Source organism: Herbaspirillum sp. 3R11, from assembly GCF_004563925.1.
In the GTDB taxonomy this organism is placed as follows: Bacteria; Pseudomonadota; Gammaproteobacteria; order Burkholderiales; family Burkholderiaceae_D; genus Herbaspirillum.
Genome location: NZ_SPNJ01000001.1, coordinates 1 through 56,024 on the forward strand (window position 1 = coordinate 1; position 56,024 = coordinate 56,024).

Below are 56,024 nucleotides of genomic sequence, written 5' to 3' on the forward strand. Positions count from 1 at the left end.
GCCTGACGATTGAACAAGGCCAGATCTACGGCCTGATCGGCCCCAACGGCGCCGGCAAGACCACCTTCTTCAACGTCATCACCGGGCTGTACCAGCCCGACACCGGCAGCTTCGAGCTGGCCGGCAAACCGTACAGCCCGAGCGCCCCGCACGAAGTGGCCAAGGCCGGCATCGCCCGCACCTTCCAGAACATCCGCCTGTTCGGCGACATGACCGTGCTGGAAAACGTCATGGTCGGCTGCCACGTTCGCACCAAGCAGAACGTCTTCGGCGCCGTGTTCCGTCACAAGGCCGCACGCGACGAAGAAGCCCAAATCAAGGACAAGTCGCAAAAGCTGCTCGACTTCGTCGGCATCGGCAAATTCGCCTCCAGAACCGCGCGTCACCTGTCCTACGGCGATCAGAGAAGACTGGAAATTGCGCGCGCATTGGCGACGGAACCGCAACTGCTGGCGCTGGACGAACCTGCCGCCGGCATGAACGCCACCGAGAAGATCGGCCTGCGCGAGTTGCTGGTGAAGATCCAGGCCGAAGGCAAGACCATCCTGCTGATCGAACATGACGTCAAACTGATGATGGGCCTGTGCAACCGTCTCACCGTGCTGGACTACGGCAAGCCGATTGCCGAAGGTGTGCCGGCGGATGTGCAAAAAAATCCCGCCGTGATTGAAGCCTACTTAGGCGCTTCCCATTAAGCCCGCAGGACACACGACAATGACAACGAACATCTTAAAAGTTGAAGACCTGAGCGTCGCCTACGGCGGCATCAAGGCCGTCAAGGGCGCGAGCCTGGAAGTCAATGAAGGCGAACTGGTGACGCTGATCGGCGCCAACGGCGCCGGCAAGACCACCACCTTGAAAGCCATCACCGGCACCTTGCCCGACTCGAAAGTGCAAGGTCACATCAGCTATCTGGGCCAGCCCTTGAAGGGCCAAAGCTCCTTCAACCTCGTGCAACAAAAGCTGGCGATGGTGCCGGAAGGACGCGGCGTCTTTACGCGCATGAGCATCCACGAGAACCTCTTGATGGGCGCCTACACCAGCGACGACAAGCAGCAGATCGCGCAGGACATCGAGCACTGGTTCAGCGTGTTTCCGCGCCTGAAGGAGCGCGCCAGCCAGATGGCCGGCACGCTCTCCGGCGGCGAGCAGCAGATGCTGGCCATGGCGCGCGCGCTGATGAGCCATCCGAAGCTGTTGCTGCTGGATGAACCGTCGATGGGCCTGTCGCCGATCATGGTGGAGAAGATCTTCGAGGTGATCCGCAATGTATCGGCGCAGGGCATCACCATCCTGCTGGTGGAGCAAAACGCCAAGCTGGCGCTGGAAGCGGCGCACCGCGGTTATGTGATGGAGTCGGGGCTGATCACCATGACCGGCAATGCGAAGGAAATGCTGAATGATCCGCGCGTCAAGGCGGCGTATCTGGGCGAGGCGTAGGACAAAAAACCTGTGCGCGTGGTGTAGCATGGGTTGGTGGTTTTACGTTTTCCTCTTCTTTCCATTTTCATAAAAAGGCACAGATATGAGCGATACCCCGATCACCATCCTCGGCATTTCCGGCAGCCTGCGCGCGGGTTCGTACAACACTGCCGCGCTGCATGCCGCAGCGGAGTTGCTGCCGCCCGGCGTGCGCCTGATCCAGGCCGACATTTCCGATATTCCGCTGTACAACGACGACGTGCGCGCCAAGGGATGGCCACCTTCGGTGGAGCGTTTCCGCAAGCAGATCGCCGAGGCTGACGCGATTCTGTTCTCCACGCCGGAATACAACTATTCCATTCCCGGCTTGCTGAAAAATGCCATCGACTGGGCTTCGCGTCCGCCGGAACAACCGTTTGCCGGCAAGGCGGCTGCGATCATGGGCGCCAGTCCAGGCGCCGTTGGCACCGCACGTGCGCAATATCACCTGCGTCAGATCGGCGTGTTCCTGGACCTTAAATTCCTGAACAAGCCGGAAGTCATGATCGGCGGCGCCGGCGATCGTTTCGCTGACGGCAAGCTCACGCATGAGCCGACCCGTGAATTCATCAAGACTCTGTTGATAGCGCTGCACGACCTTGCGCTGCAACTGAAGCAGCACAAGAAATAAGCGTTCAATTCACCCATAAAAAAAGCGGCCCGCAGGCCGCTTTTTTTATGGCGTCGTGAAGGAGACGCTTACGCCGCCTTCTTGGCGCGTACCTGATCGCGCAATGCCTTCACGCGATCATGGTTGGCCAGCACGCCCTGATACTGGCGTTCCACAATCAGTCGAACGTCGCTCGGCAGATCTTCGGACAATGCCTTGCGATATGCGTTGACGGCAGCGTCTTCACCGCGCTCGCACTCGTTCAGGATGGCTTCATCATCCTTGCCCATGATGGCGCTCTTGATGTTGACCCATTGGCGGTGCAGGGTGCCGCTCACGCTGCTGTGCGTGGCGGGATCGCCACCCAGCGCGCGCACCAGGTTTTGCAATTCCAGCACGGTCTGGCCGCAGGCTTGCGAGCGTTCCAGGAACTGGGTCTTGTAGTAGGCCTGACGTTCCGAGGCATCTTCGGCGCAGGTCCGGAAACCCTCTTCGCCGTCCTTGGAGATCTGGATCAGGTCGTTCAGGGTGTCAATCAGTCGGTCGTTTTTCATGATGTGCCTTTCAGTCGAAGAGTGGAAAAGAAATATTATTTTTCTGTCGATTCTGCCGGTGCCCCAATGTGCGAAATTCAGTGCACAAAAAAGTAAATCAGCACCAGTACGAATGCAGGGACACCGAGTATCCAGGCGAGGAAATATTTACCCATGGCTTGCTCCTTGTTCAAGAGTGAGGTCAGGCGGGTCAGACGCCCGGGAAGATGCGCACGCCGGCTTCGGATTCAGCCGGAAGCCACACTGGCGTCGTGCAAATCTGTCATCTATCGGGCAACGGCACAGCGCCGCTATCCAATGTCTGCATCGTAGTTGCCGCTGCGCCCAGCCGCCATCAGACGCCTGCGCAAACTGTTGTAGGAGAGGAAGGGAAAATGCCGGTAAATATTCCGCCTCAATCTCCTGAATCCCTTTGTGGGCGTGGGTTCTCATCTTGTCCTACAAGACAATGGGCGGGCGTCCTATACCTCTTGCCAACAGGCATTGCTACGATCTGTCCCACTGCTTCACCCATCCAACCACCGAGGAGCGCGTCATGAACAAAGATCAACTGCTTGGCACCATGAAAATCGCCATAGCTCGCCTGGAAGAAAACCTGGCCGGCCTGATGCACGATCAGACGCACCTTCGTCACGCCGCGCAATTGCAGCAAGCCGGTAAAGTGCAGCGCACGATGGGTGAAGCACGCCAGCTTATCAAGCGTTCGCTCAAGCAGCACATGTCTGCCTGATCAGCGCTGCAGAATTATTAAATCAGGGAGCCGACCATGCTGAATACAAGAAATCTTTTGCTGACGTTGGGATTGACCGGCGCTGCAGTCGTTGCAGTCCTGAATGTCTGTGCCAATCGTTTGTCGACCCGTGAGGCTCGTTTGCAGCGCAAGGCGCTGCATCGCTGGGAAGGCGAGGGCGGCAACGTCATCACGCCGGCCATGCCCGTCAGGGATGAACTGTCGCAGGACGCAACGCCTTGATGACAGTCGATTGCGGGCTTGTCCTACAAGGTAATGAGCCGCAGTCCTATCGCTGACAAACGCCGCTGCCAGTATCGTTCAGTTACCGACTTATCGGCGCAAGCAGCAAGCAGGAAGCAAGCACGGAATACAGCAGTAACCGAATGCAGTCGAGGAATTAGCAAGGAAGAGACAAGCGGTTCGTTTCAACACAAGAACGATCGAAACGGGTGCAACCATGGAAAAAGAAAAACTGGTGATTTGCTGGTTACTGGGCATGCCTCTGGTGATGCTGCTCATTCTTCAGTACTTCATGTATTGAGTGTCGGCATCCAGACGATGCCGCCCGCTACAGAAGCTGACAACCAACACGAAAGAGAGGCAAGAAATGCGCGAAGAAAAATTGCGAACCGTCCGTAGCGATGTCCAGGTCCTGCTGCAGGAAGCACAGGAGTTGTTCACCGAAGCCGCAGCAACTACCGGCAAGAAAGCCGAAGATCTGCGCGCCAAGGGCGAGGAAATCCTGGATCGCGCCTTCATCAAGGCGCAAGGCATCCAATCCTATGTGGTCCAGACCGGCAAGGAGATCGCCTCCACCACCGACGACTACGTGCAATCGAATCCATGGCGCGCCATCGCGATTTCCACCGGCGTCGGCCTCTTGCTGGGCTTGTGCGTGTCGCGCACCGGTGAACGTTGAGCATTCACTGCTTCGTCATCGCTCGCTATTCGTAATTCGTAGCCATCAGCAGCCATACAGCCAATCGGATAAAGGAACATCATCATGTCAAGCAAACCATCGACGGTCAGCCATATTTCAGGTGAGCCGTTCCATATCGACCGCGATAAGGTGCGCGAAGCCGCAAAGAAGATCAGCGACGGCGCCGTGACCCAAGGTTACAAGGGTAATCGTGAAGAAGTCGTGGCGATGCTCAATGACGCTTTGGCGACCGAACTGGTCTGCGTACTGCGTTACAAGCGTCACTACTTCACTGCCACCGGCCTGGAGAACGAGCCGATCAAGGCCGAGTTCCTGGAGCACGCTGCTGAAGAAGAAGCGCACGCCAATCAGATCGCAGAACGCATCGTGCAATTGAACGGCGAGCCGGATTTCAATCCGAGCAAGTTGTCCGAGCGCAGCCATGCCGACTATGACGATTCCAGCGACATCAAGTCGATGATCCGCGCCAATCTGATCGCCGAGCGCATCGCCATCGAAACGTATCGGCAGATGATCGAACGTATCGGAGATGACGACCCGACCACCAAGCATTTGCTCATTTCCATCATGGCGAAGGAAGAAGAGCACGCCGACGACATGAGCGACTTGCTCGATTGACTGCGTCTGTCCGGCATCTGAGCCGGACGAGTACAAAATTCGGCACTCGTGCCATCACCGTAAAGGAGAAAAATATGAATTGGGACATCATCGAAGGCAACTGGAAGCAGTTCAAAGGCAAGGCCAAGGAACAATGGGGCAAGCTGACCGACGATCAACTCGACACCATCAACGGCAAGCGCGAACAGCTGGCCGGCCGCATCCAGGAAGTCTACGGCATCAACAAGGACGAAACCGAGAAGCAGATCAAGGCATTTGAAGAGAACCACAAGGATTGGCGTCACTGATCTTTCCTGCAGTTCGAACAGAGCTGTCTGCCGCACCCCGGCGCAAAAAAATCAATTTGTTAAAAACCAGAGGAGCTTACTCATGAAAAAAATCATCGCCGCTTGTATCCTGACTTCCGCCGCATTGGGCGCCCATGGCCTGGCCAGCGCAGCAGATGCCGTCAAATCGCAATACAAGGCCGACGTGGCCTCCGCCGATGCAGACTACAAGACTGCCAAGGCCAAGTGCAAACCGCTCAAGGGCAATGAACAGGACGTCTGCCAGAAGGAAGCCAAGGCTACTCATGAAACAGCAGTAGCCGACGCCAAGGCCAAGCGCAAGACGACTGATGCAAAGAAAGACGCAAAGAAAACCAGCAACGACGCTGAATACGATGCCGCCAAGGAAAAGTGCGACGCAATGAGCGGCGCAACGAAGGACAAGTGCCAAGCCGACGCCAAGGTGAAGTACGCCAAGTAATCCGGGTCATATCTCCGGATATGCCCAGATGTAACTGAATAATCGAGCAATCGAGTATCGCAGTAAGGTCATGGAGAGGTAGCGATGCTTCTCCATAAAAAATCGCAGGCAACACGAATTGAAATTACCAACAGGAGATTCATCATGACTTTATCTTTGACCAAACGTATTACAGGCTTTTTCCTCGCACTGATGATGGTGTCGCTGGTCGGTTGCGCTTCCGGCCCGAACAAGGAAGGCACCGGCGAGTACGTCGATGACGCCGTCATCACCACCAAGGTGAAGGCCGCCATCGTCAACGAGCCGAACCTGAAGTCGACCGAAATCAACGTCGAAACCTACAAGGGCGTGGTCCAACTGAGCGGTTTTGTCAGTTCGGCAACGGCAGCCAGCCGTGCGACTGAACTGGCTCGCGGCGTCAAGGGCGTGACTTCGGTCAAGAACGATCTGCGTCTGAAGTAAGTCGCCGGTCGGTCAGGGTGGCGCTCGCTTCGGCGACCGCCACCCTGAGATGCATTCAAATGGTACGAAATTTGCAATCGTTGAGGTATAGTTAGCCGCGGAAGACGTCCGGATCCCCGGATCACTCTGAACAAATGATGGACAGGCTGCAGCACCGGCAGTTTGACCGCATTTGCCTGATCAATGAGAGATATGCAGCATTGCTTTGATGCTGGTAAAAACTATGACAAAAATATTAGTAGTCGATGATCACGCAGTAGTGCGCGCCGGCGTTCAGCATTTCATTGCTGATATCCCGAACATGGAAGTCGGCGGCGAAGCCAGTACGGCGGAAGAAGCGATCCGTCTGGTGCGCACCCAGGAGTGGGACATTGTCCTTCTCGATATCGCGATGCCGGACAAGAGCGGCGTCGAAGTGTTGAAACAGATCAAGCGCGAAAAGCCCAACCTGCCGGTCCTGATGCTCAGCATGCATCCCGAAAGCCGCTATGCGGTGCAGGTATTGCGCAGCGGCGCCAGCGGCTACGTGCAGAAAGAAGCGCTCGCGACCGATCTGGTGAGCGCGATCAATACCATTTTGCGCGGGCACAAATACATCAGCTACGGCGTGGCCGAGCTGCTGACCACCGATCCGGTGGATTCGGAAAAACCGCTGCATGAGACTTTGTCTCAGCGCGAATACGAAATTTTCTACAAGCTCGGGCAAGGTCAGGGCGTGACGCAAATCGCCGATGAACTTTGCCTCAGCGTCAAGACAGTGAGCACGTACCGCTCACGTGTGCTGCAGAAGATGAACATGGCGAACAACGCCGACATTATTTATTACGCGATCAAGAACAACCTGATCGACTGACTGCAGGATTGCAGGTCTGGGCAGACATGACGAAGCGGGAGACGGGCGGCAGTGTGCCGCATTGATGTTGGATGTTTTTGGGTAGCTATCATGGAAGATGTATTGCAAGAACTGGCGACAAGAAAGGGGCATTCACCGGATGCTCCGCTTAAGATCTTCCTGGTTGAAGACTCGGAGGATGTGCGGGATCTCATCATTGAGAGTCTTGCCGAGATTCCGGGTGTGGAGCTGGCCGGCTATTCCGAAACCGAGCAGGACGCCATGGCGCGTCTGGAAAATGAGAACTATGACGTGCTCATCCTCGACATCCAGCTCAAGCAGGGCAACGGCATGCATTTGCTGCAATCGTTGGCGCGCACCGGAAAGCGCCGCCATGACGAACTCAAGATCATCTTCAGCAATCATGTCAGTTCGACCTATCGTCGCGTCGGCGTTCAGTACGGCGTACAGTTCTTCTTTGACAAATCCTCGGAATTCACCAAACTGCGCAGCCTGATCGAGCGTATCAGCGGGCGCGGCGTAGCGGGAAAAAGCAATTCGTCGCACGGATTCGCCTCAGCCTAGCTCGGCTTAGTATTCTCTGTCAGGGACCTTGTCCCGACTCCCAAGCGTTCGCATCGCCATGGCGCGAGGCCACGATGCCACGCCGCCACGATGCGGTAACCCAATATAATGTCTATGCATGCCGCCGCGCCTCGCTGCGCGGCCAACGAAAAAATCAGGGGCTTCAGCACATGCACATGACGTCAGTCAGAAACGATATCGGCGAAAGCTCTTCGCTCGAACACTACGTCGCCACCCAGGCCAATTTTGCCAGCATCATCAGCGCCGCCATGAGCCTGGCGATGATCATCGCGCTATTCGGCGTGGTGGTGCTCATCAGTTGCTACGCCGACGACGGCTACCGCAAGATCCTGGCCGACCTGATCGCCGTCCAGGGCAGCTCGGCAGCCGGCTTCATCCTCTCGGGCGCGGCCCTCTACCTGCAATGTCTGAATGTCGGCAAGACAAGCCGCAAGCTGGCGTTGGCGGCCCGCGTGCTCGCCGTGCTGCTGTTGCTTCTGAGCGCCGGCTTCCTGCTGCAGAATCTGTTCGGCGTGAAGTTGCTGCATGCCGCCTTGCCGGTGCTTTCCATGGCGGGAAGCGCATTCGGAGCCGAGATCCATCCGCTGGCGGCAGGCTGCTTCCTGCTCACTGCGCTGATCCTGTTGCTGCAAGACTTGCGCATTCGCGGCGGCCACTATCCCGCTGAATATCTGGCATTCATCCTGATCGGCCTGAGCGCGATTCCGCTGGTCGGTTATCTGTACGGCATCAGCAAACTGACCTTCCTGCGTTATTCCACCGGCATCCCCTTGCTGACGGCACTGGGCTTCCTGTTGCTGGGTGCTGCCTTGCTGATGGCGCGGCCGTCGCACCGGCTGATGTCCATCATCATCGGCCATGCGCCGGGGGGCAACATGCTGCGGCGCTTGTTGCCGTCCATGCTTTTCCTGATCCTGCTGCTCAATCTGCTGGTGGCGAAGGGCGCAGAGCGCGGCTTCTATTCCGATCAGCTGATGCTGCCGTTCCTGACCCTGATTGACGGCGCGCTGGTAGTGTTCGTGTTCTGGCGTTTCGCCGGCAGACTTGATCGTGAATACGGCGCGCGCATGCAGAGTGCGGCCAAGCTGGCCGAGGCCAATTCCCTGCTGACCGCGGTCAGCGACAGCACCCGTGAACCGATCTTCGTGAAGAATCGCCAGGGCTTGCTGGTGTTTGCCAATCCCGCGCTGTTGCAGCAGGTCGGCAAGACCTGGGAAGAAGCCATGTACCGCTCCAGCCGCGAACTGTTCGCCGAGCGGGAAGAGGCTGATCGCATCGACGAGGACGACAAGCGCGTCATGGCGCACGGCTTGCCGGAGACCATCGAACAGACGCTGCATCTGCAGCATGGCATCTTCACCTATCAGTCCACGCGGGTGCCCTGGTTCGACAAGGCCGGCAACGTGCTGGGCGTGATTGGCATCAGCACCGACATATCTGAGCGCAAGCGCGCCGAAGATTCACTGCGCGAACGTGAAGCCCAGCTTGAGAAAGCCGTGGTTGAACGCACCGCCTTGCTGCGCGAGCTGACCAACCATCTGGAAACCGTGCGTGAAGAAGAGAAACGCGCCATCGCGCGTGAGCTCCACGACAACATGGGCGCGTCGCTCACGGCGCTGAGCATGCATCTGGAAAGCGTCTACAAGATTTTGCCCGAAGACGAGAAATGGCAGGAGCGCAAGCCGCGCATGCAGGGGCTGATGAGTTCGCTGGTGAGCACCACGCGACGCATCCAGACCGAGTTGCGGCCGAACATGCTGGACTTGTTCGGACTCAAGGCGGCCATCACCGAGCAGCTCGACGAATTGGCGGAGCGTACCGGCATCACCTGCAAGGCCAGCCTGCCTGATGAGGATGTGACGATCGGCCACGAGATGGAAATCGCCATCTATCGCATGCTGCAGGAGATGCTCAATAACGTCACCAAGCATGCCAAGGCGAATCAGGTGGATGTCATCCTCGACGTCGATGAGGAGCAGGTCTCGCTGACGGTGCGCGACAACGGCGTCGGTATTCCGCAGGAGCGCCAGGACAATAACAAGACTTACGGTCTGCGCGGCCTGCGCGAGCGCGCCACATTCTTTGGCGGCAATGTCGCCATACGTTCCACGCCGGGCAACGGTTCCATCATTTCCATACATCTTCCGCTGGCGCCTGTCGCCGACGTCTGAGTCCCAACCTCCAGCCTCACCTCTCCGGCCTGCACGCACGCTGCAGGCCGATCGCGGTCAATTCCTGCTCGGTTCCTCTCCCTGACTCATTCTTTTCGTATTGTCCTACGCTGCAAAGCGGGGCTGTCTTATGGCCCTGAAAAGCGCCGCTGGTTAAGATGAATCATCGCGTTTCCACTCAGGAGATGTGTGCAGTTGACTGTTCCAGATGACAGTAACTGGTCCCTTCACTTTCAGGAGCCATCATCATGAATAAAGATCAAGTTCAAGGCAAGGCAAAAGAAGTAGCAGGCAAGGTCCAGCAAAAGGCCGGCGAAATCGTCGACAGCAAGGAACAGCAAGTCAAGGGCGCTGCAAAGCAAATTGACGGCACTGTTCAGAAGAGCTACGGCGACGCCAAGGAAGCACTGAAGGACCGGTAAGCCGCTTAGTGAAATGGGAGCTTCCAGCTCCCATTTTCATGTCTTGGCCAAGGCGATGTGTAGGAATCGTCTTACGGCAGAATCGGAGAAGCACGGCTGTTGAGCGCAATCCTATTTTGTCATGATGACCCGGTATCGCTGGTGCACGCTGGTGCATTCACTTAAACATTCCCGCGTCGTGATGTGTGCGACTTGTCGAGGGAGGGATTATGAAAAAAATAACTACAGTGGCTTTGCTCGTATTGTCCGGTGCAATGGTGTGTTCCCCCGCCTTCGCCGCCAATGGAACAACGGGCAGCGACGGTGCCTCGCAGGCATTGACGCTTACCAAAGAGAGCACTGCAAAGTCCAAGGCCATCGCTGGCGCGGACAAGAAGAAATTCCTCTACCTCGACATGGTCCAGCGCAAGCATTCTCAATCGATCCGCAATGCGGTCATTGTGTATGAGTATCCCGGTCTGAAAAAACAGGCTTGCAATGCCAAGGACGCGAAAAGTGTAAGCGAATGTTTGCGTAGTCCATCGACATGAAACTCGCACGTTGAACGTGGTCTAAAAAATTACCGGCTCGTCATTTGAGTCATCAAGAATTGACTGCTGCATACCGCAGCAACAACCATTTTTTAAAGAGGTGTCATCATGAAAATAACACATAAAATCGCAGTGACTTCGATCACTGTCTGTGCCCTGACAATCCTGAGCGGTTGCAGCGGCATGTCGGCGCGGGACCGTGATACGGCTGTCGGCGCCGGCGTCGGCGCAGTTGGCGGTGCAGTGCTGACGGGCGGTAGCGCCATCGGTACTGTCGGCGGTGCAGCAGTTGGTGGCGTGATCGGTAATCAGGTCGGCAAGTAACAAGGTATCGGCCGGCAGCTAGCGGACAGATCGTCGCTGCAATGAAAAAGGGGACCTGTGGGTCCCCTTTTTCACGTCGACGCTGTCAGCGCATTCGTCGTGCATTCTCTGCTTATTCGGCGGCGCTGCGTGTCTTGAGGATGCGTTTGGCGCGTGCCAGGTCGCTGTTCTGGTTCTCGCGTGCTTCCTTGCGGCAGCCTTTGGCTTCGGCGCCCTTGAGCGCCTTGCATTCCTGCAGCGCCTGGGCGCCGGCTGCGCGGGCTTCTTTTACCAGCGTCTTGTAATGCAGCTGGGCGGTGTCGTCACCCTGATACCAGCGTGCAGGATCTTCCTGGGAAACATCCTCTTCGGCGGCAAACACCGGCGCATGCGCGGCAAGGCCGGCAGCCAGCAATAGCGGCAACAGAAGCAGATGTGGTCGGCGATTTTTTCTCATCGGTGCAGACTCCTCGGTAGAAATAATGAACGGCGCTGCACCATCAAGATGCAACGCCGCTCATCATATCCTGTTTGCCCTGCGTGGCAGGGAAAACCGCCGGACTATAGTCGTCCGAGCAACACCAGGATCAGCAGGATGATGACGATCGTGCCGGCAATCCCGCTGGGGCCATAACCCCATGAACGGCTATGCGGCCAGGTCGGCAGGGCGCCGATCAGGATCAGAATAAGAACGATCAGAAGTATGGTGCCGAGTGTCATGTTGTTCTCCTTGTTGTTACTGCAGGGTTGCAGCGTTCATCGTCGCAATGCGGAATTCCGCATTGCGTCCATGTTAGAAACGGACCTTCACGTAAGCCGAAGGCCCTTTAAGACGAATATCCAGATTGGCGTCGTTGATGGTGCCGCCGCCGTCGCGGTTGATCTTGATGCGGGTGATGCCGTAGTCGGCGCCGATACCGAGGTTGGCCAGCGGATACCACTCGGCGCCGAGTGCTGCACCATAAATGTGGCCGGTGACCTTGCCCCAGTTTTTCTTGACGCCGGAGGCTTCTGCATAAATGCGGAAGTCTTTGCTGAAGGCATGTTTCCAACCGAGTTCCAGCAGGGGCGCCCAGGTCTTTTCGGAGTAGCTGTCGCTGAAGGTGCCGGCGGCGCCGTTCAGTGTGGCGGATGCATTGACGTCAATCTTGGCGCGATAGTAGCCGGCGCCGAGTCCGATACCGAACACATCGTTGCCTTGTCCGATCCACCACTTGTAGGCCAGCGACGCCATGTCGACCTGGATGTTGGCGTCGCCGTTGGCGTTGAGGGTTGAACCGGTGCCGACAGGAATGGTGCGGTTGATGGCGCCGCCGTAATTCTTTTTGTACGTGAAATAGTCGAACGACAAGCCCTGGCTGTCGAACAGCAGCAACTCTGCGCGCACGCGCGGCAGGGCGGTGCGATCGCGGTCAATGTCGCCGGACTGATACGAGCCGTATTGGGAGTTGGCATTGACCCGGAAAGTCGGGTCAACATAGTAGGCGCCTGCCGACAGGCTGAAACGATCCAGCGCCGGCGAAGGATCAGCCAGCGCGCTGGCAGAGGTCAGCGCAAGTGCGCTGCCGGCGGCAAAATAAGTAACGAATTGCACGGACTTGCCGACGGCCGGCAGGCAACGAATGCGACGTGACATGGGTAATCTCCTCCTGGCGGAAAGCAGAATCAAAAATAGTGCCCACTGTGCGAAGGCAGTTGACGCAATGGATGTTAACAACCGCCTTGCTTACGGTAGATAGGCGTCTTCCTCAATTTCCTGTAGGAAAAGGCGAGTTGCGCAGTAGGGAATGCGGCATGGCGATGCGACCGCGTCGCGTTTTTCTGGTTTGATTTTTGCTTGCATGATGCTGACGGTGCAGCAGGCAGAACGCGAAAAGAATGCATCACAAGATGATGGAAAGTGTGCGGCATTTCCAAATGGGTTACTATTCGCCCGCTGCATCCGGGGATATTCGGGCGGGCATGCAGCGTGGAGGTGTGGCAACATGAAGCCGGTGCAATCCGGTATGGGATGTGCCACATCCACCCAGACCCGTAACGCGTTCAGAATCGATTTACGATGTCCAGGCGAACATTGGAACCTCACATGCGCAATCTACGCATTGTCGTCGTCAACACCATCATCGACCATGCCGATGATGAGACCGACACCGACCTGCAGGAGCAGGCCGAGCGTGGCAAAGCCTTGCGCATCGGCTTGCTGGAGGCCGGCTACAACATCATCGCCTCGCTGCCGGCCGACCTGTACCTGCCCGAGCGCATCGCCCAGCTTCAGCCCGACATGATCATCATCGACGCCGAGTCCGATGCGCGCGACGTGCTCGAGCACATCGTCATCGCCACGCGCGACGAGCGCCGCCCTATCGTCATGTTCACCGAAGACGACAACACCAGCACCATGGAAGCCGCCATGGAAGCCGGCGTCACCGCCTATATCGTGGCAGGGCTGCAAGCCGAACGGATCAAGCCGGTGCTCGACGTGGCGCTGGCGCGCTTCCGCCAGGAGCAGAAGCTGCTGACCGAATTGTCCGACACCAAGCACAAGCTGGCCGAACGCAAGGTGATCGAGCGCGCCAAGGGCCTGCTGATGTCCCGTCACAAGCTGTCGGAGGACGAGGCCTATCAAAAGCTGCGCAGCATGGCCATGAACAAGAACCTCAAGCTTTCGGAAATCGCCCAGCGCCTGCTGGACGTCGAAGACTTGCTCGGCTGACATTTTTCCCGCATGCGGCGGTGTGCATGCACCGCCAAATTGGTGCGCAGCACAAAGCCGGTGCGCCGCCGACGCTACAAACTCCCCTCGTTTTGCTTTCCATCCGACCACGCCGGATTGCCGCCATGCCCATGAACGGCGCGGCTTTCACGCATTTTCCCAGCGGCTTGGCACGCTCTTTGCTGAATCGTCTGCATTAGCGCAAGGTTTGCGCAATGAACGATCCGGCCAATGGCGGTCGGATCCATCCAAGACAAAGGCGTCTTTCGACATGACTCAGTGCATGCCGGAGGGACGCCTTTTTTTTTGCCGCCGAACAAATGGGGAATGCGATGGAATTCAAAGAGCAAGCGAGCAAGGCCGTGGAAGCTGTGAACGAAGTGGATTTCAAGCGTCGTCAATTGATTCAGACTGCAGGACTTGCAACGGGAGCGAGCATGTTGGGACTAGCCACGGGAGGAGCCTGGGCGGCCGGCTCCGACAAGCCGGAGAAGGAAGAAGTGAAGATCGGTTTCATTCCGCTGACCGATTGCGCTTCCGTCGTGATGGCCTCGGTGCTCGGCTTCGACAAGAAATACGGCATCAAGATCGTGCTCAGCAAGGAAGCCTCCTGGGCCGGCGTGCGCGACAAGCTGACCAACGGTGAGCTGGATGCGGCGCACGTGCTCTACGGCCTCATCTACGGCGTGCAGATGGGTATCGGCGGCCAGAAGAAAGACATGGCCGTGCTCATGAGCCTGAACAACAACGGCCAGGCCATCACGCTGTCGAAGAAGATCGCCGACAAGGGCGGCGTCGATGGGGCGTCGCTGGCCAAGCTGATGCAAACCGACAAGCGCGAATACACTTTCGCGCAAACCTTCCCGACCGGCACCCACGCGATGTGGCTGTACTACTGGCTGGCCGCCAACGGCATCAATCCGATGAAGGACGCCAAGGTGATCACCGTGCCGCCGCCGCAGATGGTGGCCAACATGCGGGTCGGCAACATGGATGGTTTCTGCGTTGGCGAGCCCTGGGGCCACCGAGCGATCGTCGATGGCGTGGGCATCACCGCCACCACCACGCAGGACATCTGGAAAGACCATCCGGAAAAAGTCCTCGGCACCACGCTCGACTTCGCCAAGAAATATCCGAACACCTGTCGCGCCATGATGGCGGCGATCCTCGAGGCCGGCAAATGGATCGACGCCTCGCTGGCCAACAAGAACAAGATGGCTGAAGTGATCGCCGACAAGTCCTACGTCAACACCAGCAAGGACGTCATCGATCAACGCATCATGGGGCGCTACCAGAACGGCCTTGGCAAGACCTGGGACGACCCGAACTACATGAAGTTCTACAACGACGGCGCGGTCAACTTCCCGTACCTGTCGGACGGCATGTGGTTCATGACGCAGCATCGTCGCTGGGGCCTGCTCAAGGATGATCCGGACTACCTGGCCGTGGCCAAGTCGGTCAACCAGATCGACTTGTACAAGGACGCCGCGACCATGACCAAGACCAGTATTCCGAAGGACGTGATGCGCACCTCGAAGCTGATGGACGGCACCGTATGGGACGGCAAGAATCCGAAAGCCTACGCCGCTTCGTTCAAGGTCAAGGCCTGAGTGGATACATGCAGACATGCATGCGTGCTTGCTTAGTCAAGCCGTTGGATCGCAGGACATTTTGCAGCAGCATCAAGTGAGGGAATCAATATGAGCGCAGTCATGGACACGATGATGAACGACAAGCCGACACCAGCTATCGCAGAAGTAGCGGCACCCGCAGCCGTTGCTGTTCCGAAGGTAAAGAAGACGAAGCCGGTGAGGAGAAACCTGCCGTTTGCAGGTTGGCTGATGAAGATCTTGCCTCCCGTCACCGGCCTCGCTTTCCTGGTGCTGGTGTGGCAGATCATCGCCGCCAAGACCGGCAATTTCCCGACGCCGCTGGTGACCTTGCAGGAAGCGATCAAGTTGTTTTCCGATCCGTTCTACCGCACCGGTCCGAACGACCAGGGCATCGGCTGGAACGTGCTGGCCTCGCTGCAGCGCGTGGCGATCGGCTTCGGCCTGGCCGCGCTGGTGGGCATTCCGCTGGGTTTCCTGATCGGCCGCGTGCGCTTCCTGTCGGGCATGTTCGGTCCCATCATCAGCTTGCTGAAACCAGTGTCGCCGCTGGCCTGGTTGCCGATCGGCCTGCTCGTGTTCAAGTCGGCCAATCCGGCCGCGATCTGGTCGATCTTCATCTGCTCGATCTGGCCGATGATCATCAACACCGCCGTCGGCGTACAGCGCGTGCCGCAGGATTACATGAACGTGGCGCGCGTGTTGAATCTGTCGGAATGGAAGATCCTCACCAAGATCCTGTTCCCATCGGTGCTGCCGTACATGCTGACCGGCGTGCGTCTGGCCATCGGCACTGCCTGGCTGGTGATCGTGGCGGCGGAAATGCTGACCGGCGGCGTCGGCATCGGCTTCTGGGTCTGGGATGAATGGAACAACCTGAACGTGCCGCACATCATCATCGCGATCGTGGTGATCGGCGTGGTGGGCCTGATCCTTGAACAATTGCTGGTGGCGCTGGCCAAGGCCTTCACCTATGAAGAAGTCAGCAGCTGATTCTGGTTTCAATGCAACGCAATGCAATGACTTAACGCTTAACAAAGCAACAGGGGATTCTGATGGACATGCACAACAAGTTTATCGACATCAATGACGTCGAGATGGTGTTCCACACCAAGAAGGGCAGCTTCCACGCGCTGCGCGACATCAACCTGACCGTGCAGAAGGGCGAGTTCATTACGCTGATCGGCCACTCCGGCTGCGGCAAGTCGACGCTGCTGAACCTGATCGCCGGCCTGCTCAAGCCGAGCGACGGTTTGCTCCTGTGCGCCAACCGCGAAATCGCCGGACCATCGCCGGAGCGTTCGGTGGTGTTCCAGAACCACTCGCTGCTGCCGTGGCTGACCTGCTACGAGAATATTTTCCTGGGCGTCGAGCGCGTCTTCGGCGCCACTGAAAATCGCACCCAGCTGCGCGACCGCACACGCGCCGCACTGGCGCTGGTGGGATTGACGGCGGCCGAGAGCAAGCGTCCCAACGAAATCTCCGGCGGCATGAAGCAGCGCGTCGGCATCGCCCGCGCGCTGGCGATGGAACCCAAGGTTCTGCTGATGGATGAACCGTTCGGCGCACTCGATGCGCTGACCCGCGCGCATCTGCAGGACGAGTTGCTGAAGATCGTCGCCAAGACCGAGTCGACCGTGGTCATGGTCACGCACGATGTCGACGAAGCGGTGCTGCTGTCGGACCGCATCGTCATGATGACCAACGGCCCGGCCGCCACCATCGGCGAAATCCTCGAGGTCAAGCTGGCGCGTCCGCGCGAACGCGTGGCGCTGGCGCAGGATGCGCAGTATTCCGAATACCGTACGACGGTGCTGGAATTCCTGTATCGCAAGCAGGCGCATCCGGCCAAAGAAGCTGCATAAGAATATCTCCAGGGCTCACATGAAAGGAATGCCATGATGGCGTCCGCACAAATCAGGCTGGTTCAGAACAACGAGACCGGAGAGGATGACAGCGGCATCAAGCCGTTGTCAGGTGAAGTGTTCGGCGCATTGATCAATCTGTCGGGGCGCAGGCGTTTCACTTCCCAGCGTCTGGTGTTGTATGCGGTGCTGGCGTCGCAGGGCCACGACGGTGCGGTGAAGACCGCGCGCGAGGCACTGGCCTTGTTCCGTGGCGCCCACACGGCGCTGGTGAAGGGTTCCGATACCGTACCCGGGATTTTTTGCGAAGAAGTGCGCGAAGCCTATTTCGGCAAGCTCGACGGCGATGCGCAGATCGTCTACTTCATGAACCTGGCCGAGCGCACGCTCAACGCCATCGAGGATCGACTGCGCGATGCGCCGGCGCTGCTGGAGGAACTGGTGCGCATCACCACGCCGCTGCTGAGCGTGCTGAACCAGATCACCACCGTCTACGAAGAGCAATCCAAGCGCCATGCGGTGCTGATGAAGAAGCAGTTGCGCGGCATCATGACCGACATCGAAACCATCGCCAAGCAGGCCAAGATGGTGTCCTTCAATGCGCGCATCGTGGCCGCGCGTGCGGGTCAGGCGGGCAAGGAATTCTCCGTCGTTGCGGGTGTGCTGTCGAACATCACCACCGAGATCGACGACCTCGTCAGGGCGGCGCTGAGCGGCGCGGCGGCTTGAGTCCTTTCGGGGTGTATTGAGATCATTTCCCGGATTCTGTTCTAATTGAGGCAACTCAAAAAACAGAACAGGCAGGGAAGGGCGATGAAAAAACTCAGCGAGCAGCGGCTCGTCTATTTCTTTGAAGCGGTCCAGTGCGGCAGCGTACGCGCGGCAGCCGACAAGCTCGACATCGCGCCCTCGGCGGTGAGTCGCCAGATCACGCTGCTCGAACAGGAGATTGCCATCCCGGTGATGGAGCGCCATCGCCGCGGCGTCGTGCCGACCGAAGCGGGCCAGTTGCTGATCGACTACTACCGCGAGCAGGGCGCGCACCAGGCCGACCTGTTGTCCAAACTGCAAGGCCTGCGCGGACTCAAGCGCGGGCATGTCAGCATCGTCATCGGCGAAGGTTTCGTGAGCGATTTCATGAGCCGGCCGATGACGTATTTCTGCGAACGCCATCCGCAGATTTCAGTCTCGCTCGACCTCGCCGGCACCAACGACGTGCTGCGCATGGTGGCCGAAGACATCGCCGAAATCGGCCTGGTCTACAATCCGCCGGCCGATCCCAAGATCGTCTCGCGCTCGGTGCAGCGGCAGCCGATGATGGCGGTGGTCAGCGCCAACTCGCCGCTGCGCAACAGCAAATCCTGCACCTTGCAGGAGCTCAGCGAATATCCGGTCGGGCTGATGCACACGTCCTACGGTACGCGGCAATTGCTGGCGCTGGCCGAATACGCCGCCAAGATCAAGCTCAATCCCACACTCACCACCAACTCCATCAACGTGCTCAAGCACTTCGTCAGATCCGAGCTGGGTGTGACGCTGCTGCCGCGCTTTGCGGTATCGACCGAACTGGCGGCGGGGGAGCTGTTTGCGATTCCGCTGGAGGACGATGTGCTGGCGGTAGCCGAGGTGCACCTGGTCACGCGCGTCGGCCGCAAGCTGTCGGTGGCCGCCAATCGCTTCGTGTCGTACTCGAGTTCGCTGATGCAGGCGTTCCAGGTCACCAGCTGAACGACGTTCTGCAATTCGTCCTGCTACACATTCTGTGTTCTCATAAATAGAACAATATTGGCTTTTCGATGTAATTGACGCTCATTCCCGCTGCTTGCACACTGGACCCGTCTGATTTGACCTACGACTTATCCAGTGAGGAGCGGCATGAAACATATCGGTGTGGCAGGCTTGGGCAACATGGGGCGCGGCATGGCGCTGTCGTTGCAGCGCGGCGGCTTTACGGTGTCCGGCTACGATCCGGCGCCTGCGGCGGTGGAAAGCATCGCCCGTGAAGGCGTGCAGACATTTGCGTCCGTGGCGGCGCTGGCGGCGGAAGTCGACGTGCTGATCCTGTCGCTGCCGACGTCGGACGTGGTCGAGGCCGTGGTGTTCGGCACCGACGGCGTGCTTGCCGGCGCCAAAGCCGGTTTGCTGGTGGTCGACACCACCACGGCGGACCCCAACAGTACGCGCAAGGTCGCCGCAGCGCTGGCGGAAAAGGGCGTGCGCTTCATCGATGCGCCGGTCAGCGGCGGTCCCAAGGGCGCCATCACCGGCACCATGACCATGGTGCTGGGCGGTGCGGCGGAAGACGTCGCGGCGGTCACGCCGGTGCTGGAAGCGATGAGCGCCAAGCGCGTGCATGTCGGCCCGGTCGGCGCGGGCCACGTCACCAAACTGCTCAACAACCTGATGTGCGGCGCGCACCTGATCGTCGCCGGCGAAGCGGCGCGCATCGCCGCCGCCGCCGGCCTCGATGCGCAACAAATTTTCGAAGGCATCAATGCCGGCTCGGGCCGCAGCGGCATCACGCAAGTCAACTATCCCACCTGGATTTTCAACGACGCCTTCGACTCCGGATTCACGATGAAGCTCATGCGCAAGGACCTGCGCCTGGCCATGGGTTTGCTGAGCGAGCTCGGCACCTCGGCGCCGCTGTCGGGCGAAGTCGGTCGTCTGTGGGCCGCGAGTGCGGACGCAGCTGGCACCGCCGATAGCGAGGATTTCAACCGCATCGTGCAGTTCATCGAAAAGTAAATTACCTACCGGATCAGGAGCCTTACATGCAATCGAGTGAAGCAGAACAATTGTTGGCGGCGTTTGCCCCGTTCTTCCCGGACGCCGGCTTTGTCGGCTCGTACGTCGGCGGCAAGCTGGTGCAGGGCGATGGCGCGGCCGTGGTGCTGCAGAATCCGGCCACCGGCGCCGACAGCCTGAGCTATCGCGACGCCGGTGCTGCAGTCGTGCAGCTGGCCGCCGACGCCGCGCTGGCGGCGCAGGCTGAATGGTGGAAGCTGACGCACGCCGCGCGCGGCCGCATCGTGTTCGCCGTCGGCCAGAAAATCCGCGACAACACCGAAGCGCTGGCGCAGCTGGAGTCGCTCAGCGCCGGCAAGCCGATCCGCGATTGCCGCGGCGAAGTCGGCAAGGTCGCCGAGATGTTCGAGTACTACGCGGGCTGGACCGACAAATTTTATGGCGACGTGATTCCGGTGCCGAGTTCGCATCTGAATTACACACGCCGCGAGCCGGTCGGCGCGGTGCTGCAGATCACGCCGTGGAACGCGCCGATCTTCACCTGTGGCTGGCAGGTCGCGCCGGCGATCGCCATGGGCAACGCGGTGTTGCTCAAGCCATCCGAACTGACGCCGTTCACCTCGCTGGCGGTGGCTGCGCTGGCTGAACAGGCCGGCGTGCCGAAGGGGCTGATCAACGTGCTGGCCGGTCAAGGCCACACGGTCGGCCAGGCCGCCATCGATCATCGCGTCGTCAAGAAAGTGGTGTTCGTCGGCTCGCCGCAAACCGGCAAGAAGATCGCCGAAGCCGCTGCGCGCCGCTTGCTGCCATGCGTGCTGGAGCTGGGCGGCAAGTCGGCCAACATCGTCTTTGCAGACGCTGACCTCAAGCGCGCCTGCCTCGGTGCGCAGGCGGCGATCTTTTCTTCAGCCGGACAAAGTTGTGTGGCCGGTTCGCGCTTGCTGGTGCAGCGTTCCGTCTATGACGAATTCGTCGCCATGCTGGCCAGCGGTGCGAGCAGGATCAAGGTCGGACAGCCGCTCGATGCGCAGACCGAAGTCGGGCCGATTTCCAATCGCAAGCAATACGAACACGTGCGCGGCATGATCGCCGAAGGCGTGCGCAACGGTGCGCGGCTGGCGACGGCGGAGCAGGATTTTTCAGCACCTGGATTCTTTGTGCGGCCGACCGTATTGGCCGACGTCAGCAACGACATGGCGGTGGCGCAGCAGGAAATCTTCGGACCGGTGGTGGTGGCGATTCCGTTCGACACCGAAGAAGACGCGGTGCGCATTGCCAACGACAGCGACTTCGGCCTGGCCGGCGCGGTCTGGACCAATGATGTGGCGCGTGCGCATCGCGTGGCGGCCAATATCAACGCCGGCACCTTCTGGATCAACGGCTACAAGACCATCAACGTGACCTCGCCGTTCGGCGGCTATGGACAGAGCGGCTACGGCCGTTCCAGCGGCGTCGAGGCCTTGTATGAATACACGCAGACCAAGAGCGTGTGGGTCGAGACGGCGAAGGAACCGGCAGCGACCTTCGGCTACGTATGACGCGAACCGGTTGACGCGAACCGGTTGACACGAATCGGATGACACGAATCGGATGACTGCGCTGTTCCCGTCGAATGAGAACGTTGTCATTTTCATTGCAGCGAGGAGCAGGGCAGGGCATGATTGACGCCGGACAACGAAGGCGATCAAGAAACACGTCGAAACGCCGTCATCAATCGTTGCAACAAGAATAGCTGTATCAGGGAGGGCCGCGCACAATGCGGCTTTTGAACAGTCTTCGCACACAATATCCGGAGGGAACAATATGCAAGCATCCGCCACAACACCACCCACAACACCCGCCATCCAGCCAGGACTGCAGACATGGAAGCTCTATGTCTACGCGGTGCTGATCCTGGTCGTGGCCGAACTGATAGGTTCGGTGGCGTTCAAGATGGGACCGGGCAAAGTCGTGCTCCTGCCGATGGTCTGGGCGCTCATCATGGGCGCCGTGATCGGCAGCCTGCAATCGAAAATGGGACCGCTGGCGCTGACCCAGCCGCTGCAATTCCGCGCTGCAGCCATCCTGCAGCCGGCGCTGCTGCTGTTCGTCGCCAAGCTCGGCCTGATGGTCGGCAGTTCGCTGCCGAAGATCATCGGCGCCGGCTGGGCGTTGGTGTTCCAGGAGTTCGGCCACTTTGTCGGCACCATCGTGATCGGCTTGCCGCTGGCGCTGCTGCTGGGCATCAAGCGTGAAGCCATCGGCGCGACGTTCTCGGTCGGCCGCGAACCGAGCCTGGCGATCATCGGCGAACGCTACGGCATGAACTCGCCGGAGGGACGTGGCGTGCTGGCCGAGTACATCACCGGCACGCTGTTCGGTGCGGTCTTCATCGCGATCTTCGCGGGCTTCATCACCAGCCTCAACATCTTCCATCCAGTCGCACTGGCGATGGGCGCGGGTGTCGGTTCGGGCAGCATGATGGCAGCCGCAGCGGGCGCCATCGCGGCGCAGCAGACACCGGAGATGGCCAAGGACGTGGCGACCTTCGCCGCGGCCAGCAACCTGATCACGACCACCATCGGCACCTACTTCACGCTGTTCATTTCGCTGCCGCTGGCGGTGTGGGGCTATCGCGTGCTGGAACCGATCATCGGCCGCACCACGTCGTCCTCGAGCACCGCCGCCGACGACAAGCTGCATGAGCAGACCCATACCGAAGTAGCTGACCTGAACCTGGCCGGCCGCATCGCCGCCTGGGTGTTCGCCGGCGTGCTGACCATCATCGCCAACTGGATCGCCTACAAGGTCGCGCCGCTGGAATCGGTGGGCTGTATCGTGATCATGATCGGCGCCGTGCTGGTGGGCGACCTGCTGTGCAACCTGACCGGCAGAAAGATTCCGGCAGTCTGCTGGGTGACGCTGGTGGCGATGTTCCTGACTTCGCCGGCCTGCCCATGGGCGGATGCGATCGTCGCAATCACCGGCAAGATCAACTTCCTCGCCGTGATTACGCCGATGCTGACATTCGCGGGTCTGTCGATCGCCAAGGATATTCCGGCGTTCCGCAAGCTCGGCTGGCGCATCGTGCTGGTGTCGTTCGCGGCCAATGCGGGCACCTTCATCGGCGCCACACTGATCGCGGAGTTCTTCCACTGATCTGCATGCAAAGTTGTGCGTAAAAATGAAAAGGCCGGTAATTCACATTACCGGCCTTTTTTGTTTTTGCCTGTTCGCGGCGAGGATTATTGCGCCTTGTAAGCCGCCCACGCCACCAGCAGCCAGCCGGCCAGGAATGCCAGGCCGCCGATCGGGGTGATCGCTCCGAGGAAGCGCACGCCGCTCAATGCCAGCACGTACAGACTGCCGCTGAAGATCACGATGCCGATGAACATCGCGCTGCCGGCCCAGCCGAGGATGGCGGGACCGAACTTGGGAATCAGCAGCGCCACCGCGAACATGCCCAGCGCATGCACCATCTGGTAGATCACGGCGGTTTGCCAGATTGCCAGCATGTCGGCGTCGAGGATCTGCTTGAGGCCGTGTGCACCGAACGCGCCGGCGCCGACCGCGATGAACATGTTGAGACCTGCCAGGATGACGAGAAGACGTTCGCTCATGTGTGATTCCCCAAAAAGTAAGATGCTTATTTTAATTCTTGTACCCGCCGGCCATCATTGGTGACGGCGCGGCCGCCTCAGACGCCGAAAATCGGCATCAGCCGCATGATGGCTTCGCGCCATTCGCGCGGCTCGGGCTGGCCGTTGGACTTCTTGCTCAGGAAGCTGGCGATGTGCGTGCCCTGGCGGTTGAACAATTCCAGCGAGGTGATGATGCCGTCGGTGGTCGGCTTCTTGGCGACCCAGACCGAATCGATGTGGTCTTCGCGCAGTTGCATGCGGAAACCTGAATTCGTGATCTTCAGGCGCGAGTCCTTGACACGGATGTTCTTGATCTTGCCGTAGTAAGCCTGGACGATGCCGGCGTTGCCGACCTGCGCCATGATGGAGGTGCCGAATTCGGTCATGCGCTGCAGGATCACGCGCGCCGAATCGTTGGCGACCTGGTAGGCGAAGGCCTTGCCGGCCAGGCGCAGCTTGCGCAGCCGCTGCTGGTCGAAGGCTTCCTGGCGTTGGACGAAATCGTCGTGGTTGTGGGTGTGCGCCCAGTCCGCGCGCAAGGCGTCGACATCGATCTGGCGCAGGCTGTCGTCTTCGCTTTCGGCGTCGCTGTGGAGCGGATGGACCAGGTGCGGCGCGAGCTGCTCGGCGGCGGCATGGTCGCTGACCAATTGCCGGAACGATGCGATGTCGCCGTCTTCACCGAGCACGATCTTGTGCATCATGTTGCCGTAGCGGTCGAAGAATTGCAGGCTGTGCTGCTTGGCGCCGCCGCTGCCATTGCTGTCGCTGCTGTCCTTGCCGCAGTTGCAAGCGTCATGTTCTTCAAGCGCGTAGCCGTGTTCCCACTGCGGGTAGAAAATCCGCAGGTGCATGGCTTCGGCCGGCGCCAGTTCGATTTCATTGTTGACGTAGAGGGTGCCGCTGACGTTGTCTTTCTCAAGCAGGGCGGAGGAGTTGCGGGTGACTTCAGTGAGGTTGCCGAGTGCGGCGAGACGCTGCATCAGGGGCGCGAAATCTCCGTGCAGGCGCGTCGCGCTGGGCTGCAGCGCAATGCGTTGTACATCGGTCAGGTTGGGGAGTTGCTGATCGTCGAGGGGGCGCAGACGCATCATGATCTTTTCCTTCGGTGTTCGGTACGGCTTCATTTCCGGCGGCCGGTGCGAATGGGTTGGCAGCCTTGGCGGTGTTCTCCGTGGCGTGCTCCGCATTCTTGATTCCGACCCAAGTGGGGGCGGGTTGCAGATATCCAAGAGACAAGGAGATATCGGGGCCGCCGAGGGCATCGCATCAGAAGGAAAATCGCGTGCTTTGTGGGCACCCGACCTCGAAATCCTACAAATGAGAATAATTCTCATCTATTGTCGTGCACGCATCATGAAATAGCAAGCCCGGTTAAACACTTTTACAGAAAGTTGATGACGCTAGGGCCTGTTAGCAATCAATTTTCGAATGCGAACGCGCGGCAGGCGACGCCTGCAGCCGTTCCCGAAGGGTTGCTGCCAGAAAGCGCATCTCGTAAATTGATTGTTAACAGGCCCTGGGCTGTCAGAAAAGTGTTGAAAGTGTGTCTGACTGTAAATCTGGTGGCGACCGATGCTGCGTCGCGATAACCTGAATTCGTCTCCTCCAGTTCCTCCCTCTTGAATTGGATTCAGCCCCCGGCCTGTGAAGGCCAGGGGCTTTTTTTTGTTCTGTTCCCCGTCTTCCGGCGCGCTTGGGTAACGGCGCATTCCGTTCCAGCGCTGCTGCTGTGCGCCATCGAAGTTCAGCCGTTTTTCCAGATTTCAGGTTGACACGGGATTTTGGCGGACCTAATATGTTCGCGCGAACATTGATTTTGCAACACATCCGGAAAACGGCGCGTTTGCTTGCCGCAGTCATTCCAACATCAAGGAGAGTCCTCATGCTGACCCCTGCGCAGATCGAACAGTATCGAACCGACGGCTTGCTGGTCGTGCCCGGTTTATTGGATGTTTTCACGCTGCAGCGGATGAAGGAGGCGCTCGCTCAATGGCTGGAGCAATCGCGCGCCGTCGACACCCACACTCAGGTGTTCGATCTGGAAAACGGCCATAGCGCCGCCGATCCGCGCCTGCGCCGCATCAAGCAGCCGCACAAGCATCACCCTGTGTTTGAGGAGTTCATCCGTTCGCAGCCGGTGGTGGCGGTGCTGCGCGATTTGCTGGGGCAGGGCTTGCGATTGCAGAGCTCCAAGCTCAACCTGAAATCACCGCGCTTCGGTTCGCCGGTGGAATGGCATCAGGACTGGGCTTTCTATCCGCACACCAATGACGACATCCTGGCGGTGGGCGTGATGCTCGACGACACCTCGCTGGAAAACGGCGCGATGCTGGTGGTGCCCGGCTCGCATACCGGCCCGACCTACGACCACCATGCCGACGGCCGATTCTGCGGCGCCATCGATCCGGCCACGCCGGGGCTCAATCTCGACCGGGCGGTGCCGGTGACGGGCAAGGCAGGATCGGTGTCGTTCCACCACGTGCGCGCGGTGCACGGTTCGGCGCAGAACCGCTCGACCATGTCGCGCAATTTCCTGCTGTATGAAGTGTGTGCGGCGGATGCCTTCCCGTTGCTGGGCGTGGCGGATTTCGATGAATTCAATTCGCGGCTGCTCAGCGGCGCGCCGACCATCGTGCCGCGCTTCCGCGACGTGCCGGTGCGCATGCCGTTGCCGCCCGCCTTGAACCAGGGTTCGATTTATGAGAACCAGGCCTCCAGTGGCAAACGCTTCTTCGACATTGCCGACGATGCGGCGGTGCAAGCCGTCTCCACCTGAGCCGGCGGTACATCATGCAACAGTTACGCGTCTATCAATCCCTGTGGGCCATGGAGCGCCGCCGTCCCGACGGCCACGAATGGACCCTGGAGCAGAAGCTCGCCATGATCCGCGACGCCGGTTTTGACGGCGCCGGCGTGCGTTTCTTCGATCGCGACTATGCGCGCGAAGTCACCGCCTTCCTGCGCGAACACGGCATGAGCTGGCAGGCGCAGTGCTATCCGCGCAGCGTTGACGAGCTCAAGCCGATCATCGAACACGTGCAGGAATTCGGCGCCGACCACATCAACCTGCAGGCCGACGTGCGCCCCTATACGCTGGATGAGTGCATTCCCTATATCGAAGGATGGCGACGCCTGGCCGATGATGCCGGCATCGCATTGCACATCGAGACGCATCGCGACCGCATGACCACCGACCTGTTCTTCACGTTGCAGTTGCTGGACCGGTTTCCGGATCTGCGACTCACCGCCGACTTGTCGCACTACGTGGTGGGTCGCGAATTCGCCTGGCCGATTTCGGATGAGAACCACGCGCTGATGCACCGGATCATCGACAACGCCTGGGGCTTCCACGGCCGCGTCGCGAGCCGCGAGCAGATCCAGCTGCAACTGGCGTTTCCGCAGCATCAGCAATGGCTGGCGCTGTTCATGCAGTGGTGGGAATACGGATTCCGCAGCTGGCGTCGCCGTGCGCCGGCCGACGGGGTGCTGACGTTCCTGTGCGAACTCGGCCCGCCGGAATACGCCATGACCGGCGCCGACGGCTATGAGTTGTCGGACCGCTGGCAGGAAGCCGGCGTCATGAAGGACAGTGTGCGTGCGCTGTGGCAGGCCTGCGCAGACGATGCAGGAGCGGGGAAAGACAAGGAACAGGAACGCGCAGCCGCATGATTTCAGGGTTTCACATTTTCAGATCAACCAGCAAGGCCAAGGAGAAGTATCGCTTCCATCAATGAGCACACGGCGTCCCGCCGGTCGTAGATCGAGATAACACGACACGTCCCCATGCTTTACCATGAGCATGGGACCGGCAAGGGCGCCGATATCCACAGGAGACAGACAGCATGAATACAATCGCCAGCAGCCCGCGCGCGGACCACGCCCTCGGGTCCGTTTCAGAGCACCAGACTGAACGCGACGCCAGCAATGCCGCAGACCGCGAGAGGGTCGGACTTGAGCGCCAGCGCGTCATCGCGCTGCGTTCTTCGGTGGTCGGCACCGCGCTCGAATGGTATGACTTCTTCCTCTACGGCACCGCTGCGGCGATTGTCTTCAACGTGCTGTTCTTTACCAAGCTCGATCCGATGATCGGCACGCTGGCGGCCTTCGGTTCCTACGCGCTGGGGTTTGTGGTGCGCCCGCTGGGCGGCTTCGTGTTCGGTCATATCGGCGATCGCATCGGGCGCAAGAATGTGCTGGTGGTCACTTTGCTGATGATGGGGCTAAGCACGACGCTGATCGGCTTCCTGCCGACCTATGCAAGCATCGGCATCGCCGCACCCATCCTGCTGACGCTGTTGCGGCTGGTCCAAGGCTTCGCCGCCGGGGCGGAATTCGGCGGCGCGGTCACCATGTCGGCCGAATATGCGCCGGTCAACAAGCGCGGCTATTACGCCAGCTGGCCGGGTGTCGGTGTGGCGCTGGGCGTGGTGCTGTCGGCCGGCATCTTCACGCTGGTGCGGCAGATGCCGGAAGCCGATTTCATGGACTACGGCTGGCGCATTCCCTTCATCCTGAGCAGCATCGGCCTGGCCGTCGGGATGTATATTCGCCTGTACGTGCTGGAGTCGCCCGCGTTTGAAAAAATCAAGTCGAAGAAGGCCGTGCTGAAGTCGCCGATCTCGGCGGTGTGGAAACATCATCGTCGCCATCTGTTCATCGCCATCGGCGCACGCTTTTCCGAGAATACCGCCGGCTATATTTTCCAGGTGTGGGCGTTGTCTTACCTGACCGCGCAACTGAAAGTCGACGCCAGCATCGGCCTGATCGCAGTGCTGATCGGCGCCGGCCTGGGTGCCTTGCTTAATCCGTTCTGGGGCATGCTGTCGGATCGCATCGGCCGCAAGCCGGTGTACATCCTCGGCATCGTGGTCATGATCCTGGGCTCGTGGCCGTTCTTCATGATGCTGGAGACGCGCGAGACGCCGATGATCATCGCCGGCTTCGTGATGATGATCGTGTTCGGCCTTTATCCGATGTTCTCGGTGCAGGCGGCGTTCTTCGCCGAGCTGTTCCCGCCGAGCGTGCGCATGAGCGGCATCTGCATGGCGCGTGAATTGTCGTCGGTGATCACGGGCGGCATGGCCCCGGTCATCGCGACAGGCTTGCTGGCGTATTACGGCGGCAGCTATTACCCGATCATCGGTTATCTGGTGTTCATGGGCGGCATTGCGTTGATCGCGCTGCTGATGGCGCCGGAGACACGCGGCGTGATCTACGAAGAGGACGCCTGAAAGCGAAGGAGGGCGGGCAGCGTCTGCGTTCAGGCGCTGCCGCGGCGCACGATGGAGAAGCCGAGATCGCTGACCGTGTCGGCCTCGGCGTCTTTGCCGCCCAGTCTTGCCAGCAACATCCGCGCTGCGGTCTCGCCGATGCGATGGCTGCTGACGTGTACGGTGGTGAGCGGCGGATTGATTTCCGAAGCGATGTCGAGATTGGCGAAGCCGGCGATGGCGATGTCCTGCGGAATGCGCACCTTGCGCCGATCGCACTCCAACACTGCACCGGCGGCAATGACGTCGTTGCTGAAGAAGGCGGCGTCCACATCGCGATGCTGCTCCAGCAGCGTCACCATGGCTTCGCGGCCGCCTTGCAGGAATGATCCCGGCGACGCCGTGATGCGTATCGGCGCACGCAGGCGATGCCGCTGGAGCGCGGCGCTGAGGCCGGCCAGGCGCGCCACGCCACGCGGATCTTCACCGCCGACGAAGGCGATGCGACGATAACCTTGTTCGACCAGATAATCGCCCATGGCCGCGCCGGCGTCGTAGTTGGAGAAGCCGGCCAGCATGTCGATCGGCTCGGGCGTCAGGTCCCAGGTTTCCACTACCGGAATGCCGGCGGTCTTGAGTCGTTGCAGCGTCGCAGGGGTGTGCTGCACGCCGGTCAGCACCAAGCCGTCGACGCGGCGGCCGATGAAGGCTTCAACCAATCTGGTTTCGATGTCTTCGGAATAATCGCTCTGGCCCAACAGCAGCTGGTAGCCGTGCGCCATCAGATACTCCGACATGCCGCGCACGGTTTCCGCAAAGATGGAGTGGCCGATGGTCGGCACCACGGCTGCGACGATGCGCGTACGCCGCGAGGCCAGTCCGCCCGCCAGCAGATTGGGAATGTAGCCCATGCGGGTGATCTCGGCCTGCACTTTTTCGCGCGTGGCCGGCGCCACCTTGTCGGGTGAGTTGATCACGCGCGACACGGTGATGTGCGACACGCCGGCGACGCGCGCGACATCTTCCTTGGTGACGGCGCGCGCCGGACCGCCGTCTTCTTGCGATGTAATTCTTTTTGCCATGCGGGATCAGAGTGACGGGTTGTCGCCGGAGAAAGCTTCCCGGCGGTGCCTATTCTGACATTAAAAATGTGGTTTGCGATGCTGACTTGTCCACATGGCAAGCATGCAACACCTCCTCCGGAGAAGAGGTGATTGTTGATTGTTCGAGGAGGAGCTTTGCGCAGAGGGAGTCGCGATATGAATGTATCCCGGCATCCATCGAGGACATTGCATGTGCCGCCGGAAACGAAAAAGGGCTCCAATTGCTTGGAACCCTTTTGCTTGCTGCTTATTTTTACTGCTGAATTTCTGGTAGGCCGTGCGGGATTCGAACCTGCGACCAACGGATTAAAAGTCCGCTGCTCTACCAGCTGAGCTAACGACCCGAAAGACCGCTATTATATGCAAAATCGATCAATCGTGTCAAACCCGCTGGCAAACTATTTCAACGTCGCCAGTTTTTCCTTGCCGGTCTGCGCCGCCGGACTTTCCGGATACTTCGCAATCAGCGCATCCCAGGCCTTCTTCGCCGCCGCCTTGTCCTTGAGCTCCACGTAAGAACTGCCGATGTTGAGCATCGCGTCCGCTACCTTGGGGCTGTCCGGATAATTCTTCACCACGACTTGCTGAGCGGCGATCGCTCCCTTGTAGTCGCGTTGCGCGTACAGAGAGTTGCCGACCCAGTATTGCGCCGACGGCGCGTAACCGGATTGCGGATAACGTTTCAGGAAGTCATTGAAGGCTGCGCCGGCGCCCTTGTAGTCGCCGCCCTTGAACATGTTCAGGGCCGCGTCATAGGTCTTTTGCTCATTCAGATCGACGCTGGATTCCTTGCCGTCGATCGTGACTTTTTGCGGTTCCAGCTTGCGCACGCGCGCGTCCAGATCGACGTAGAAGTCTTTCTGGCGTTGCTGCGTGTTGGCGAGTTCATTGCTGAGGACTTCGACCTGGCCGCGCAAACGGGCGATTTCCTGACGCAATTGGTCGTTTTGATCGGACAGACTCAGCGCGCTGCTCTTGTCCGATTTGTTGGCGACATCTTTTTGCAGGGCATCAATCTTGTTGCGGATATCGAGGATGGCCTTGCGCGCTTCTTCATCGTCAAACAAGCCTGCGTGCGCCGTTGCCGGCAACACGGAAAGGCTTGCGACAGCGGCCATCATGGCCGCTGCGGAAAACGACTTGAGCGCAGTCTTCAGGGAAGTGCGCATAAGTCTTATTGGTAAGCGATGTCGGAACGACGGTTTTCAGCCCATGCTGCTTCGTCGCTGCCCAGGGCCTTCGGCTTTTCCTTGCCGAACGACACTGCTTCAACTTGCGCATCGGACACGCCCAGCAGGACCAGCGCCTTGCGGACTGCTTCTGCACGCTTCTGACCCAGCGCCAGGTTGTACTCGGTGCCGCCGCGATCATCGGTGTTGCCCTGGATGATGACCTTGCGATCCTTGTGCGAATTCAGGTACTTGGCATGCGCTTCGACGACCGAACGGAACTCGTCCTTGACGGTGTAGCTGTCATAGTCGAAATAGATGCTGCGCTTGGAGAGGATGCCTTGTGGATCATTCAGCGGATCGGCGGAGCCGGCGTTGACGGTGTTGACAGCGCGTGGATCTGCGCCGCTGTTGGTGGCGCCTGTACCTGCACGGTTTTCAACCGGGGCGTTCTTGTCGTCCAGTTTGGTGGACGAGCATGCCGCCAGCAGCATGGCTGCCGAAAGAACGATTGCAAAAGAACTGAATGTACGCATGTGAAACTCCTTGTGTCGTGAATGAATGTGAATAATTGTTTATTTCATGAACGGCCCCCAGGTTGGCTCCCTGACATCGCCGACCTGAGTTGTTAAGCGCTGTTTGATCCGGCCATCCGTGGAAACGATGGCCAATGACCCGCGACGACCTGATTCCGTCGCGTACATGATGTATTTGCCGTTTGGCGAGAAGCTGGGCGACTCATCTTTGACGGTGTCGGACAGGCGTTGTTCCTGACCGTTGGTCAAATCCAGCGCGTAAAGCTGGAATTTGCCTTCGCGGCGTGAAATAAACGCCAAAGTCTTGCCGTCCGGGGAAATCCGCGGGCTGATGTTGTAGCTGCCGCCGAAGGTCACGCGCTGGGCTTCGCCGCCGTTCGGGCTGACCTTGTAGATCTGCGGGCCGCCGCTGCGGTCGCTGGTGAAGTAGACGTAATTGCCATCCGGCGAGAAGCGTGGCTCGGTGTCGATGCCAGCGGTATTGGTCAGGCGGCGCAGGCCGCTGCCGTCGGCGTTGATCACATAGACCTGGGTCAGACCGTCGCGGGTGAGCGCCACGGCGAGGCGCTGGCCGTCAGGGGCCCAGGCCGGGGCCGAGTTGCTGCCCTTGAAGTTGGCCACCAGCGTGCGCTGGCGCGTCACCAGGTTCTGGATGTAGATGACCGGCTTCTTGGCTTCGAAGGAAACGTAGGCGACCTTGCCGCCGTCCGGCGACCAGGACGGCGAAATGATCGGTTCGTTGGAGCGCAGCGCGACTTGTACGCCTTCGCCGTCGGCGTCAGCCACTTCCAGGCGGTATTCCTTGCCGGAACGTGTCACATAGGCAATGCGGGTCGAGAAAATGCCGGGGATGCCGGTCAGCTTTTCATAGATGTCGTCGGCGATCTTGTGCGCGGTGAGACGGATCAGTTGCGGCTGGCTGCCGAACGACAGCGCCGACAATTGCGCCGCCTTGATGGTGTCGAACAGGCGATAGCGCACATCGAAGCGGCCGTCGGCCAGGCGCTGCACGCTGCCTACGGCGAGTGCATTGGCGCCGCGGTTCTTCCAGTCGCCATAGTTGATGGCGGAGGCGTCGGACAGCGAGTCGCTGTTGTCGATCAGCTTGAAGACGCCGCTGCGCGCGAGGTCGGCCTTGACGATGGAAGTGATCTGCTGCGGACCGCCTTCTTCGCCCGGGAAAGCGGCGATGGCGACCGGGATCTGGCTGGCGCCGACGCCAGAAATTTCAAAGCGCAATTCTGCATGCGCAGCGGACGCGGCGGCGATGCCCATGACGGTCAGGGCAATGCCGGTCAGGCGGAGAAAATGATGCGGTGACTTCAGTGCTGTGCGCGAGTTTCTGATCATCAGTTCTGATCCTTCGGGTAGTGTTTAAAGGTAAAGCTGTTCGGCACCTTGCCGTCCTTGTCGGGAGGGAACGGTTGCGATTTGTTGATCGCCTGCTGGACTGCTTCGTCAAAGCCCGGAATGCCGGATGACTTGTTCTTGCGGATGCCGCGCACCGTGCCGTCAGGCAGCAGTTCGACAGTGTATTCTACCGCCGGGTTTGCGCTCAATTCGCCGGGCATGTCGAAGATCGTGTTGGAGCGGATCTTCGCACCCAGCTTGTTGCCGTAGTCGGCTGCGCCGCGCGGGCCCTGGGACTGCGCCGCCGTACCGGTGCCGCCGCCGGCGCTGGTGGCCTGACCCATCATGCGCTTCAAGTCATCCTGACGGCGCTGATCGGCAGCCTTGTTGTCAGCGGCTTGCTGCTTCTGTTTCTTCTCTGCGGCGAGCTTGTCGGCTTCAGATTTCTTCTTGGCCTCGGCGTCGTCTTTCTCTTTCGCCAGCTTCTTGTCGGCGTCGATCTTGTCCTGCTTTTCTTTCTTCAGGCGATCGGCTTTTTCACGCTCGAGCTTGGCTTCTTTTTCCTTCTCGTCGCGTTCCTTCTTTTCGGCTTCCTTGCGCTTCTTTTCCTTCTCTTTTTCGAGCGCGATGTCAGGCTTGACCACGGGCGGTTCTTCCACCTTCGGTGGCGGCGGCTTGACGGGTTCCGGTACGGGTTGCGGGACCGGAGTGGGCTTCGGCGGCTCCGGCTCGGGCGCCGGTTGCGGCAACGGCGCCGCTTCCTTGATGTTCGGATCCCAGATTTCCGCTTCGACGGTCAGCGGCGTTTCGCTCTGCCAGCTGATGCCGAACCAGAGGAAAGCCAGCAAGGCCATGTGGACCACCACCGCCAGGGCGATGGCGCGCCAGCGGCCCGGTTGTCTCGGTACTTGGTAAGGAGTGCTCATATTACTTCGTTGCCAGTCCCACGCGTGCGATGCCCAGCTTCTTGGCGGCTGCAATAACCTGCACGACTTCGTCGTACTTGATTTCCTTGTCGGCGGAAATCATCACCGGCATGTCCGGGCTTTCCGTGTGCAGCGCCTGCAGCTTTTGCGTCAGGTCGGGACGACCGGAGGCGGTTTGTGTTTCACCGCGCTTGGGACCGTTGACCTTGATGGTGGCCTTGGCGTCGGGTTTCAGCGCGATCTCGATGTATTCGCTCGGCGGCACGGTCGACTTGCCGGCAGTCGGCAGGTTGATGACGCTCGGGTCGTTCACCGGTGCCGCCACCATGAAGATGATCAGCAGCACCAGCATCACGTCGATGTACGGCACGACGTTGATTTCCGATTTGAACTTGCGGGGACGTCCCCCGCGCATGGATGAGCCTGCCATCAGCGTGCCTGACGTTGCAAGATGTTGGAGAATTCTTCGATGAAGCTTTCGAAGCGGATCGCCAAGCGGTCGATGTCATGCGCAAAGCGGTTGTAGGCAATCACCGCAGGGATCGCAGCGAACAGGCCGATGGCGGTGGCGATCAGCGCTTCGGCGATGCCCGGTGCGACCGCTGCCAGCGTTGCCTGTTGCACGTTGGCAAGGCCGCGGAAGGCGTTCATGATGCCCCACACCGTGCCGAACAGGCCGACGTAAGGGGACACCGAGCCGACCGTCGCCAGGAAGGCCAGGTGCGATTCCAGTGCATCCATTTCACGTTGATACGCAGCGCGCATGGCGCGGCGGGCGCCGTCCAGTACGCCGGTCGAATCGATCGCCGCGCCTTTGCCGACTTGCGCCTTGGCCTTGTTGAATTCACCCATGCCGGCCTGGAAGATGCGTTCCAGCGCGCCGCCGTGGCCGCCGCCCTTGCGGCGGTTGGAAAGCGTGTCCTGGTACAGCGCGATCAGATTGCCGCCGGACCAGAAGGAACGCTCGAATTCTTCGGTCTGCGCGCGTGCGCTGCGGATCGTGAACATCTTGCGGAAGATGTAAGTCCAGCTGAAAACGGAGGCCAGCAACAGCAGCAGCATGACGAACTGCACGATGACGGAGGCGTTGGTGATCAGGGCAAAGAAGGATAGATCTTGAGTGACGTTCATGGAGGCGTGTGGGGTCGAGGTTCAATACGGGATTCGGTTTGGCGCGGTCTGGCGTTCGGTCGAGAGGCTCAATTGTACGTGCAAAAATTTTCTGTCCGGTCGCGGCAGGTGTAAAGATGCCGCTGCGGTCGTGCGTGGCGATGATGAATTATAAATTTCCCTTGAGGCGGGCCAGCATTTCTTCCGGAATGGCCTGGGGCCGGAAGTTGGCGGCATTGACGCAGGCAATTTTGATTTGGCCGCGCGCCAGCAATGTTTGTTCTGTTCCCTGAAGGCGCCAGGCCTCTTGTACAAAAGACATGGACGCGTTGCGGAACTGTTCGACCACGACGGTCAGTTTCAGTTCATCGTCAAGCCGCGCGGGCGCAAAGTAGTCCACCGCAGTGCTCTTGACCACAAAGATCAGACCGCTCGATTCGACCAGTGCTTGCTGGGAAAAGCCCAGCGCGCGCAGCCATTCGGTGCGCGCGCGCTCAAAGAACTTGAGGTAATTGGCGTAAAACACGACGCCGCCGGTGTCGGTGTCTTCATAGTAGACCCGGACCGGCCACGAAAAAGCGTCGTTGCTCTGGTTGCTGCCGACGCTGTTGCTGCTATTGTTTTTATTGGTTGAATCGGACATTGAGGAGCGTTTTTATTGGGTGCGTTTGATGTTCAACGGACCGAAACCTTGGCAAGTCGGCATCAGTTCGATGTAGTTGATGTTGACGTGCGCCGGCAGCGTGGCGACCCAGAACGCGGCTTCGGCGATATCGACTGCGGTCAGCGGCGTGGTGCCTTCGTAGACCTTGGCGGCGGCGCCGTCGTTGCCCTTGAAGCGTACGTTGGAGAACTCGGTGCCGCCGCACAGGCCGGGCGCCAGGTTGGTGGCGCGTACGCCGGTGCCGACCAGATCAGCGCGCAGGTTCAGCGTGAACTGGTCGACGAAGGCCTTGGTGGCGCCGTAAACATTGCCGCCCGGATACGGATACGCGCCGGCGATCGAGCCGAGGTTGATGATGGTGCCGGTGCCGCGCTTGACCATGTTCGGCAGAATGAAATGGGTGACCGTGACCAGACCCTTGACGTTGGTGTCGATCATGGTTTCCCAGTCTTCCAGCGCGACCTGGTGGGCGGGCTCCAGGCCCAGCGCCAGACCGGCGTTGTTGATCAGCACGTCGATGTCCTGCCAGCCTTGCGGCAGCGAGGCGAGGGCGCTCTTGATCGAATTCTTGTCGGTGACGTCAAGCACCAGCGGCAGCACCTTGTCTGCGCCGAATTCGCCGGCCAGTGCATCGAGGCGGTCCTTGCGGCGGCCAGTAGCGATGATCTTGTGACCATTTTGGACGAACTTGCGCGCCATTTCGGCGCCGAAACCGGCTGTTGCACCTGTAATCAAAACGATCATCTGTAGTTCTCCCTGTTGGCGTAGGACAATGCAAACAATGTCTGTTTGCGTCAATAACCCGAAATTGTAGCCCAAAGCGCCGCTGCGCGAGATGCAACGCTTTCCTGACCCTGTCTGGAGGCAAATCTTGCCGAATTCAAAGGCATCCCTTACAATGCGCAGACCATTTCGTCTCACGTGACTGGCGAAAAACCGGGACCTTGTTCCGGCTCAAGATGGGTATCCATCGGGAAGCGTGAGATTTCATTAGCCGTGCGCCTGGGCAGCCCTGAATGGAAAGAACGATTGAGGCTGCCTGCAATTCCCTTATTCACCCTGGCCCTCATTCGATTTGGAAGTCTTCAAGTCGGCATTGCCTATTGTGTTTTGGCGTTACCAGGCGTTTTTTAGGCGCTACCGGCTGATGTGCTTCAGGCGCACCCTTATCCATTGGAGAAATCATGTTTGCAAAGAATCACACCATCGCGAATGTCGACCCGGAACTGTGGTCCGTCATCCAGAAGGAAAACGTCCGTCAGCAAGAACATATCGAGCTGATCGCTTCCGAAAACTACACCTCGCCTGCAGTCATGGAAGCGCAAGGCACGCAACTGACCAACAAGTACGCCGAAGGCTATCCCGGCAAGCGTTACTACGGCGGCTGTGAGTTCGTCGACATGGCCGAGCAACTGGCCATCGATCGTCTCAAGAAGCTGTTCGGCGCCGAAGCCGCCAACGTACAACCGAACTCCGGTTCGCAAGCCAACCAGGGCGTGTTCTTCGCCATGCTCAAGCCGGGCGACACCATCATGGGCATGTCGCTGGCTGAAGGCGGTCACCTCACGCACGGCATGGCATTGAACATGTCCGGCAAGTGGTTCAACGTGGTGTCCTACGGCCTGAACGACAAGGAAGAAATCGACTACGAAGCCATGGAAGCACTGGCGCGCGAAAAGAAACCGAAGCTGATCATCGCCGGCGCCTCCGCTTACGCGCTGCGCATCGACTTCGAACGTTTCGCCAAGATCGCCAAGGAAGTCGGCGCTTACTTCATGGTCGACATGGCGCACTACGCCGGTCTGATCGCTGCAGGCGTTTATCCTAACCCTGTGCCGCACGCCGACTTCGTCACCTCGACTACACACAAGTCGCTGCGCGGTCCACGCGGCGGCATCATCCTGATGAAGGCCGAGCACGAAAAGGCCATCAACTCCGCGATCTTCCCAGGCATCCAGGGCGGTCCGCTGATGCACGTCATCGCCGGCAAGGCCGTGGCATTCAAGGAAGCGCTGTCGCCTGAGTTCAAGGAGTATCAACAGCAAGTCGTGAAGAACGCCGATGTGTTGGCCAAGACGCTGATCAAGCGCGGTCTGCGCATCGTCTCCGGTCGTACCGAATCGCACGTGATGCTGGTGGATCTGCGTCCGAAGAATCTGACCGGCAAGGAAGCCGAAGCGATTCTGGGTTCGGCCCACATGACCTGCAACAAGAACGGCATTCCTAACGATCCTGAGAAGCCATTTGTGACTTCCGGTATTCGCCTGGGCAGCCCGGCGATGACTACACGCGGTTTCAAGGAAGCGGAAGCGGAAAAGGTCGCCAACCTGATCGCCGACGTGCTGGACAATCCACATGACGCCGCCACCATCGAACGCGTGAAGGTCGAAGTCAAGAAGTTGACTGATGCCTTCCCGGTCTATGCAGCGTAATCGGCAAGCACGGCAATAAAGTAGTTGTTTGATCTTGCGGCCTTCGCTGTTGCGGAGGCCGCAGGCGCAGTAAGATGGTCTCCGGTATTTAACCTGTAGTCTGCTCCGATTTGCCTCGATCTTGCCTCTATGAAATGTCCCTTCTGCAATCATGACGACACGCCGGTGTTGGACACGCGCCTCTCGGAAGAGGGCGACGCGATCCGCCGCCGCCGCCGTTGCGCCAATTGCGACAAACGTTTCACGACTTACGAGCGCATCGAGCTGACCATGCCGGTCATCGTCAAGAAGAACGGCAGCCGCAGCGAATTCGATCCTTCCAAATTGCGCGCCAGCCTGATGCTGGCCTTGCGCAAGCGTCCGGTGTCGGCCGAAGCGGTCGATGCGGCGATCCAGAGCATCCAGGAAAAGCTGTTGTCCAGCGGCGCCCGCGAAGTGGTGTCAGGGCAGGTCGGCGAACTGGTGATGCGTGAATTGAAGCGCCTGGACAAGATCGCGTACATCCGTTTCGCATCGGTCTACAAGAGCTTTGAAGACGTCACCGAATTCCAGGACGCCATCGCCGAAGTCGGCCAGGAACGCAAGGCCGCAGCGAAGAAGCGCAACGACTGACGTCAGCCATTGACGTCCCGGCATGCACCTTGTCGTGCATGCCATCCTCCCTGATTCACATTTCCCATTCCGCGCAGGCATAAAAAAAGCGACTGTATTTCTACAGTCGCTTTAGTAATTCAGTCCCGCCTGTGCCGCTATGCTGGCATCCTGAACCAAGCGGTTCAAGTTGGCTGCAGTTAGTTTAATTTCGGGTTCATCGGACTAGCGACGCTCACGCCCACCAAACAAAATCCCACAGCCTGTGCACATAAATGGTTCAAGGAATATAAGCATTCGCGAACACGGCAGGAGACTTAAGTCTACTCTATTCGGGATTCTTGTCAAAGGCTTTGCGTAAAAATCCCGAGGTATTTTCACTCTGCGACATGTGTAAATTTTTCATGCGCGCGCGGCAACATCCGTGCACATTAAAATGCAGCGCCAAGACATTTCTTGCAGATCAATGATTGGACAGGACTGAAGGAAGCAGAAAGAAATTGCGGCGCGTGCATGAACGCACGCGCGCAAATCAGACGAGGGTCGGGGGACGATCAGAACAATTTTTCCTGCGGCGCCAGTGCATCGTCGAGCACGCTATGCATCGACGCGATGCTTTGCTTCCACTCCGCCACCGTCAGGCCGGCGAAGGTACCGTCGCCGCCCGGTTGGGTCGACAGCAGTTCGGCAGCGATACCAAGTGCAGCCATGACGGCGATGCGATCGTTGCCCTTGATCTTGCCGGTGTCGCGGATTGCGCACATTTTTTCATCGAGATAAGCCACTGCCTGGCGCAGCGTCGCTTCTTCATCTTCCTTGCACACCAGCGTGTAGGCGTGACCCATGATCGACACATTGAGCTGCATCACGCGGTCTCCTCTTCATTGTCTGCCAGCGTCGGCGCTGCGACCGGAAGTTTGTCCAGCAGTGCGGTGACGCGCTGGTGGGCTTCATCCATGCGTTGCGACAATTCGGTATTCTCGGTGGTCAGGGCCGCAACGTTAAGACGCAGGTCGGCGTTTTCGCGGCGCAAGGATTGCGTCATTGCGGCAAGTTGCGCGACTTTCTCTGAGAGTTGGTGGAATTCGGAGCTCATGGCCTCAGCTGTAGTGCAAAAGATGTGCGCCATTATATTCTGTTGGCGGCGTCCGGCACGACAAATAGCGCGACGGTTGCAGAAGGTTACAGAATTCCTGGCGTGATTTTGCAACGCTGCGGATCGTCCGCGTAAAAAGAGCGTGAGTTGTTGTCAGAAAATTAATCGTTACGGCCGGCGCAGCTGCTCCACCAGCGTGTCCGGCAGGTAATGCGGCCCGTCGAAGAGCGACACGCGATAGCCGCGATACGTACGCAGCTGTGGCCAGATCTCTTCCGCGGTGGCGCTGCGGAATCCGCCGCCCGGCAGCGGCCGGAACATTTCTGCAATGACCCGTACGCGCGCGTGACCGAGCCGCTTTGACAGTACCTCGATGTAGTGAAGTGCAACATGCGGCTCACGCGCATAGACACCGACGCCGTCCTGGAAGAACACGCCGACGTCCGGCGGCAGCCATTTGAGCAGACCGTCGGCCAGTGCGTCCGGGCCGACGTTGGCGCTGTCGTACACGGTGATCCATAGCGGTCGCGGCAGCTTGGCGAGGAGTGCCGCCAGCCGTGTCGCTTCTTGCCAGGTCGGATCGATTTCCACCGGGAAGTACCAGCCCGTCACATGCAAGGGTGTCGGCAAGGCGGCCAGTCTGGCGGAGTCGGCGGCGAGTTGTTCGATATCGGCGCGCGCGGCTTTCTCGTCAAAGCGACCGGCCAGACCGACGATGACGTCGCGCGCCCACGGCTCTTTGGCGATGCGCTCCCAATCGGGAAGCTTGGCGGCGGTCGGCATGGCGCTGCCTGGGACGAAGGCCGTGCCGTCGACCGCCGTCCATTGCACCAGCAGTTCACTCGCGCCGAGGCGGTTCCAGTTGCCGCGCGGCGCGATGGTGGCATTGTCGGGTTGCCAGACGACGCCTCCGACCTGCACCGGTTCCGGCGCAGAATTGCAACCGGCGCAGGCAGCCAGCAGCAATGCTGCAGCGATGGCCAGCGTGGTGGTGCGCAATCCGTTGATGGTGAAAGTCAAATGTCCTCCGGTCGCTCAATAAGACAGCGTGGTCGACATGAAGAACCCGTGCGCGCGTTCGTCGCCGCTGATCTTCATGCGATATTGCAATGAGACTTCCACGTAGGAACGCGGCGCGTGATAGGTATCTTCGCGGAACCAGTATCGCAGATTGACGCCCGGACCGATGCCGGTTGCGCTGCGTTGCTGATTCAACGAGTTGTAGTCGGTATTGAGTGTGAGGTGCGGGAACACCACCAGCCGCTGATCCACGCCGTCAAGACGGAAACTGCGCCCCGCCTGCAGTGAAGCCAGGCCATAAGTCTGCGGATGCTGCAGATAGCGGCCGGCCTCGGCATACCATTGCGTGGTCCACCATGACGGCCGGTCCACGCGCAGGTCGGTGCCGATGCCGTCCGAATACGCCAGCTGCGCCAGCCAGTCGCTGCTCGCCTGTGCGCCGATCGGAATCAGGCGGCCGAACGACACCACCACGTTCTGGCTGCTCCAGGGTTTCCAGCGTGCGCCGACCGTGGCTTGCGCGGTTTGCGTGCCGGTGGCGCCGCCGCTGCGATCTTGCAAGGTCTGGAACACGCGCCCGAATATTTCCACGGTGCTGCCGTTGCGATAGCCGAACGGCCGCCAGTACGCTTCCGCACCGGCCTGCAGGCTGCCGTTGTTGCCGGAAGCACCCGGCTGTGCGCCTGCTGCGGCCGTGCTGCCTGCGCTGGGTCCGCCGCCACTGCGCGTAAGCGACGTGATGAAGCCGAATTCGCGATCGATGGTTGATACCGCGCGACGTGTGTCGAATTTCTGCTGTGCGCTTTTATCTGCAGGATTGGTATCGTTGGCGGCATCGATGCTGCGCTTGAAATACGCCAGCGCGCTGCGGTCATCGTGCGCGCGTGTCGCAGCGAAGGCGGCGTCATCCAGCGCCTTGTCCGGAAGTTTGCCGGAGCGGTCAGCCTCGCTGAAGGCGGCATGCGCGGCCGCATCGTCGCCCGCGCTGCTGGCAAGATAGGCCAATTCCAGCGGACCCAGTTGAGCCAGCGCTCCCGAGCGACGCGCATCGTCAAAGACCTTGCGCGCTTCGCTGCGACGATGCAGATGGGCCAGCAAATCGATCTGCGTTGCCGGTGGCAGGCCGCCCAGCGCAAGCGCTTCAGCATAGTCCTCGCGTGCAGCGGCGGCTTTGCCCAGCCGTTCACGGATTGCGCCGCGCTGCGCCAGAAGTGCGGCATCCTGGCCTTGTACCAAGGCGTCGTCTGCTGCTTGCTCCGCTGCGACGAAGTCGTTGGCATCGGTCAATGCGTCCAGCAGCAACACGCGATAATCGTGATTCTGCGGTGCGGCCGCGATGGCCTTGCGCGCATGCATGGAGGCTGCGGCGTAGTCCTTGCCGTCGAGCGCCTGGTAGGCCAGCGTCGCTTCGTCATAGCCGCGATCACGGGGAGGCTGGCCGGCCAATACACGACAAGCCGCGGGATTGGAACAATCCAGCTCCGGTGTCGGCAGGTTGCGCGCCAGCGTCGTGCGCGATTTCTGCGTGTCGGAAATGAAGCGCTGCACGTTGTCGCGTTCGTCATTGCCGGCTAGTGCGGCGGCCGATGAAAAGTCTTCGTTCGCTGCTTCATCTTTTTCCAGGCGCTGATAGGCATAGCCACGCAGAAGGAGCGGTGCAGCTTGCATCGCTTCACGCGCATGTGCATCCGATGCAGCAACGATGGCCTCATCCGATTGCTCGCCGCGTAGCAACGCCACGATCAGCATCAGGCGATAGGAAGAATTGCCGGGTGCATAGCCGACGGCCTCGCGGATGGCGGCGAGTTCGCCCGCGCCATCGTCGTTGCGGCGCGCATTGAATGCCTTCGCCGCTGCGCGGGCTGCGAGTTCACGCCGGACTTCATCGCGCCGCTGCCGCAGGGCGGTGTTGTCCGCGACCTTGCCGGCGCCTTCATCCAGCGTGCGGTCGGCGTCTTCATAGCGATCGTCTGCGATCAGCGCATTGCCCAGCAACAGCCAATAGGCGGCGTTGTCGGGCGCCTTGTCCGCAGCATCGCGCGCGAGTCGCACCGCATTGTGATAGTCCTTGCGGCCATAGGCGGTGAAGGCGGCATTGGCGTCGCGATAGCCGGCGTCGCGCACCGTGCTTTGCATGTCGCGGGAACGGGTTTGCTCCTGCCGGATCTTTTGCAACTGCTCGCGCAGCGCCGCGACGTCGGGACGCAGTCGTATTGCTTCGCGCAATTGCGCTTCGGCGCGCCGGTAGTCGCCGTGCGCCGAAGCGCGATAGGCGTCCTGCGCCAATGCATACGCCGGACCGCTCAAGGGCAACGGCACCACGCGCATCTGTGCGTGGACGGCCGCAGGTGCGAGCAGCACCGCCAGTGCGGCGCCAAGTCTGAATGTCGAGAAGGTCGTCATGCCATCTGTCCGCCATTGCGCTGGAACAAGCGGCGCTGTTCGCGCACGGCCTGTTCAATGGCGTCGCGCGAAATCACCGATTGCGCCACCAGGTAGTCGCCGATGCGGCCGTGCCGGTCGGGCCGGTAGCGTTGCATGGCGGCGTCGAATACTTCACGCGACAACATGCCGCCGCCAATCAGCAAGTCGCCCAGCAGCGGTACCCCGGCCTCGGTCTGGTTCTTGTCGAAAGCATTGCGCTGACCGTGCAGAAGGCGCAGGCCGGCGGCGATCTCGGATTCACGCGCAACCATCGGGAACGGCGGCAAGCCGAGCGCGGCTTCGAGTTCTGCGCGCGCTTCATCGCCAAGCGCGCTGGCCACTGCGATGCGCGCCACACGCCGGCCGTCGACAGCGTCGTCGCCGATGTACAGCGCGCGCAGGCGCGTGGCTAGTTCGCCGGGCAGGGCGGCGGCATGCTGTTCGACGGATTCCTTGTCGAGTCGTACGCGCGGTAAATTTTCCTGATACGCCAGCGCTTCGGCCAGCGTCTCTTCGTCGAGCCAGCCGTGCGAGACCATGACGGTGCCCAGCGGCAGACGGGTGCGGCGTTGTTCTTCCAGCGCCCGTTCCAGCGTGGCGTCGTCGACCGCCTGCCAGGTCTTGAGCAGGTCGCCCAGACGGCGACGCGGTACGGCCAATCGGTCCTCGCTGGGGAAATCATGCATGGTCTTGTCCCAGGCCAGCGCCTTGCCCGCGAACAGGTACAGCAGGAACAGGCGCCACGCGCGAGCCACCGCCATGAAGTTGACGAAGTTCGACACCACCATGCGCGGCAGCGACATCAGGCCGTGGCGCCAGCCGTACAACTGCGCGGTGAAATAGTAGCGATGAGCGCAGCGATTGATCATCGCCAGTGCATTGAGCAGCAGTACCGTGCGCCACCAGCCGTCGCCGGCCAGCAAGGGCGGGTAGAAGATCTGCCAGAGATGGAAGGTGGTGGCCGCCGAGAACAACATGAACTGCAGCGCCAGCACATACGCCAGCATGCTCACGAACGCAGTGACGATACCCTTGCGATCACGCAGCAGCAGATAGCGCGCCGCCAGCGAACCCTTCCAGCCGATCTGCTCCCAGCTCTGCAAGCCGATGCCCAGCACCCAGCGCGCTTTCTGTCGATAGGCCTGGCGGAAGGTGTCGGGGAAAAATTCGCGCACGCTGAGCGGTACTTCCAGCGAGTGCGTCTTGCCCGTACCATCGCTGAACCACGGCTTGCGCTGCACCGTGAACTGCACCGGGAAGCGCGCAAAGATGGTCTGCATGCCCATCTGTGACAGCCGCGTGCCGACTTCATAATCCTCGGTCAGGCTGGCGGTGTTGAACGGCTCGCCGCCGGTCTCTGCCTGCAGACCGAGTAAGGCGCGGCGCGAGAAGCAAGTGCCGACGCCGGCCGAGGGCACCGTGCCGGCCACGCTCTCGCGCACCAGCATGTCCTTGGCGTGACTCTCGGCGAACTCATCCATGTAGGTGCCGGCCACCAGTTCGTACCATTCGCGTTCGAGCGACGCCACCGGCAGCTGGATCATGTCTTTGCGCGGCAACAGGTAGTTGAAGAACTTCAGCTCCAGCGGATGCAGGACGTCTTCACTATCGTGCAGCACCACGCCGGCGAATTCCATGTCGCGTGCGCGCTCATAGGCGAAGATCGCCTTGACCACCCAGTTGAGGCAATCGGCTTTGCAGGTCGGTCCGGCGTGCGGCACTTCGACCCGATGCAATTGCTTGTAGCGGCCCCGCATGCGTTCGACTTCTTCAATGGTGGTGCGGTCGTTGACGTAGGTGCCGACGAATATCACGTAGCGGCGGTAGTCGAGCACGGCCACCATGTTTTCGATCATGTGGGCGATGACGTCGTACTCCAGCCAGGCCGGCACCATGATGGCGATCGGTTGCTCATCGCGTTCGCGCAATTGCGCGGCGGTCAGCGGCGTGGCCTTGCGTTCGATGGTGAATTTCCGGTACAGGCGGCGCGTCCAGTACCAGACGTCGAAGAAGAAATCGTCGGCGGCGGAAATCAGGATGATGACGGCGACCACGGCGGCCGAAATTTCCAGCGCGGCGTAATAATTCGCCGTCAGGAAATCCAGCTGGGCAGTGGCATTGGCGGTGCTGAACATATGTCCTCGCTACCGTCAGGATGGGTCGTGCGGCGGCGGTGGCGCATTGTCGCGCTCAGCGGTTTGCTTCTCTGCCTCCTGGCGCGCCAGGTGACGGCGACGCACGCGATTGGCCAGCACCAGCATCATGATGAACAAGGCGACGATGAACAACGGCACCGCCCACCACAACACATCGGACACGTTCAGGCGCGGCGCGTCCTGCACCGAGTCGCGGCCGGCAGTGTCGTCCGTATTGATCTCGGACAAGAGGCCGCTGCCGCCGACTGCGGCCACATTACCGCTTGAAAGCTGGAAGGGACGTTCCAGCACCGGCGCTTGCGGGCCGACGCTGCGATAGACCACGCCTTCCTTGCCGCCGACTGTCACCACTTCGAGCGCACCGAAGCGATTGAGTCCGCTGACGTCGAGCAGGGGCTTGTGCGAGCTGTCGTTGAGGACCAGCGTGTTGCCGCTGACCTCGATCATGTGCTTGCTTTCCTTGAGCGGGACATCCAACGCCAGGAAATGATTCCGGGGAGAGATTTCCTTGCCGTCTTCCGCCACAACCAGCTTGCTGTTGGCCGGCGGCAAGCCGGTGCTGGCGGCCAGCATGATCACGTTTTGCAGCGAGGTGTCGGCATGCGCAAGGTAAGCCTGCGGCAGCACGATGTCGGCGCCGCCGGCGAAGCGTCTCACCATGCCGGTGAAGTTGGCGTCGGTACGCGCCTTGCCGAGCTTGAGGTGGCTCGACGCCAGCACGGCTACCGGGAACGCCTGCGGTGTTTCGCGGCAGTTGTCGCTCGATGGCTGACGCACGAAGGCGACCTTCAGCTGGTTTTGCGCCGCCAGCGCGTTCGCCGGAATCTTGGCGACAATCCGTTCGGGCCGACCGTCGGCTTGCAGATGTTTCGCGCCCAACAACACGTCGTTGAGCGAGACCGACACTACCGGCGGAGTGCGTCCGGCGCCAGGAGCTGCCGAGACGTCGAGCACCAGCTCGGACGGCACGCGGCCGTCGCTGGCGACTTCGGCGATGTCGAACGAGGCGGTCCAGTCGGCACGGCTCATGACATCGAAGCTGCCGGGGGCACCGCCCAGATTCTTGAGCAGGATGAAGGCTTCTTCGCTGTGCGGGCGATGCACGGTGCGCACGGTCAATGCCGGCGCGCCGCTGATGTTGCGCCAGAAATTATCGAACAGGCCGGCGAAATTGGCGCCCGCTTGCGGCGCCACCAGAATCACCGGACGACCGAAGGCCGATACCAGCCGCAACTCTTTCGGATCGAGTCCGGCTGTATCGGGCTCAAGGCGCTTGCGCCATTCGCGGAATGCATCGATCGCATCCGGCGCATTGCTGCGCAATTGTTCTTGCAAGGCGTTCAACCCGGATGAGATGGCATTGAGCAAGACCGGGTCACCGACCACGATGTCGCCGCGCAGTTGTGCATCCGCGCCATTCTGGCCCAGCGCGAGCAGCGCACCGATCTCGGCCTGGTCTTTGAGCACATGGCGGCCGCCGCCGCTGAGGGCGGCAAAGGCGGGCACGCTGCGCAGCGCCGCCGGGACGTTCAGGCGGCCAAGGTCAATGCTGTCGCCGATCGCAGGCATGACGGTGACGGTGCTGTGCTTGCCGGCGCGTTCCAGCGCCACGCCGATGCGCCAGGCAGTGTCATACGACTGCGCCGACAGGCGCTTGCTGCCGACCATGATGGCCGTCACCGCCGGCAAGGCGCCCCAGGCGGTGCGCAGGTCAGCAATGGTCTTGCTGTCGTAGCGGTAGCTGAAGCTCGACTCCGGCGCCACGCGCAATACGTTGCCCGGTGTACGCGGATCGGAGCAATTGGTCTGGCCCGCCAGCATCGTAGTCCAGTTCACACCGAGTTTGACGAAGCCGTTGGCGCGCGGCGCGCCGTCGATGCCCAGCGTCATTCCGGCGTCGCCCTGGTCCGCGGTCATGGCGCGTGCGGCGGCGGGATAGGTATCCACCGCCAGCACCATTGTGGTCCGGCCGCCGTCGGCGCGCAGATAGCCGGCGCGCATGTTCAGGGCGGCGTCGGAGAGCTGCACATTGGCAGGAACAGGGAGATAGATTTCGCGGCTGCTGTCGTTCGACGCCAGCACCAGCGGTGTGGTGAAGCCGAGACTGGACAACGTCTCCTTGCGCGTGATCCAGGTGTCGTCGCTGAGCTGGCGGAATGCTGCGGCGACACCGCCCGTGGGTGCGGAATATGCAGGAGAGGAAATGAGAAAAGGGGCGCATATCGGCATCAGCGAAATAGCGCGTAAGACCTGGCGAAGTATTGTTGTAGGACGGTCTGTATTCATGGGTTCCTGTGACGAGAAGTCTTGGCCGGAAGCCGCGCAGCGAGGGGGCTGTGCGGCTGTATCCCTTCAGCGGCGGGCGCTGCAGGCGGCTGGGCTATTTTTTGTACGACCTCCGCAGACAAGATTTGGTTGCAGAAAATCGCTTTGTTCAGAGTCGGTGATCTATTGCGGACGTGAGGAGGCGAGCGTGAAATCACGGCGCAGGGGAATAGCGCGTACACGTTCCTGCACGTCGGCGAATTCATCGACGCGATGACCCGACACCGCTGCCACGATGCGTGCCGATGCCTTGCCGTCGCCATAGGGATTGTGACGACGCGAATAGCTTTGGCGCAGCGCGTCGTCATTGAGCAGGGCCGATACCGCATGCACGATATGCAAGGTGTGCGTGCCGACCAGTTGTACGGTGCCGGCTGCGACGGCTTCGGGACGTTCGGTGACGTCGCGCATGACCAGCACGGGTTTGCCCAGCGACGGCGCCTCTTCCTGCACGCCGCCGGAGTCGGTGAGGATGATGTCCGCACGTTGCATCAGCCGCACGAACTGGAGGTAATCGAGCGGCTCGATCAGGTGGATGTTGGCACGGCCGGAAAGCGACTCCATCACCGGCCCCAGCACGTTGGGATTCAGATGCACCGGATAGACGATCTCAAGGTCGTCGCGCTGCGCCAGCGATGCCAGCGCGCTGCAGATGTTGAGGAAACCATCGCCGAAATTCTCGCGCCGGTGACCGGTGACCAGCAATACTTTGCGTCCGGGTCGCAAGGCGGGCAGTTGCGCATCGATGCGCTCACGCAGCGATGTGTCTCCTTCCAGCTTTGCCACGGTCATGTGCAAGGCGTCGATCACCGTGTTGCCGGTGACGATGATGCGACCCTGCAAGGTTTCTTCGAGCAGGTTGCGCTGCGCCTGCATGGTGGGAGCGAACATCATGTCGCTGACCACGTCGATGGTGCGGCGATTCATTTCTTCCGGACACGGTTGTGTGAGGTCGCGTGTACGCAGTCCGGCTTCCACGTGCGCCACCGGGATGCGACGGTGGAACGCCGCAAGCGCCGCGACCATGGCGGTGGTGGTGTCGCCGTGCACCAGTACGCGATCGGGCTGCTCCTGCGCGAGCAAGCTGTCCAACCCGCTGAACAGGCGTGAACTCAAACCATTGAGTGTCTGATCGGGCTCCATGACGTCCAGATTGTGATCCGCGTGAATGTCGAACAAAGCGAGCACCTGCTGCAGCATCTCCCTATGCTGGCCGGTGACGCACACTTGGGAGTCGATGCCGGGTGCAACTTGCAGCGCTTTCAGCAAGGGCGCCATTTTGATTGCTTCCGGTCGTGTACCGAAGATTGACATTATTTTTATGCAAGCTTGTCCGATGATTCTCTCCATGATGGTCAGGTTGTGCCGTGATGTGTTTCCACGCGGATGAAACGCTGGTGGAACACCGATGTGTAAGTGCGGCTGAGAACGAAGCGAGTCGGGCAAACATACAAAGTCGTATGTCGCTAATGATGGAGTCGAAATTATTCGAATGGGTTCCGCGTGGCGGGCGGGAAGAGCGGGGAGCTTTGTATCGAAATGTAAAGGATGCTGCCGAATTGGCAATCGATTCAACTCAATTCAGTAAGGAGTCGGGCTGATGATTTCAGCCCCCGCGCGCTTGCCCCATGCGGTCAGCGATCTCATTCCAGAGATGCATGGCGACGTAGGCGCGCCACGGCCGCCAGAGTTCGGCGCGGGATTTTTGATGCGTGAGCTTGAGCAAGCCTGGATCGCGATCGATGATGGCCTGCATCAACACGAGATCCGAAGCCGGCCAGGCATCGGCGTCGCGCCATGCACGCATGGCGACGTATTCGACAGTCCACGGGCCGATTCCCGGCAAACCGAGCAAGGCCTTGCGCAGGTCGGCCGTGTCGGCTTCAGGATCGTCCACTGGCACGTCGCCTTGCGCCACTGCATGCGCAAAACCTTGTAGCGCGGCAACGCGTTTTCCGGGCATGCCGATGGCCGTGAGATCGACTGCCGCCAGTGCATGCGGCGTCGGGAAGCGCCATGCGGTTGCTGGGTGCGCATGGCCTTCTATGCGTTCTCCGGCGCGTTCGACTAGCCTGCCCACGATGGTGGTCGCCGCTTTCACACTGACTTGCTGACCGACGATGGTGCGCACCACCAACTCGAAAGCCGACCACGCGCCGGGTACGCGCAGACCCGGCGCCGCCTTGAACAACGGCGCCAGCCAGGGATCTTTCGCCAGATGTTTACGGATGCGCCTGGTATCCGTCTGCAGATCGAACATGCGACTCAGCGGTGCGACCAGTGCGTCGGCGTGACGGCTGACCTTGCCGTTGATCACGGCAACCAGGCAATCCTTGTCTGCATGACGCGACACGGCCAGTGTTCCATGGTCGCCGTTCCATTCGATGGCGCGCAGATAGACGCCATGTTCCACCGCTTCGACGCCGGCCGTGGCGCGCCCACCGAAGAAGCGCAGCAGGCGTTGCCAGTCAAGCGGAGGCTGGAACGGCAGTTCACGGACGGCAGCGGATGCTTGCTTGTGGGCGGGCATGTTTGTGCTGAGAAAAAGTTTCGCTGGAGATGTGGAAGCACGATCATATATTGCTTCGCCTGCGCCTACATGAGGAGAGGGAATTTGCTGATCGCGCCCCACCTCGCTCCGCTCAATAATGAGACGGCGCATATGTGTGCGCTTATCATCACCGGAGAGACAAGTGAACGCTACTAGCCAAGACGCCATCGCGTTACTGAAATCGGACCACAAGGAAGCCAAGGAACTGTTCGACGAATATGAAAAGAAAAAAGACCATGCCAGCGACGAACAGAAGATGGAGATCGCAAGAGAGGTTTGCGGCGCATTGCTGATCCACATGGAAATCGAAGAAAAGATTTTTTATCCGCGCATCCGTCAAAAGATTGATGACGACGATCTGATGAACGAAGCAGAGGTCGAGCATGAGGGCGCCAAGGACCTTATTCGCCAGCTCGGCGAATTGAAGCCGAGCGATCCGATGTTCGATGCCAAGATCAAGGTGCTCGGCGAACAGATCGAACATCACGTCGAAGAAGAGGAGACTGAGATGTTTCCCAAGGCCCGCAAATCCGGCGTTGATCTCGACGCTCTCGGCGCCGAATTGCTGGCAGCGAAGAACCAGATGCGCGTGGACCATGGTTTGCCTGCCGTGGCCGCCTGAATTGATTTTTCCGCAGGCTGGCCTGATCGGTCACAAGGCAGGCGTTTGTTGGCGTTTGATCAATGTTCTGAGTCCGCCCTTGTGGCGGATTTTTTATATCCTTACCAGGAAAGAAAAAGCCTAAAACCCGTTCTGGTTTCATAGAAAGTTTTAATACGCATGAAACATTCTGATGGGTATAATGTTTTCAAAACAAAGACTTATTGTTGTGCCGCGAGAGCGGATTTGTCCGGGGGGACAATCAATGATTTCATTTGCAACCGCGCCATTCCTGGGCGCATCTCTGGCCGCACTTGCATTGGTGCTGGCTGGCCTGGTGTTCATTTTCCAGCAAGTCATTGCCGAGCGACGCTACGTAAGGCTGCGTGCCGAGTATGAAGCGCGGCGGGCGGCGTATTTTGCAGCCGAGTTCACTGTTGCGCGAGAAGCCGGCGATGAGCTGCGCGTTGTCGACGAAAGCGTCGTGCGCTGCTGATTTCTCTTCAGTAATTTTCTGATGTAATTTCTTGGGGGAATCTCCCACGGTTTGGCTTGCAAGCCAAACCGGCTCGTCCGGCGTGAAGCAGTGCTTCACGCAACCCCGGACTCGCCCCGCGTCCGTACCGGACGCGGATTCGATCTCTCTGGCGCATTACCAATAAAAAAGGCCACCCTTTCGGGTGACCTTTTGTATTGGTGGTGGAGCCGGCGGGAATCGAACCCGCGTCCGCAAGCACTCTACAGACAGTTCTACATACTTAGCGCTGCCATTTGATTTAACCCGAACGACGCGGACGCGCACGCTTCGTTAAGGCGAGTCACCTTAGATTTAGCCTTGAATCAAGTGACCCGATTCAAAGCGATTCCTTGTAAATGACTCTACTGCTGTTTTACCAGCCTACCCCAAGGAAGAAGTAGTGTAGAGCAAGCGGGTATTAAGCCGCTTGTGCGTACGAGTTATCGTTTGCAGTTATATCTTGTCTGATTGTATTTACGAGGTAGTCAGTCCTCGGTATGCCCTGCGCTGCTTTGCAACCCACGTCGAAACCAAGTCGGCCCCATGCAGACTTGCATTATAACTCAGTGTGGGGGCGGCTCGCCCGATTATCAAGAGCGCGGGACGCGCCGCTGCCACCAGTGTTGCCTTACTGCTGCAAGCTCAGGTCGACCCGGCTGCCTTGTCCCTTGTCCTTGATGCCTTCGGCCGTGAGCTTGGGGGCGATCAGGAAGATGCGGTCGGCCGAGATGATGCTCTGGTCCTGCAGATAATTGCGCACCACGTCCGCGCGGCGCTGGGCCAGGTTGCGCAGGTCGTCTTCGGTGACCGGCGTGTTGTCGACGATCAGTTTCTGCATTTCTTCCGGTGGTAGGGACTTTGCGAGGCCGACCACGTTGCGCGGCTTCTTGAATTTCTCGTCCTTGTAGACCTTTTCCATGTACTTGGCGCGATCGGCGTCGCTGAGACTGTTGTCCTTGCCGGTCGGCTGGCCTTCCTTCTCGATGACGTCCTTGCGCTTCAGCGCGCGCATCTTGCGGTTGAGGACTTCCTGGCGCAGGCCGGCGTCGTCGACCGCAGGGTCGGCGCGGCCCATGACATCGATCTTGAGCGCTGGACGCTGGTGCAGGGCGTAGCCAAGCGTGTCGAGCTTCTTGCGGATGTCGGCGGTGATCTCGGACGAACCCGGCTCGAATTCAATGTAGCTGAGCTCGGCGTCGCCGCCGCCGCTGCCGAACATCGAGCTGATCAGCGCGAACGGCGACGTGACGGCCTTGACGATCAGGTTGACGAAGACGCGCATGATGATGCCGCCGATCGAGAATTGCGGATCGGACAGCGAGCCGGAAATCGGCAGGTTCAGATTGATGGTGCCGTCGCGGTCCTTGAGCAGCGACACCGCCAGCATCACCGGCAGCTTGGTGACGTTGGGGCCGTCGACATGATCGCCGAAGGTCAGCTGTTCAATGCGCACGTCGTTCTGCGCCACCAGCTTGTCGTTCTCGATCTTGTATTGCACGTCCATCGACAGCTTGCCCTTGGTGATCGGGTAGCCGGCGTATTTGGCCGAGTAGGGCGTCAGGCGCGGCAGCTGGACGCCGTTGGCGCTCGCCTTGATGTCAAGGAACATCGGTTTGAACAGGGGATTGAGCGAACCCGAGATCTGCAGCGGCGCATCGTTGTCGACCTTGCCGCGCAAATCGATGGTGGCCGGTTGCGGCTTGTCGGAAGCGATGCTGCCGATGGTGCCTCCCATGCCGGTCATGTTGACCGTGTAGTTCGGCTTGACGAAGTTGTCGGTGAAGTTGATGTTGCCGCTTTGCAGAACGGTCTGGCCGATGCGAATCACCGGGGCGTTGGGATCGGGCGCGGCGGGCGTGACCGGCGCGGTCGAGGTGGTGGTCTTGGCGACGGTCGTCGACGGCTTGTCTGCGCTGGTTTCCGGTGCAGTGACAGAGCTGCGCGGCGCTTCCTTGGAGACCACGATGTCTTGCAGGTTGAGCTTGCCTTGATCAGACAGGATGGCGCGTGCGTAGAAATCGGACAGCGCGATTTTTTCCAGCGTGACCAAGGGCTTGCCGCCGATCTTGGCGTTGATGCCTTGCAGGTTCAGCGTGCGCCAGCGCAGGAAGTCGCTCGACGTGAGCTTGTCGAGCACGCGGAAATTATTGAGGCTGGCCGAGCCGTTGTATTGCAGCGCCAGCGCCTGTTTGTTGATCGGCGGCGTCAGCGCCAGCTTGCCCTTGGTGCTGAGCGTGCCGCTGGTCAGCGTGACGTTGAGGTAGTCGGTGAAATAGGTCTGGAACGGCGCGATCGGCAGGTTCTGCGCATCCAGCGCAAGATCCACGGTTTTGAGTTGCGGCGCCGCTTGGCCGGTCACGGACAGCTTGCCGTTCTTGTTCAGTGTGGCCTGCAGCGACAGCTTGCTGGTCTGGTCGAGCTGGCTGGAGAGGTTGTCCACCTTGAGATCGAGAGCTTCGATGCGCAGCTTCTGGGCCGGCGTCACGCTGCTGTCTTCGTAGGAAATATTGCTGTTGCTGATAGACAGGTTGCGCAGACGCGCTTGCCAGGCGGTGGCGGCGGTATTGGCGCTTTGTTTCTTTGCCGGTGCCGCCGGTGCTGTGGATGCTGCGGATGCCGCAGATGTGGCGGCTGGTTCTTTGGCCGGCTCGCCGGCTGTCGCGGGTTTGCTTCCCGGCGCCGCCAGCAGGTCTTGCAGATTCAACGCGCCTTTGGCATCGCGGCGCAGATCGCCATTGAGGCCGACTACACGGAAGGCATCCGCTTCGGCTTTGCGGCCCTGCAAGTCGATGCTGGCATTGTCGAGCGCGATGGTTTTGGCGCCGATGACTCCGGTGGCAGCTTTGGTCTTGGGAGACAGCTTGAGGTCGGCGATTTCGACGCCGAGTTTGCCGAGCTTGACCTGGCCATTCGCAACCTGCACCTCGGTGCTGCCTGAAACCTGGCCGCTAAGTGCGCCGTTCAGCGAACGGTTGAGGTAGTTCTGATAGCCGCTCAGCTGGATCGCTTTCAAAGTGGCCGTGCCGTTGACCTCGCCTTTGAGTGGCGCCAGTGCGCCGGTGAAGCCGATTTCGCCCTTGCCGTTTTCGGTGAGCGACAGCGCCAGTTTGGCCGGCTTGGCGTCGGCCAGTGTGGAGACTTCTTCGGCGTCGACCGTGATCTTGTCGAGATGAACGGTCTGGCGCGGCGAGGCATTGGCGTCATCCGTCCATTGCACGCTGCCGTCGTGCACCAGAAGTTTGCGGATTGTGATCGCGGGAGCTGTCGCGTCCTTCGGTTCAGCCTTGGCTTCGGTTGCAGTCGTCGTCGAAGTCGCTGCTGGCGCCGGCTTCTTGGTGGCTGCGTTGGGTTTCGTGCGGTCGTTCTTGCCGATGCGGGTCCAGTTGATTTCTCCGCGGGCATTCATGTCGGCCCAGATTTGCGGCTTGTCGATGGCGATCTGGTCGATCACGCCGCTTAATTTGATGAGGTCGAGCTTGTTGATCTTGGCGGATACCGAGCCGATCTTGATCAGTGGCGCGGCATTTTTTTCCTGCACCGAGATGTCGGCCAGCGTGAGGTCGCCGTCGAGGCCGATCTGCGGTTTGTCCTTGTCGCGGCTGAAAGTCAGGTCCAGTCGCGTCGAAAGCTTCGCGCTTTCCAGTTTGACCGGCAGCGCGACCGGCGAGAAGGGCAGGTAGCTGGCGACATCCAGCTTGTCGATGTCAATTGCCAGGGTGGTGTCGAGCGAACTGGCGAAGAGTTTGCTGCGGCCCTTGAGCGAGAACGGGGTGCCGTTGACCGTCATCGACAGCACCGGTTGCACGAAGGTGTCCACGTTGCGTGGCAGGTTGGAGACAAAGGGCACGCCGATATTGAGCGCACGGATGTCGATGGTCTTGCCGCTGACCTTGTCGTCGAACAGGATGGCGCCGTTTTGCAATTGCACGTTGGCCAGCGAGAACAGCGTCTGGCCTTCGCTCTTGGGCATCGCCTGCACGCGGTCGATGATGTCGGAGAAGTTGTAGCGTCCGATGCCTTCATCGCTCAGCCGTACGACGTGGACCTTGGGTTCGACCAACTGGATTTCGTCGAGGATGGCGGCCAGGCGCAGCGCGGAAGTGGACGAGGCGTTGATCACCAGTTCCTTGGCGCTGAAGGCCGAAGTCTTCTGGTCCGGTTCATACAGCGTGACATCATGCACGCGCAACGCAAGCAGGAAGGGATTGAAACTGAGTTCGCCGATGTCGAGCTTGCGGCCGATCTTTGCCTGCGTTTGTTCGATCGCGATTTTCTTGACCAGCGACGGCAACGCGAGCCAACTGACCAGCGCCAGCAACAGCAGGAAAACGATGGTGTATGCGGACCAGCGCAAGGTGCGCAGTTGCCAGGCAGGACGGGGATGATTGGCCATGATCTTTCCTCGTGAGGAAGGTCGCGTGCGCCAGCGGCGTGCGCCTTCGTTTAATTGTATGGCCGGCGCCGGAAAGGCGTCGGCGGGTAACTCAACTACGGCAACGACGGTAACGGTTATTGCGTTTTGATCAGTTCCAGCAACTGCAGCGGATCGTGCAGCAAGACGTCGGCTTGCCATGATTCGGGTTCGACATGGCCGCAATAACCCCAGGCGGCCGCGATGGTGGGCATGCCGGCGGCACGTCCGGCCTGGATGTCGCGCAGGTCGTCGCCGACGTACCAGCAGTCGGCCGGGGCCAG

Annotated in this window: 57 protein-coding genes, 1 tRNA gene, 2 other RNA genes and 1 riboswitch (1 of these 61 running past the window's edge); of the genes, 32 read left to right on the forward strand and 28 right to left on the reverse strand. The window is 60.1% G+C overall.

The window, feature by feature from the left end:
• From E4P32_RS00005 to E4P32_RS00015, 3 genes are all read left to right on the forward strand, one after another.
• On the forward strand, positions 1-695 hold a 695-nt coding region (locus E4P32_RS00005), incomplete at its 5' end, for an ABC transporter ATP-binding protein (RefSeq protein WP_135008687.1).
• Between the two features lie 19 nt (positions 696-714).
• Positions 715-1,440 carry an ABC transporter ATP-binding protein gene (locus E4P32_RS00010; protein ID WP_116433830.1) on the forward strand — a complete coding sequence of 242 codons (726 nt, stop codon included), beginning with the start codon at positions 715-717 and terminating at the stop codon, positions 1,438-1,440.
• A gap of 85 nt (positions 1,441-1,525) precedes the next feature.
• Positions 1,526-2,092, forward strand: coding sequence for an NADPH-dependent FMN reductase (locus E4P32_RS00015; protein ID WP_116433829.1), 567 nt, complete (start codon positions 1,526-1,528; stop codon positions 2,090-2,092).
• A 68-nt stretch (positions 2,093-2,160) separates the two neighbouring features.
• Here E4P32_RS00015 and E4P32_RS00020 read toward each other — a convergent pair whose 3' ends face one another.
• A complete protein-coding gene (locus E4P32_RS00020; protein ID WP_116433828.1) occupies positions 2,161-2,625 on the reverse strand; it encodes a PA2169 family four-helix-bundle protein in 465 nt (154 codons plus the stop codon).
• A gap of 535 nt (positions 2,626-3,160) precedes the next feature.
• Between E4P32_RS00020 and E4P32_RS00025 the strand changes: the two genes are divergently transcribed.
• From E4P32_RS00025 to E4P32_RS00085, 13 genes are all read left to right on the forward strand, one after another.
• Positions 3,161-3,355, forward strand: coding sequence for a hypothetical protein (locus tag E4P32_RS00025; protein WP_116433827.1), 195 nt, complete (start codon positions 3,161-3,163; stop codon positions 3,353-3,355).
• 36 nt (positions 3,356-3,391) lie between these two features.
• Positions 3,392-3,598: a hypothetical protein gene (locus E4P32_RS00030; protein ID WP_135008688.1), complete on the forward strand. Its 207-nt coding sequence runs from the start codon at positions 3,392-3,394 to the stop codon at positions 3,596-3,598.
• Positions 3,599-3,965: 367 nt separating this feature from the next.
• Positions 3,966-4,277: a DUF883 family protein gene (locus tag E4P32_RS00035; protein WP_116433825.1), complete on the forward strand. Its 312-nt coding sequence runs from the start codon at positions 3,966-3,968 to the stop codon at positions 4,275-4,277.
• 84 nt (positions 4,278-4,361) lie between these two features.
• The gene (locus tag E4P32_RS00040) at positions 4,362-4,916 is read left to right on the forward strand and encodes a ferritin-like domain-containing protein (protein WP_167735757.1); all 555 of its coding nucleotides are present in this window, start codon (positions 4,362-4,364) and stop codon (positions 4,914-4,916) included.
• Between the two features lie 74 nt (positions 4,917-4,990).
• Positions 4,991-5,203 carry a CsbD family protein gene (locus E4P32_RS00045; protein ID WP_116433824.1) on the forward strand — a complete coding sequence of 71 codons (213 nt, stop codon included), beginning with the start codon at positions 4,991-4,993 and terminating at the stop codon, positions 5,201-5,203.
• A gap of 82 nt (positions 5,204-5,285) precedes the next feature.
• A complete protein-coding gene (locus E4P32_RS00050; RefSeq protein WP_116433823.1) occupies positions 5,286-5,663 on the forward strand; it encodes a cell envelope biogenesis protein TolA in 378 nt (125 codons plus the stop codon).
• 144 nt (positions 5,664-5,807) lie between these two features.
• Entirely contained in the window at positions 5,808-6,125 is a 318-nt protein-coding gene (locus E4P32_RS00055) for a BON domain-containing protein (RefSeq protein WP_116433822.1), read from the forward strand.
• A gap of 223 nt (positions 6,126-6,348) precedes the next feature.
• Positions 6,349-6,978, forward strand: a complete 630-nt coding sequence (locus E4P32_RS00060; protein ID WP_029363191.1) for a response regulator transcription factor — start codon at positions 6,349-6,351, stop codon at positions 6,976-6,978.
• Between the two features lie 90 nt (positions 6,979-7,068).
• Positions 7,069-7,542, forward strand: coding sequence for a response regulator (locus E4P32_RS00065; RefSeq protein ID WP_116433821.1), 474 nt, complete (start codon positions 7,069-7,071; stop codon positions 7,540-7,542).
• Between the two features lie 176 nt (positions 7,543-7,718).
• Positions 7,719-9,734, forward strand: a complete 2,016-nt coding sequence (locus E4P32_RS00070; RefSeq protein WP_233526598.1) for an ATP-binding protein — start codon at positions 7,719-7,721, stop codon at positions 9,732-9,734.
• Positions 9,735-9,982: 248 nt separating this feature from the next.
• Positions 9,983-10,156: a CsbD family protein gene (locus E4P32_RS00075; RefSeq protein WP_116433819.1), complete on the forward strand. Its 174-nt coding sequence runs from the start codon at positions 9,983-9,985 to the stop codon at positions 10,154-10,156.
• Between the two features lie 209 nt (positions 10,157-10,365).
• Entirely contained in the window at positions 10,366-10,686 is a 321-nt protein-coding gene (locus E4P32_RS00080; RefSeq protein ID WP_116433818.1) for a hypothetical protein, read from the forward strand.
• A gap of 108 nt (positions 10,687-10,794) precedes the next feature.
• Entirely contained in the window at positions 10,795-11,010 is a 216-nt protein-coding gene (locus E4P32_RS00085) for a glycine zipper 2TM domain-containing protein (protein WP_116433817.1), read from the forward strand.
• A 112-nt stretch (positions 11,011-11,122) separates the two neighbouring features.
• On the opposite strand, the gene E4P32_RS00090 is transcribed toward E4P32_RS00085, so the two are convergent.
• The 3 genes from E4P32_RS00090 to E4P32_RS00100 all read right to left on the reverse strand — a co-directional run bounded on the left by E4P32_RS00090 (position 11,123) and on the right by E4P32_RS00100 (position 12,625).
• Complete coding sequence (locus E4P32_RS00090; RefSeq protein WP_233526597.1) at positions 11,123-11,446, reverse strand: hypothetical protein; 324 nt, start codon at positions 11,444-11,446, stop codon at positions 11,123-11,125.
• Positions 11,447-11,550: 104 nt separating this feature from the next.
• The gene (locus tag E4P32_RS00095) at positions 11,551-11,709 is read right to left on the reverse strand and encodes a DUF3309 family protein (protein WP_083458346.1); all 159 of its coding nucleotides are present in this window, start codon (positions 11,707-11,709) and stop codon (positions 11,551-11,553) included.
• Positions 11,710-11,782: 73 nt separating this feature from the next.
• Positions 11,783-12,625, reverse strand: a complete 843-nt coding sequence (locus E4P32_RS00100; protein ID WP_116433815.1) for an autotransporter outer membrane beta-barrel domain-containing protein — start codon at positions 12,623-12,625, stop codon at positions 11,783-11,785.
• Positions 12,626-13,075: 450 nt separating this feature from the next.
• On the opposite strand from E4P32_RS00100, the gene E4P32_RS00105 reads away from it, so the two are divergent.
• From E4P32_RS00105 to E4P32_RS00145, 9 genes are all read left to right on the forward strand, one after another.
• The gene (locus E4P32_RS00105) at positions 13,076-13,702 is read left to right on the forward strand and encodes an ANTAR domain-containing protein (protein ID WP_116433814.1); all 627 of its coding nucleotides are present in this window, start codon (positions 13,076-13,078) and stop codon (positions 13,700-13,702) included.
• Between the two features lie 437 nt (positions 13,703-14,139).
• Positions 14,140-15,312: a CmpA/NrtA family ABC transporter substrate-binding protein gene (locus E4P32_RS00110; protein WP_233526596.1), complete on the forward strand. Its 1,173-nt coding sequence runs from the start codon at positions 14,140-14,142 to the stop codon at positions 15,310-15,312.
• Positions 15,313-15,402: 90 nt separating this feature from the next.
• Complete coding sequence (gene ntrB, locus E4P32_RS00115; protein ID WP_116433812.1) at positions 15,403-16,305, forward strand: nitrate ABC transporter permease; 903 nt, start codon at positions 15,403-15,405, stop codon at positions 16,303-16,305.
• A 62-nt stretch (positions 16,306-16,367) separates the two neighbouring features.
• Positions 16,368-17,177 carry an ABC transporter ATP-binding protein gene (locus E4P32_RS00120; protein WP_116433811.1) on the forward strand — a complete coding sequence of 270 codons (810 nt, stop codon included), beginning with the start codon at positions 16,368-16,370 and terminating at the stop codon, positions 17,175-17,177.
• Positions 17,178-17,210: 33 nt separating this feature from the next.
• Entirely contained in the window at positions 17,211-17,906 is a 696-nt protein-coding gene (locus tag E4P32_RS00125) for a methyl-accepting chemotaxis protein (RefSeq protein WP_116433810.1), read from the forward strand.
• An 84-nt stretch (positions 17,907-17,990) separates the two neighbouring features.
• Positions 17,991-18,905, forward strand: coding sequence for a LysR family transcriptional regulator (locus tag E4P32_RS00130; RefSeq protein WP_116433809.1), 915 nt, complete (start codon positions 17,991-17,993; stop codon positions 18,903-18,905).
• Positions 18,906-19,052: 147 nt separating this feature from the next.
• On the forward strand, positions 19,053-19,925 hold the full coding sequence (locus E4P32_RS00135; protein WP_116433808.1) for an NAD(P)-dependent oxidoreductase: 873 nt from the start codon (positions 19,053-19,055) through the stop codon (positions 19,923-19,925).
• Positions 19,926-19,951: 26 nt separating this feature from the next.
• Positions 19,952-21,463 carry an aldehyde dehydrogenase family protein gene (locus E4P32_RS00140; RefSeq protein ID WP_116433807.1) on the forward strand — a complete coding sequence of 504 codons (1,512 nt, stop codon included), beginning with the start codon at positions 19,952-19,954 and terminating at the stop codon, positions 21,461-21,463.
• Between the two features lie 265 nt (positions 21,464-21,728).
• Entirely contained in the window at positions 21,729-23,063 is a 1,335-nt protein-coding gene (locus tag E4P32_RS00145; protein ID WP_167735741.1) for a DUF3100 domain-containing protein, read from the forward strand.
• 86 nt (positions 23,064-23,149) lie between these two features.
• Here E4P32_RS00145 and E4P32_RS00150 read toward each other — a convergent pair whose 3' ends face one another.
• Positions 23,150-23,524: a DUF423 domain-containing protein gene (locus E4P32_RS00150; RefSeq protein ID WP_116433805.1), complete on the reverse strand. Its 375-nt coding sequence runs from the start codon at positions 23,522-23,524 to the stop codon at positions 23,150-23,152.
• 77 nt (positions 23,525-23,601) lie between these two features.
• Entirely contained in the window at positions 23,602-24,639 is a 1,038-nt protein-coding gene (locus tag E4P32_RS00155; protein WP_116433804.1) for a ChuX/HutX family heme-like substrate-binding protein, read from the reverse strand.
• 791 nt (positions 24,640-25,430) lie between these two features.
• Between E4P32_RS00155 and E4P32_RS00160 the strand changes: the two genes are divergently transcribed.
• The 3 genes from E4P32_RS00160 (at position 25,431) to E4P32_RS00170 (ending at position 28,779) form a co-directional block, all read left to right on the forward strand.
• Positions 25,431-26,324 carry a phytanoyl-CoA dioxygenase family protein gene (locus tag E4P32_RS00160; protein WP_116433802.1) on the forward strand — a complete coding sequence of 298 codons (894 nt, stop codon included), beginning with the start codon at positions 25,431-25,433 and terminating at the stop codon, positions 26,322-26,324.
• 14 nt (positions 26,325-26,338) lie between these two features.
• Positions 26,339-27,217, forward strand: coding sequence for a TIM barrel protein (locus tag E4P32_RS00165; RefSeq protein ID WP_116433801.1), 879 nt, complete (start codon positions 26,339-26,341; stop codon positions 27,215-27,217).
• 173 nt (positions 27,218-27,390) lie between these two features.
• On the forward strand, positions 27,391-28,779 hold the full coding sequence (locus E4P32_RS00170) for an MFS transporter (RefSeq protein ID WP_116433800.1): 1,389 nt from the start codon (positions 27,391-27,393) through the stop codon (positions 28,777-28,779).
• 29 nt (positions 28,780-28,808) lie between these two features.
• Here the strand turns inward: E4P32_RS00170 and E4P32_RS00175 are convergent, their stop codons facing one another.
• From E4P32_RS00175 to E4P32_RS00220, 10 genes are all read right to left on the reverse strand, one after another.
• The gene (locus E4P32_RS00175) at positions 28,809-29,840 is read right to left on the reverse strand and encodes a LacI family DNA-binding transcriptional regulator (RefSeq protein WP_116433799.1); all 1,032 of its coding nucleotides are present in this window, start codon (positions 29,838-29,840) and stop codon (positions 28,809-28,811) included.
• Positions 29,841-30,129: 289 nt separating this feature from the next.
• Positions 30,130-30,205, reverse strand: a tRNA-Lys gene (locus tag E4P32_RS00180).
• Positions 30,206-30,259: 54 nt separating this feature from the next.
• Positions 30,260-31,030, reverse strand: coding sequence for a tol-pal system protein YbgF (gene ybgF, locus E4P32_RS00185; RefSeq protein WP_116433798.1), 771 nt, complete (start codon positions 31,028-31,030; stop codon positions 30,260-30,262).
• Between the two features lie 5 nt (positions 31,031-31,035).
• Positions 31,036-31,566, reverse strand: coding sequence for a peptidoglycan-associated lipoprotein Pal (gene pal, locus E4P32_RS00190; protein ID WP_116433797.1), 531 nt, complete (start codon positions 31,564-31,566; stop codon positions 31,036-31,038).
• Between the two features lie 39 nt (positions 31,567-31,605).
• Positions 31,606-32,916, reverse strand: a complete 1,311-nt coding sequence (tolB, locus tag E4P32_RS00195) for a Tol-Pal system beta propeller repeat protein TolB (protein WP_233526595.1) — start codon at positions 32,914-32,916, stop codon at positions 31,606-31,608.
• Entirely contained in the window at positions 32,916-33,842 is a 927-nt protein-coding gene (tolA, locus tag E4P32_RS00200; RefSeq protein WP_116433796.1) for a cell envelope integrity protein TolA, read from the reverse strand. Before tolA ends, tolB begins: the two co-directional genes overlap by 1 nt.
• 1 nt (position 33,843) lies before the next feature.
• On the reverse strand, positions 33,844-34,272 hold the full coding sequence (locus E4P32_RS00205) for a biopolymer transporter ExbD (RefSeq protein WP_116433795.1): 429 nt from the start codon (positions 34,270-34,272) through the stop codon (positions 33,844-33,846).
• Positions 34,272-34,973: a protein TolQ gene (tolQ, locus tag E4P32_RS00210; RefSeq protein WP_116433794.1), complete on the reverse strand. Its 702-nt coding sequence runs from the start codon at positions 34,971-34,973 to the stop codon at positions 34,272-34,274. Before tolQ ends, E4P32_RS00205 begins: the two co-directional genes overlap by 1 nt.
• Before the next feature lie 148 nt (positions 34,974-35,121).
• Entirely contained in the window at positions 35,122-35,595 is a 474-nt protein-coding gene (gene ybgC, locus E4P32_RS00215; protein ID WP_116433793.1) for a tol-pal system-associated acyl-CoA thioesterase, read from the reverse strand.
• A gap of 12 nt (positions 35,596-35,607) precedes the next feature.
• Positions 35,608-36,360: an SDR family oxidoreductase gene (locus E4P32_RS00220; RefSeq protein WP_116433792.1), complete on the reverse strand. Its 753-nt coding sequence runs from the start codon at positions 36,358-36,360 to the stop codon at positions 35,608-35,610.
• Positions 36,361-36,527: 167 nt separating this feature from the next.
• Positions 36,528-36,631: riboswitch (ZMP/ZTP riboswitch) on the forward strand.
• Between the two features lie 169 nt (positions 36,632-36,800).
• Between E4P32_RS00220 and glyA the strand changes: the two genes are divergently transcribed.
• The gene (glyA, locus tag E4P32_RS00225) at positions 36,801-38,048 is read left to right on the forward strand and encodes a serine hydroxymethyltransferase (RefSeq protein ID WP_116433791.1); all 1,248 of its coding nucleotides are present in this window, start codon (positions 36,801-36,803) and stop codon (positions 38,046-38,048) included.
• Positions 38,049-38,177: 129 nt separating this feature from the next.
• On the forward strand, positions 38,178-38,660 hold the full coding sequence (gene nrdR / locus E4P32_RS00230) for a transcriptional regulator NrdR (protein ID WP_053200704.1): 483 nt from the start codon (positions 38,178-38,180) through the stop codon (positions 38,658-38,660).
• 119 nt (positions 38,661-38,779) lie between these two features.
• Here the strand turns inward: nrdR and ssrS are convergent.
• The 9 genes from ssrS to E4P32_RS00275 form a co-directional block, all read right to left on the reverse strand.
• Positions 38,780-38,957: non-coding RNA, 6S RNA (gene ssrS / locus E4P32_RS00235), on the reverse strand.
• A 236-nt stretch (positions 38,958-39,193) separates the two neighbouring features.
• The gene (locus E4P32_RS00240; protein ID WP_199525619.1) at positions 39,194-39,505 is read right to left on the reverse strand and encodes a cell division protein ZapA; all 312 of its coding nucleotides are present in this window, start codon (positions 39,503-39,505) and stop codon (positions 39,194-39,196) included.
• Positions 39,505-39,735: a DUF904 domain-containing protein gene (locus tag E4P32_RS00245; protein ID WP_116433789.1), complete on the reverse strand. Its 231-nt coding sequence runs from the start codon at positions 39,733-39,735 to the stop codon at positions 39,505-39,507. Before E4P32_RS00245 ends, E4P32_RS00240 begins: the two co-directional genes overlap by 1 nt.
• A gap of 168 nt (positions 39,736-39,903) precedes the next feature.
• Entirely contained in the window at positions 39,904-40,701 is a 798-nt protein-coding gene (locus tag E4P32_RS00250) for a hypothetical protein (RefSeq protein WP_233526622.1), read from the reverse strand.
• 69 nt (positions 40,702-40,770) lie between these two features.
• Entirely contained in the window at positions 40,771-43,158 is a 2,388-nt protein-coding gene (locus E4P32_RS00255; protein ID WP_116433788.1) for a tetratricopeptide repeat protein, read from the reverse strand.
• Entirely contained in the window at positions 43,155-45,314 is a 2,160-nt protein-coding gene (locus E4P32_RS00260) for a glycosyl transferase family protein (RefSeq protein WP_116433787.1), read from the reverse strand. Before E4P32_RS00260 ends, E4P32_RS00255 begins: the two co-directional genes overlap by 4 nt.
• A 15-nt stretch (positions 45,315-45,329) precedes the next feature.
• Positions 45,330-47,621 (reverse strand): cellulose biosynthesis cyclic di-GMP-binding regulatory protein BcsB, encoded by a 2,292-nt coding sequence (locus E4P32_RS00265; RefSeq protein WP_135008689.1) that lies wholly within the window; start codon positions 47,619-47,621, stop codon positions 45,330-45,332.
• A 162-nt stretch (positions 47,622-47,783) separates the two neighbouring features.
• Positions 47,784-48,983 carry a UDP-N-acetylglucosamine 2-epimerase (non-hydrolyzing) gene (gene wecB / locus E4P32_RS00270; protein WP_280649367.1) on the reverse strand — a complete coding sequence of 400 codons (1,200 nt, stop codon included), beginning with the start codon at positions 48,981-48,983 and terminating at the stop codon, positions 47,784-47,786.
• A gap of 283 nt (positions 48,984-49,266) precedes the next feature.
• Positions 49,267-50,190, reverse strand: coding sequence for an AlkA N-terminal domain-containing protein (locus E4P32_RS00275; RefSeq protein WP_116433784.1), 924 nt, complete (start codon positions 50,188-50,190; stop codon positions 49,267-49,269).
• Between the two features lie 163 nt (positions 50,191-50,353).
• Here E4P32_RS00275 and E4P32_RS00280 point away from each other — a divergent pair, with 163 nt between their 5' ends.
• Complete coding sequence (locus tag E4P32_RS00280; RefSeq protein ID WP_116433783.1) at positions 50,354-50,833, forward strand: hemerythrin domain-containing protein; 480 nt, start codon at positions 50,354-50,356, stop codon at positions 50,831-50,833.
• Positions 50,834-51,077: 244 nt separating this feature from the next.
• On the forward strand, positions 51,078-51,308 hold the full coding sequence (locus tag E4P32_RS00285; protein ID WP_116433782.1) for a hypothetical protein: 231 nt from the start codon (positions 51,078-51,080) through the stop codon (positions 51,306-51,308).
• A 201-nt stretch (positions 51,309-51,509) separates the two neighbouring features.
• Here the strand turns inward: E4P32_RS00285 and ssrA are convergent.
• The 3 genes from ssrA to gph all read right to left on the reverse strand — a co-directional run.
• Positions 51,510-51,872, reverse strand: a transfer-messenger RNA (tmRNA) gene (gene ssrA, locus E4P32_RS00290).
• 85 nt (positions 51,873-51,957) lie between these two features.
• On the reverse strand, positions 51,958-55,722 hold the full coding sequence (locus tag E4P32_RS00295; protein WP_116433781.1) for a DUF748 domain-containing protein: 3,765 nt from the start codon (positions 55,720-55,722) through the stop codon (positions 51,958-51,960).
• 116 nt (positions 55,723-55,838) lie between these two features.
• On the reverse strand, positions 55,839-56,024 hold the end of the coding sequence (gene gph / locus E4P32_RS00300; protein WP_116433780.1) for a phosphoglycolate phosphatase. It continues 477 nt past the right edge of the window; 186 of the gene's 663 nt are visible here — the last part of the coding sequence; its start codon lies beyond the right edge, outside the window; the stop codon is at positions 55,839-55,841.

Coding starts and splice junctions, on each gene's coding strand:
- E4P32_RS00130 (WP_116433809.1), top strand. CDS start 17,991: ATGAAAAAACTCAGCGAGCAGCGGCTCGTCTATTTCTTTGAAGCGGTC.
- E4P32_RS00160 (WP_116433802.1), top strand. CDS start 25,431: ATGCTGACCCCTGCGCAGATCGAACAGTATCGAACCGACGGCTTGCTG.
- nrdR (WP_053200704.1), top strand. CDS start 38,178: ATGAAATGTCCCTTCTGCAATCATGACGACACGCCGGTGTTGGACACG.
- E4P32_RS00245 (WP_116433789.1), bottom strand. CDS start 39,735: ATGAGCTCCGAATTCCACCAACTCTCAGAGAAAGTCGCGCAACTTGCC.
- E4P32_RS00075 (WP_116433819.1), top strand. CDS start 9,983: ATGAATAAAGATCAAGTTCAAGGCAAGGCAAAAGAAGTAGCAGGCAAG.
- tolB (WP_233526595.1), bottom strand. CDS start 32,916: ATGATCAGAAACTCGCGCACAGCACTGAAGTCACCGCATCATTTTCTC.
- E4P32_RS00120 (WP_116433811.1), top strand. CDS start 16,368: ATGGACATGCACAACAAGTTTATCGACATCAATGACGTCGAGATGGTG.
- ntrB (WP_116433812.1), top strand. CDS start 15,403: ATGAGCGCAGTCATGGACACGATGATGAACGACAAGCCGACACCAGCT.
- E4P32_RS00025 (WP_116433827.1), top strand. CDS start 3,161: ATGAACAAAGATCAACTGCTTGGCACCATGAAAATCGCCATAGCTCGC.
- E4P32_RS00205 (WP_116433795.1), bottom strand. CDS start 34,272: ATGGCAGGCTCATCCATGCGCGGGGGACGTCCCCGCAAGTTCAAATCG.
- E4P32_RS00070 (WP_233526598.1), top strand. CDS start 7,719: ATGACGTCAGTCAGAAACGATATCGGCGAAAGCTCTTCGCTCGAACAC.
- E4P32_RS00080 (WP_116433818.1), top strand. CDS start 10,366: ATGAAAAAAATAACTACAGTGGCTTTGCTCGTATTGTCCGGTGCAATG.
- E4P32_RS00110 (WP_233526596.1), top strand. CDS start 14,140: ATGTTGGGACTAGCCACGGGAGGAGCCTGGGCGGCCGGCTCCGACAAG.
- E4P32_RS00240 (WP_199525619.1), bottom strand. CDS start 39,505: ATGCAGCTCAATGTGTCGATCATGGGTCACGCCTACACGCTGGTGTGC.
- E4P32_RS00175 (WP_116433799.1), bottom strand. CDS start 29,840: ATGGCAAAAAGAATTACATCGCAAGAAGACGGCGGTCCGGCGCGCGCC.
- E4P32_RS00060 (WP_029363191.1), top strand. CDS start 6,349: ATGACAAAAATATTAGTAGTCGATGATCACGCAGTAGTGCGCGCCGGC.
- E4P32_RS00275 (WP_116433784.1), bottom strand. CDS start 50,190: ATGCCCGCCCACAAGCAAGCATCCGCTGCCGTCCGTGAACTGCCGTTC.
- E4P32_RS00135 (WP_116433808.1), top strand. CDS start 19,053: ATGAAACATATCGGTGTGGCAGGCTTGGGCAACATGGGGCGCGGCATG.
- glyA (WP_116433791.1), top strand. CDS start 36,801: ATGTTTGCAAAGAATCACACCATCGCGAATGTCGACCCGGAACTGTGG.
- E4P32_RS00100 (WP_116433815.1), bottom strand. CDS start 12,625: ATGTCACGTCGCATTCGTTGCCTGCCGGCCGTCGGCAAGTCCGTGCAA.
- E4P32_RS00145 (WP_167735741.1), top strand. CDS start 21,729: ATGCAAGCATCCGCCACAACACCACCCACAACACCCGCCATCCAGCCA.
- E4P32_RS00140 (WP_116433807.1), top strand. CDS start 19,952: ATGCAATCGAGTGAAGCAGAACAATTGTTGGCGGCGTTTGCCCCGTTC.
- E4P32_RS00050 (WP_116433823.1), top strand. CDS start 5,286: ATGAAAAAAATCATCGCCGCTTGTATCCTGACTTCCGCCGCATTGGGC.
- E4P32_RS00295 (WP_116433781.1), bottom strand. CDS start 55,722: ATGGCCAATCATCCCCGTCCTGCCTGGCAACTGCGCACCTTGCGCTGG.
- tolQ (WP_116433794.1), bottom strand. CDS start 34,973: ATGAACGTCACTCAAGATCTATCCTTCTTTGCCCTGATCACCAACGCC.
- ybgF (WP_116433798.1), bottom strand. CDS start 31,030: ATGCGCACTTCCCTGAAGACTGCGCTCAAGTCGTTTTCCGCAGCGGCC.
- E4P32_RS00065 (WP_116433821.1), top strand. CDS start 7,069: ATGGAAGATGTATTGCAAGAACTGGCGACAAGAAAGGGGCATTCACCG.
- E4P32_RS00125 (WP_116433810.1), top strand. CDS start 17,211: ATGATGGCGTCCGCACAAATCAGGCTGGTTCAGAACAACGAGACCGGA.
- E4P32_RS00255 (WP_116433788.1), bottom strand. CDS start 43,158: ATGACGACCTTCTCGACATTCAGACTTGGCGCCGCACTGGCGGTGCTG.
- E4P32_RS00045 (WP_116433824.1), top strand. CDS start 4,991: ATGAATTGGGACATCATCGAAGGCAACTGGAAGCAGTTCAAAGGCAAG.
- E4P32_RS00010 (WP_116433830.1), top strand. CDS start 715: ATGACAACGAACATCTTAAAAGTTGAAGACCTGAGCGTCGCCTACGGC.
- E4P32_RS00020 (WP_116433828.1), bottom strand. CDS start 2,625: ATGAAAAACGACCGACTGATTGACACCCTGAACGACCTGATCCAGATC.
- E4P32_RS00285 (WP_116433782.1), top strand. CDS start 51,078: ATGATTTCATTTGCAACCGCGCCATTCCTGGGCGCATCTCTGGCCGCA.
- E4P32_RS00055 (WP_116433822.1), top strand. CDS start 5,808: ATGACTTTATCTTTGACCAAACGTATTACAGGCTTTTTCCTCGCACTG.
- pal (WP_116433797.1), bottom strand. CDS start 31,566: ATGCGTACATTCAGTTCTTTTGCAATCGTTCTTTCGGCAGCCATGCTG.
- E4P32_RS00265 (WP_135008689.1), bottom strand. CDS start 47,621: ATGAATACAGACCGTCCTACAACAATACTTCGCCAGGTCTTACGCGCT.
- E4P32_RS00105 (WP_116433814.1), top strand. CDS start 13,076: ATGCGCAATCTACGCATTGTCGTCGTCAACACCATCATCGACCATGCC.
- ybgC (WP_116433793.1), bottom strand. CDS start 35,595: ATGTCCGATTCAACCAATAAAAACAATAGCAGCAACAGCGTCGGCAGC.
- E4P32_RS00220 (WP_116433792.1), bottom strand. CDS start 36,360: ATGATCGTTTTGATTACAGGTGCAACAGCCGGTTTCGGCGCCGAAATG.
- tolA (WP_116433796.1), bottom strand. CDS start 33,842: ATGAGCACTCCTTACCAAGTACCGAGACAACCGGGCCGCTGGCGCGCC.
- E4P32_RS00150 (WP_116433805.1), bottom strand. CDS start 23,524: ATGAGCGAACGTCTTCTCGTCATCCTGGCAGGTCTCAACATGTTCATC.
- E4P32_RS00090 (WP_233526597.1), bottom strand. CDS start 11,446: ATGAGAAAAAATCGCCGACCACATCTGCTTCTGTTGCCGCTATTGCTG.
- E4P32_RS00035 (WP_116433825.1), top strand. CDS start 3,966: ATGCGCGAAGAAAAATTGCGAACCGTCCGTAGCGATGTCCAGGTCCTG.
- E4P32_RS00170 (WP_116433800.1), top strand. CDS start 27,391: ATGAATACAATCGCCAGCAGCCCGCGCGCGGACCACGCCCTCGGGTCC.
- E4P32_RS00155 (WP_116433804.1), bottom strand. CDS start 24,639: ATGATGCGTCTGCGCCCCCTCGACGATCAGCAACTCCCCAACCTGACC.
- E4P32_RS00085 (WP_116433817.1), top strand. CDS start 10,795: ATGAAAATAACACATAAAATCGCAGTGACTTCGATCACTGTCTGTGCC.
- E4P32_RS00040 (WP_167735757.1), top strand. CDS start 4,362: ATGTCAAGCAAACCATCGACGGTCAGCCATATTTCAGGTGAGCCGTTC.
- E4P32_RS00015 (WP_116433829.1), top strand. CDS start 1,526: ATGAGCGATACCCCGATCACCATCCTCGGCATTTCCGGCAGCCTGCGC.
- E4P32_RS00095 (WP_083458346.1), bottom strand. CDS start 11,709: ATGACACTCGGCACCATACTTCTGATCGTTCTTATTCTGATCCTGATC.
- E4P32_RS00030 (WP_135008688.1), top strand. CDS start 3,392: ATGCTGAATACAAGAAATCTTTTGCTGACGTTGGGATTGACCGGCGCT.
- E4P32_RS00260 (WP_116433787.1), bottom strand. CDS start 45,314: ATGTTCAGCACCGCCAATGCCACTGCCCAGCTGGATTTCCTGACGGCG.
- E4P32_RS00165 (WP_116433801.1), top strand. CDS start 26,339: ATGCAACAGTTACGCGTCTATCAATCCCTGTGGGCCATGGAGCGCCGC.